Source organism: Xenorhabdus siamensis, from assembly GCF_037996745.1.
Lineage (GTDB): Bacteria > Pseudomonadota > Gammaproteobacteria > Enterobacterales > Enterobacteriaceae > Xenorhabdus > Xenorhabdus indica.
Map to the genome: position 1 here is coordinate 1 of NZ_JBBMXE010000007.1, position 57,671 is coordinate 57,671.

Below are 57,671 nucleotides of genomic sequence, written 5' to 3' on the forward strand. Positions count from 1 at the left end.
AATCCCTGCCAGATAAATGAGGTTCGCAGGATATCATGGCGATCAACCACCTGTTGCACTGCCGCCAGATAGCGCTCCATCAGTGCCCGATCAGCAAAAATCATCGGATAGGTTAGCAGATAGGGATCACTTTCCTTTGCCAACAGATGATGGAACAAAATACCGTCCTGTAATGGCGACAGAGCATAGATATCCTGAATATTGGTAATCCCGCCCGGCACCTGTTCAACAATGTGGTCAATCTCGGACTGGGTCAGATCAATCAGGGGCAACATTGCTGGTGTCAGCACAGTGGTCTCTGGGGTAATGACATTCGGCGGTATTACTACAACTTGATGTTGATCCAATGTCTGGGCCAGTTCTGACAATACCGGACACTGGAACAGATTACAGGCGGTCAGTGTCAATCCCAGATTGTGCAGGCGTTCAATCATCCGTACGCCAAGCAAAGAATGGCCACCCAACGCAAAGAAACTGTCATGTCGGCTAATACGCTCAATACCCAGTAATTCACTCCAAAGGGTCGCCAGAATAATCTCCATCTCCCCTAACGGTGCTTCATAAACCTGACGGGCGAAGGCGTCTTCCCCCGGTGCTGGCAACGCCCGGCGATCCAATTTACCATTCGGTGTTAATGGGAATTCATCCAGACGCACAAAAGCCACCGGTATCATATAATCCGGCAATAGCGTACTCAGGTGTTCACGCAGACGAGCAGCTAATCCGTCATTCTCTTGGGTCAGCACATAGGCAACCAGTTGTTTGTCCTGCCCCTCGCCTAACGCCAGCACCACAGCTTCACGTATCGCCGGATATTCCACCAGCCGAGCTTCAATTTCCCCCGGTTCAATTCGGAATCCGCGGATTTTCACCTGCTGGTCGTTACGGCCCAAGAATTCCAGATTGCCGTCCGGCAGATAGCGGGCCAAATCCCCGGTTCGGTACATACGCGCATTCGGTTTATCGCTAAATGGATCTGTGAGAAAGCGCTCAGCGGTCAATTCAGGACGATTGAGATAACCGCAGGCCACTCCGTCACCCCCGATATAAATCTCACCGATCATCCCCAATGGCACCGGCTGACCATCAGCATCCAGTAAATAAATCCGGGTGTTGGCAATGGGTCGGCCAATAGGAATAGTCGTCGTACCCGATGCTAACGTGTGAATATGGTAGGTCGTGGTAAATGTGGTTCCCTCACTCGGACCGTAGACATTCAATAGCTTTTGTGGCGGGTTTTTACGCAGTACTTGAGCAATGACATGCGGATCGAGGACATCTCCCCCAACCAGCAGCATTTTAAGTTGAGGCTGCACCGGGGATAACTCCTCCGCCAGCCGGTTAAACAGCCCGACACTCATCCACAGGACCGTAATGCGATGCGCCTGTAACGCCTGAACAAAATCCCGCGGCGTCAGTAACGTGGTATGATCAATAACCACCAGTGCAGCACCGTTGAGCAATGGTGCCCAAACTTCAAAGGTGCTGGCATCGAAAGCCGGATTAGCGGCGAAAGCAATCCGGTCATTGGGTTCGATGTCAGCATAACCATTATTAATAACCAACCGGACGACAGCACGGTGAGGCACAATGACCCCTTTGGGTATACCAGTCGAACCAGAGGTGTACATGATATACGCAGGCCCGGTACTGACACCCAATAAATTAAGATTGTGATGTTCTTCTTCATGAATCGGTTCTGTCTCGCTGGGAAGACGGAGCCGCGGGACAACTAATTCGGCCGGGATTGCCGCCTGCATATCAGTCAGCAATAATTTGGCGGCGCAATCGTTTATCAGCCAGTTTTTCCGTTCATCCGGTACGTTGGGATCGACAGGGACATAAACCGCACCAGCCTTAAGGATAGCTAACTGAGCCACCACCAATTCAATTGAGCGTTCTAACAGGATCGCTATATGGTCACCCAGGTAAATCCCCTGTTCAATCAAGTGACAAGCCAGCCAGTTGGCTCGGGCATTCAGTTCCGCATAGCTCAGTGTCTGATCCCCGGCGATTAACGCTACAGCAGCCGGGGTTTTCTCTACTTGTTGTTCAAACAACTGATGAATACATACATGGTCAGGATATGGGGTTTCTGTGGCATTCCAGGTTTCCAGCAACAGGGTACGTTCAGCCTCAGATAACCCATTAAGCTTTCCCACAAATATGTCATCACTCACCTTTCTTGACGACGTATTCACTAACCCCGCTTCAAGGGTACTTCCCATGCTGGTAATACTGTCTTTCATCTATTTACTACCTCAACGAATTATTGGATTTTTGAAAATTGTTATTCCCAGAAACCATCACAAATGTTTTTCTTTTATTTTTTTGAGAAATAACAACGGGTACGCCAAGCATCGAAAGATACTCAGACGATATTTTTCTCAGGTGTTGGATGTCATAGGCCGGTTAATAACTGCACAACAAAAAATTATGTGACAATAATTTTCCAGACAGCGGAATAAATGGTTAATTTGATGAACAGGAAGAAGGTATTCCATTTTTTTCTTTTTTTCCTTTTTTTAGATAAGCGTCTTTGATCTACCGCAATTTTTTATTAATCGACGCTGAATTCCACAACTAAATAGAAATGGATCTATTGAATATATCTACTGGCATGATCGCTAAGTCCTTGCTGTATTTTTTTCATTTAGCATTAATTTCTAATTGTAATTATTTCAGATGAAGTTATGGGGTTTATAAATATTAACAACCTCTAACAATCAAGGAATAAGTAAATAAAAAATTGTTATTTATCATTAAGTTATAATTATTTCATGTATACTTTTCCATATAAAAAATAACCTCACCTCACTACATATTATTTTATAATAATAAAATCGCACAACTAATGTAAATGTAAGCGCTAATTATATTTAATGACTAAATGAAACAATTTTAAGTAAATACTAATAAAAAATATTATGAACATGAAAGTTCATTGAATTTAATATCCAAAATAAACAATATCAAAATAAAAAATAACATAACTAATTATTTATTAAATATATCTTTTGAGGGAGTAATCACCCATTTCTCGATAGCATCCCGCGTCGACATGTGATTGGGAGAATCGTGAGCAAGGCGGTAATTCGACTATCGACTTTGATGGAAAGTCCTGCGACAGGCTTACTGGAATGAAAAGAATATACTGTGACGACGGTTTTTTTTCCTATTCCAATTTATCAGAGCCTGCATCATTATGATTGCTGTTTGGCTTTCTATTTCCTCGAAATCGGACTCAAACAGCCTCATAACCTCATATAACCCAGGAGCATATAATATGAAATTGACTTTGATATCTGGCAGCCAGCGTCAAAACTCCAGCAGTCAACGTGTAGCCCGCTATTTGCAAAAACTCAGTAGTGAATATGGATTTACTGAGACTAATTTCCTCGAATTGTGCAATGTAGAACTTCCTCTCCATGACGGCTATACCACAGACATATCTGCAGAGTCACATCCGTGGCAAGCAATTGCTCACCATTTAAGAGAAAGTGAAGCCTTTATTTTTGTGTCCCCCGAATGGCATGGAATGGTGCCACCAGCACTAAAAAATCTATTGTTATATTGCTCTGTGACGGAACTGGGGCATAAACCAGCATTATTAACTAGCGTTTCTGCTGGCCCAAATGGTGTTTACCCTCTTTCGGAATTACGTATGACCGGTTTTAAAAATAACCATGTTTGCTTCCTGCCTGATCATCTAATTTTCCGACAGAGTGAAAGCTTAATTTCCCCAGATTTGATTTGTAATGATGCTGTATTTGAAGGACGGGTTCACTATACACTGAAACTACTAAAATCTTATGCCGAAGCTCTGAAACATGTACGTGAAGTTATTGGAGAGGAAAATAAAAAGTATCACTATGGTATGTAAAATAGACAAGAATAACTATTTTTAGTAAAAATCAAAGTTTTAGAAACCTAAGCTCGGCTCAACGATATGAGTCGAGTATAAAAGATCGGATTACCGATCTTTTATATGAATTAATATAGGCTATCTCTAATCCGTTGAGGTAATTCTGCATCGTATTTAACATCATCAAACTCATTTTTACTGAGTCCTTTGAGAATAAGCCCTGGACTGGGTATACTCCAGATGCCCTGTTGCTAAAATCCTGATCATCTCTGTGGGCCTTATAATTCTTCTTCTTTTTTGAAGACCGATATTATAAATGGAGGCTTAAAATTTGGAACATGAGGAATTAATTTTTGGTGAAGAGAAAACCCAGCCTCTTCTGCACATGCTATCCGTTTTTCCAATGACCAGTACGTATCATTAAAAGAGAACGGCTTACCCGTTTTGGTCCATAAAGTCGTTAACAATGTATCTCCGTCACGGTAAGCCTTTCCCGCTTCTCCTGTTTTGAATGGGCCAAAGTCTATGCCGAAAGCATCCGAATTAAAATCAAGAGTCATGTAATAACCATGTTTAACTAAATGGCTATTTACCTGACGAAAAATAGCTCTATACGAATCTTCTGTTTTTAGTGTGCAGAGCACAAAAGAGCTGATTACTGTATCAAAAGGGATGTCATTCGTATAGTGATGAAGCTCATTTGGATAAATGAATATAGCCCCGCTATCTTTATATTTTTCTTTTGCTAATTCAATAGAATATTCTGAAATATCTGCGCCAATTACTTGAGGAACAATCGACGTAAGAAAAGGAATTAACGCTCCTGAGCCACAACCAAGATCAAGAACTTTTTTTATGGAATTATGTTGCTTAATAAAATCACAAATAGTTGTGAAAGCATATTTCTTTTCAAAAATATCATTGTATTGTGAAAAGAACTCAGAAAGATCTTTCTCTTCCCATTTACTCATATATTCACCTCTTATTGTTTTTATAAAGCCGTAAAATAAATTAATAATCAGGTTAATTTAATATTATAGTTTCTTTAATGATTCCTTTTATTGAGAATTCATGATTTCAATCCCATTTAAATAATAAGGCTATTTTACAAATTTTATATATAACATAAATTATTAAACGAGTAATAATTTATGAAAATCTTGTCATCTCTCCTGTGTTTTTATATTTATCATACTTATTTTATTACCCTGATAAATATCCATCTAATAAACAAAATATTGCTTAATTAAAGCACAAAGAAGTATTTTTTTTATTTTTTACTTAACAATAAATAACTGCATATCAGTGTAAAATAACTAAAATTTAAATTTATCCATATGAATTTAAAAAGAAAATAAAATTAAATTATTGTAAAATAAATGTTATCAGTAGGTTAAATGAGTTCTTGCATTTGATGTTTAGTTATCATTTCATAGAAACTTGCTGGCGAGTTATAAATATTTTTTTCGATATCTTTAATCAATTATTTAAAGATTACCCTGCAACGTCCATCTGTTTTTGGAATAACTTAATTCTGCCAGTTATATGAACTCAAATGACCAGTTAAATATAAGTGTTTTCTGAAAAGTTATTTATTGAATAGCGAATCGGAAGATTTCATTATGTAAAAAATGGACCTACTCTTATGAAAAAAAACAATACAGTAAAACCTATATTTTTGTGGGTAACATTATTTTGTGGACTATTACCTATTAATGCTTCAATAGCCGATACTGGATATCAAGAACAGGGGCAGAAAAACTCGCCTGATAGTTGGTTATCAGAGGAATTCAAGCGTCAATGGGGATTAACCGCAATTGGTGCGCATTATGCTTATGCACGTGGTTATACTGGGAAAGGGATTAATGTTGGTGTGCTGGATGAGGCTGTTACTCAGCATTCCGAATTTTCAGGAAAACTTAAGATATTAAGCCCTGAAGATACTTGGAACTATGATGAAAAGAAAAATGGAACGATCGTCTTCGGTGCTCACGGTAACCATGTGTCAGGAATTATTGCTGCAAACAGAGACGGTCAAGGGATGCACGGCGTGGCATTTGATTCGGGCTTAATTACTGCAAAATATTTGCAAAATGAGTTTAATCGTACAGAGTCCATTATTCAGAGTAATGTTCGGGTTATCAATAATAGTTGGGGTGTCCGTCCTAGCTATGCTACTGATAGCAAAGGTAATCCTATAAGATTTCCAAATGGAACAATAAAATATGATAAAGTCACATTAGACGATGTCATTAAATATGCCACCCCGATTAAAGAAATATTGGATAAATTAAGTAAATCTCCAATCCCAGAGAAAGATTTCTATCCAATACTTGGAACAATCAGATCAGCTTCCTTATTACGTGCAGCACGCCAAGATAAATTAGTTGTTTTCGCTGCGGGAAATGCCAACAACTATAATGTCACCTGGTTACACGCGGGGATGCCGTTTTTCTTCCCTGATGTATTAAAGAATTATCTCAGCGTAGCCAACCTGACCAGAGACAATCGAATTAACGTCTCATCAACCAGTTGCGGATATACTGCTAGTTACTGTTTGTCCGCACCAGGCACCAGAGTTTACAGTAGCACAGGTGATTTTGTCTCGAAAAATAATGGAAAGATAGACGAAGATGCTTTAAATAAAGGTGAACTAGAGATTAATCCTACTTATGAGGCTTACACGGGCACATCTATGGCATCCCCGCATGTAGCTGGAGCGGCGGCGGTCTTGATGCAGCGTTTTCCTTATATGACAGCGGGGCAAATCTCTGATGTTCTCAAAACAACTGCTACTGATCTGGGGGAAAAAGGTATTGACCGGCTCTATGGCTGGGGAATGCTGAACCTAAAAGATGCTATTGATGGCCCCAAAATGTTTATCACTGAGAAAGATATTCCTGCTGAATTCTATATTCCCGGCTCATATACGGAAACTCAGTTTGTCGCAAATATCCCCGGAATTGAGGGAATAGTGGAAAAAGGGACTACTGTAGAGCGGGTATGCGATAGCATTGAGTGTGCCTATGACTATTGGAGTAATGATATCGCAGGTCATGGTGGATTGACTAAAACCGGTAAAGGAATGCTTGAACTCGCTGGTAAAAATAGCACTTATAAAGGGCCAACCTGGGTAGAACAAGGCCAGTTGCAAATTAGTGGCTCTATAACCTCTGATGTCACTGTGCAAAATGATGCAACACTGAGTGGGAGTGGTACTGTTGGCTCACTTATGGCCAATGCCAGTGCCAATATTGCACCAGGCAATTTAAATTCAATCGGAATATTGCACGTTGATCGTGATGTTACTTTTCAGGAAGGTTCTCGTTATCTGGTTGAAGTTGCACCAAATACCCAAGGACGTAGTGATCGCATTTCCAGCAATGGTTCAGTGATATTGAAAGGTGGGGCTGTACAGGTCACGTTAGAAAACAACAGCAACTTGCTCTCAAAACATGAGGTTCGTAGTCTGCTTGGTCAACAATACAATATCTTACAGGCAAACCAGGGTATCAATGGTCAATTTACTACCGTTGCACCTAACTATTTGTTCGTTGGTACTCATCTTAACTACCAACCTAATAGCGTGATGTTAGATATAAAACGTAATGCCACTCCATTCGCTAGTATGGGTAAAACCGCTAATGAACGTGCGATAGCTAATGCTGCTGATAGGCTGAATCTGGGTCATCCGGTTTATGAGAGTATCTTAATGTCTGATACGCCCGCTCAGGCTCGCCAGGCATTCCAACAATTGTCTTCTGGACAGATCCATGCCGATATTGCTGCTGCACAAATGAATAGCAGCCGTTATCTGCGCGATACGTTGAATACACGCTTGCGTCAAGCGGATGGTGGAATCACTAATCAGGATATCAAAGCAGATAAAAATGGTGTTTGGGCACAAATCACCAGCAACTGGCAACTTGCCGATAATACCAGTGAAATCAACGGCTATCGTATGTCAAATTATGGTGTGTTACTGGGCGCAGACAAAGCGTTAACGAATGACTGGCGTATCGGTATGTCTACTGGTTATACCCGCTCTTCTCTACGTGGTGGTTATAATACTTCAGCCGACAGCAACAATTTCCATCTGGCATTATATGGTAGCAAACAGTTTAATGCTCTGGCATTGCGTACTGGTGTGGCCTATAGCTGGCATCGTTTTGATACAAAACGTTCGGTTGCTTTTGGCAGTCAGTCCGACAATCTGAAAGCCAAATATGGCGCACAAACCGGGCAGATATTTACTGAAGCAGCTTATAGTATTAATGCTCCCTGGCTGAATTTGGAACCATTTGCCAATTTATCTCACGTTAATTTCCGTAATGGTGGTCTTAATGAGCAAGGTGGTGCTGCGGCACTATCTGGCGAAAAACAATCAAAAAATGCAACTCTCTCCACATTAGGTTTACGCGTTGACCAAAAATGGCAGACGCAAAATCAAATTACTGTAGGTATGTATGGTGAATTGGGTTGGCAACATCAATTTGTCAATGTCGATCGCGGCAGTAAATTAAGTTTCAGCAATAGCAATGCAGCATTTACTGTCAACAGTGTCTCAGCAGCACGTGACGCCGCTGTCATCAAAGCAGGTACGGCATTGAGCATTAATGAAAATGCTCAATTATCTCTGGGATATAACGGTGTCATATCAGGCAATCACAAAGATAACGGTGTATTCTTCAATGCCAACTGGAAATTCTGAGCAATAAAAACTCCATAAAAAACAAACTCATTGCTGGAAATAGTTGGCAGTGAGTTTTTCTTTTCTTCTTAACTTGGTGGTTTTGTATCCACAGCAATACAAAATAGTTAAATAGAGCTTATGCATTATCAGTCGGATAATGACTTTCGAGTCATCTACATAACCTAAAGGAGGATAATTATGACTTATCGTAAGGCTCTGTTAGTTAGTTTGTTTTCTATCACAGCAAGTTCAAATGCTTTAGCTTTGAGTGATACATCTATTGATTTTTCTGAATCTAATGATAATGGTGCTCCATTAATGAAATCAACCGATCCTGGTGCCGATAAATTCAGAACTGTCGGTAAATTTTCGGGGGGAGCAAGTTGTACTGCAACCCTGATTGCTGGTGAAAATGAACCAAGCCCAGAGACCCCGGCCTTGATACTAACAGCAGGACATTGTGTTAATAGTAATGTAGGAACAAATGAAGTGATCGTTGATCGGCCAGTAGAAATGGAGTATTGGCAATATACTCCGGATTATTTTATTGACAAAAAAGACAACCTTTCACCAATAAAAATTGACCGTGTTCTGTATTCAACGATGAAACACCAAGATATCGCTGTCTTGCAATTGAAGGCTACTTATGGCGATCTGGCTAAGAAAGGTTATCATCCTTTGAAGCTGAAGAAAAACATGAAGATGAAACATCAGCCTATCGTGTTGACTCATATTCCTGTTAATAATGTTGATTACAATTTTGCTTACCTTAGAAAGTCTGAATGTGATATTACCGGAAAATCACCATTACTGTATGAAAGTTCTGCACCATGGATCTGGTCTCCGGTCTTTTCTGTTAACTGTGCTGGTGTCGTCGGCGGAACATCGGGCTCTCCTGTTTTTGAAAAAGGTAAAACAGACGTTATTGGTGTTCTTAATACAACCACAACACCAGGTATGACTGGTTGTGGACTCGGCAGGCCTTGTACTGTCGAAAACAATAAAGGTGTTTCAGAAGAAGGAGCCAGTTATTTCATTCCTGTAGATACCATTGCTAATGCAATAACTAAGGACAACAAACTTGATCTATCTAAACTGGAAAACAATAGCGGTGACATTTTAGAAAGAAGTCTGCTGTGGTCATCTTGGATCACTCAAAGTGTTGTTGACGGAGAGAAAGCAAAATGGGATGTCACTATCAAAGAAGGTGCTGATGTCAAAAATATCCGCTATAAAACAGGGTTGATCAGCGAAGTGGATTGTACAAATCAAGCCGGATATAGCGCTCCAGTTTCAGCTAGCAAGGATATATTGAAAAACATGTTACTGCCTGAAAAAGACGGTATCTATAAACTCTGTGTTATCCATCAGAACAACGATGGTCAATGGCAAAAAACAAAAGATGCCTCAGTGATGTTGCGAGAAATTGATAATGTTCCACCATCAATTAAACCAATTATCCATAAAAATGATCACGGGAGTAACAACTGGTATATAACTGTTAAAGCTCAACAATATGAACTCATGGGTGTTCAAGTGAAATATGGCCCTAAAGCAACAACTCGCTGTGATGATAAATCAGATTACAGCTTTGCCTGGAGACCTATAGTTCTAGAGAAATCTGAAGCTCCATGGCGTGTATGTGCATATGGCCAAGATATGGCAAAAAATGATAGCGAAATTAGTGTACTTGATATTGAAGTAACTGCTGATAAATAAACAACTTCACTGCCAGTAATCGCTGGCAGTGAAGTTCGTTATCGAAACCGCAAAACTAGGCTAATGTGCTATTCTGATAGAACTGATCAATTGCCATATCTGATAAGCCTTTGTAGTAGCTAAAGGCAGCTAAAAATTTTATCTATTTCTACCAATCCAATTTTTTATCAGAGAAGACTTGAATATGTCATCACGTATTATTTTGCCTAAAGTTTCACCATTGATTTTACCGATATTTTCATTTGCTGTATTTTTCATCGGTGCGACAGAGTTTATGCTATCCCCCATACTCAAACCATTAGCTGAATCGTTTGAAACAACAACCGATAAAGCGACCTGGCTGGTATCTAGCTATGCCCTCGCCTATGCACTTTCAGCACCAATTTTTGGTTGGTTATCTGATCGAATAAGTCGATATAAATTGTTACTGGCATCTTTGCTGTTTCTTTCAATTGATGGGTTGGCACTGGCTATAGCCCCCAATTTAGAAATTGCCATCGGATTGCGTATTTTCGGAGGCATTGCTTCGGCAGCTCTGATCCCAACTATTTTTGCATTGATTACAGATATTTTTCCCTCCCATAAACAAACCTCAGCAATGGGAATCGTTATGCTTGGCATGACTGTGGGTATTGCAACCGGCCCTGTTTTCGCAGGAGTGTTAACAGCAGTTTTTAACTGGCGGATACCATTTTTGATGAGTGCGATCGGATGTATTTTGCTTTTTATTTTAAGCAGAAATATTTTAATCCGAAGATTGCCTTTAAATCTGGAGAAAAACTCTTCCCAGAATCTTCGAATAAGAAAAACAGAAATAACATTCCAATGGATATACCAGGGGAATTTAATCCGTCTTCTTATCGCAAAAGGGTTTTGGAATGGTACAGCAGTATCTGCTTTTATATTGACCGGAGAAGTACTAAGACGACATTATGATTTAGAAACAGGTGCAGTTGGTATCTCCGTTTCTGCATTTGGCATTGGGCTTGGTTTAGGGAATCTATCTGCATATTTTGTGAAGTACTTACGGATCCGGGAAGAATGCACGCTACTGTTGACAGTAATAACACTTTTCGTAAGCAGTTCTGCATTCATGTTATTACCACTATCTTTGTTCTTTAGCCTTGTCTGCCTGATGTTATGGGGATGTGCACTCGGACTTGCAGCTCCTGTCAGCACTTCTATTCTGGCAAATAGAGCGAAGCGGAATAAAGGCCAAATATTGGCAGTATCTGAAAGCCTGAATAATTTGGCGATTCTATTTTTACTCCCCATTGCGACTATGCAACTAACCCTGCACGGTATCGCGGCTGCAATGATAATACTGGGAAGTTGCTTGATAATAGCTATTGGGATGATATTGAGAGATTTTTTAGTGACACTGTCACTAAATCAAGATCAATAAACGTAACAAAATGGCCTAGTTCTAGAAGTGAAAACAGATACTGTAAAACAAGGAAGATTAACGATGGCAATAGATTCGAACGAATCTTTAAATAGTAAAACAGCAGGAATATCAGTTTATAGCATAAGGAAAAACAGAGCCTGTTATTAATAATAATCTCCCTAAATCCCAATAATCATAGTAAATTCTATGCTTATTTACATAGTGATATATTTTTTACATACTTATTAGTTGCCATCCATGATGATTTTTTTACCCTAGGTTCTTTTAATCTCTTAATTATAAATCCCTTCCCTCTCTGACAAATATCATCGAAAAAGATTACTGGACAATTTGGACAGGTATCAAATAACTTATTAAAAGGCTTTGGTGAATTCCAAAGCCTTTCGACAATGATAAGGAGTTAATGAATTTATCCAATTTCAGGTAACATCCCTGTCACAATACCTATTTGAATAAAAATTACTGCGATCCCACAAAGAAATACTAAAACCAATGCAGGCGTTCCGCCGAAGACTCGATATTGGCATATATTTTTTTGGCGAACCTTAAAAATCAAAATACTAGGTAATAATAGAGCAAGTATTGATAACGCAATAGCAGCATATCCCAACGCCATGACAAATCCTTTTGGATAAAACAGAGCAAACACTAATGGAGGTGCAAATGTCAGCAATCCGGTTTGTAAGCGCCCCGCTACATTATTCTGGCGTTTGAAAAGATCTGCCAGAAAATCAAATAACCCAAGAGTGACGCCCAAAAAAGAAGTTGCCAACGCCAGATTGGCGAATATTTGCACTGAAAATTCTGTTTTTGGTGATGCAACTACAACACGAATCGAGCGGATTAACCCATCTAATCCGGATTTTTCAGCTAGAATACCCAATAATGTTGTTGAATCAAGACTTCCTAATGTAGCTAATTGCCAAAGTATATAAGCTATCAGAGGAATTGCACTGCCGGTAATAAATATCCATCGTAATTTGCGGATATCACCTTTCATATATCGTACAATGCTCGGTACGCTGCCATGAAAACCAAATGAAGTGAAAACAACAGGAATGGCAGATAAAATAAGACCTTGCTCAATAGGCATAGATAATAAATTTACATGCTGAATGTGTGGAAGCATCAAACCAAGCATCAATACCAGAAAGATAATCTTGGCACTAAACAATATCCTGTTTATAAAATCGACAGAGCTGGTGCCAACACAGACTATCCCGCCACCTATTAAGGTGAATAGAAGTACACCTACAGCACCATGAAATGAAACACCTGACCATTTATTAATGTTGGCAGTAAGTAAATCACCTGCCCCACTGATATAAGCCGCCGTTAAGGCGTACAACAAAAACATCATGCTGAAACCAGTAATGACTTTTCCATATTTTCCAAGATAACGATAAACCAGTGTCCCCAAACCGGTATCAAATGATTCATACTGATAAGCTTCAACCAGCAATAATGCGGTATAACTCATCAAAATCCATATCCCAACTAGCAGAACAAAACTAACACTGAAACCTATACCAGAAGCAGCAAGTGGCATTGCCAGCATACCTGCTCCGATCGTTGTCCCAGCGACAATAAAAATACTTCCCAGGGTACGATTTTTCATATCTATATCCCTTTAGTATCAACTAAGAAATGAAGTATCAAAATCTAATTTTTGATGTAATTGTTTTTCTTTTTCATCAACAAGTTGAGTCAGTTTTCTAACAAAAATAAATTTTAATTGTTCCCAATATTCTTCGAAGTGTTCTTCATTACGCAAACAATGTGTCATTACGGCTGCCCGCAATACGTATATATGATGCACTTTTTTCCATTCACTATAACTAAAACCACATTGTTCAGCGTAATACCTGGGGGTATCACCATACTCTTTGTAATCCAGTATTGTTGATGATGTAAGAAGATCGTTGGCATAAGCACGTCCGGTGGAATATGAACATAGTTCATAGATCCGTTTGTTGAGAGCGTTGTGGTTCAGCAGGCTGGTATTTCCAACTTCCTTGAAAGAAAAATTAATCATATGAAAATCAGGTGCTGGCATGATATGTATTTCAAATTGATATTTTTCAACCTTTATGGGTTGCATATGGGTTATTTTATCCAATAATCGATTGGCAGTGCAGATCCCGGCAGCAATCACTTTGCCATACCCATGAATATTCAGAGGTAATAATCTATGCGCTGCCCATAAAGCTGCGGCAGTTGCTCCTGCTTTTGAACCTTCCATTATAGAGGCGCCCAATATTCCTCGATTACTGGTTGGTGAAGCGTTATGAACATCATTATCTTCAAAGAGATAAGCAGCATGGGAAGAAATTAAATCGAGAATCCGCTTATCCTTCATGCAGATAGCACCAGCCGAATATTGAATAAACCCCATCTTATGGGGGTCAACGGTGATCGAATCGACATGTTTTAGTGCCTTGAAACTCAGATAGACTTCCGGTTTAGGCCAATTAATATTTTCAGGGATCAGGCCAAGTTGATGATGATGCTTTACTAATTCATCATATTCCATAAATTTTCCCTGCTCATTCAGGAGCAAAGAACAGGCATAACCTGCATAGGCAGCATCAACATGGATGTAAAACGATGCACCATAATGCTCTTCACATTCTTGCCTCAACTTTATCACTTCATCAATGCGATCAATTGCTCCTACTTCTGTTGTACCTACCACAGCAATCATTGCCAAAATAGCTTCTCCTTTCTCAATAAGAGAAAGCGTGATTTCACGCATCTTGGCAACATCAGTTTGATAATGTTCATTAACGGGCAATGGAATAATATTTTCTTGTCCAATACCAAAAATATCGGCTGCTTTTATCCAAGAGTAATGCTTAGACTGCGGTACAAGTAGCTTGCCTAAAATTTCTGGTTTAACTCCTATGCTACGACATGTCATGTCGCGTATTTCATTAAATACTCCTTGCCTTTTTAACTCACTAATTAAATCAATGGCTTCTGCTGTTGGAATATTCATTAATTGTTTTTGGGACTTGTGACTGAGCAGGTTTTTGGTTTCGGGATGCAGGGAGATGGCCAAAGGCAGTGTTTTTAAGTTTCTGGCAACCCAAAGACCTTCATAGTTAGCCACTGTTCCTCAGGTGATATGTCCCCAGGCTTGTTGCGTGTCATAGCCAAACATTCGGCAGAGATCTAACCCGGATTCAAGCTCAAGATCTGTTGTGGTCGGTGATGCTTCATAAGAACAGTTATTCGGGTTGTACATCATCGCCATGACATAAGCGAGATTAGAAACCATCAAAGTATCACTATTAATGTGTCCAAGATAACGGGGAGAGAAGAAAGGAATGGAGGTGTTTTTTAATTTTGCCGATAACTGATTTAATATTCCTTCTGTCCGATACAATGTTTCTCTGTAGTTATGCTCATAGCGATCAACTGATGTAACCAGAGCAGAATCTTCAGGATGAAAACCTGAACGCCAATGCATATGCTCATTGACCGCATAATCCATCATTTCTCTGAAAAACACAGCATTTTCTGACTTTGGACCTAAAAATAGAGCATCCACATTTAAGTTAGAATTAAGTGGCTTAGTCATAATCACAATATCCTCGATTGTTCATTATTCTTTGTTAGCTATTTATTCATTAACTAAGTCAAGCTATGAACACAGATATAAGACATATGATTTGAAATATTAATAATAAGTTAATAAATACTTTAAATTTGTGCGCTAGAACAAAAAAATGATGAAGAAAAACTGTAATCCAGTAGTGTTTTAAGGATAGTTTATAAATTTAAGACCATGAATATACTGTGGTTTTCTGCACATAAAATCAGTGGTGATATCACATCTTTTATTGTGCAGATTAAAATATATGGAGTATATGATTTTATGATGATATTAATAATTATATATTACACATGATAAAGAAAATATACTGATTAATGATTTCAGCAATAAACATAATGACTGTACCCGACAGAATAGGATAACCTGTTCGAATGCGTGTTCTGTTTCGCCCTTTCCATAATGTATATGCCCAGATCGCCATAGCAATAATGTATAAACACCATGTTATCATTCTGAAACTAAATGCACTTTTGAAATTAAGTTCTGGTTGATGGGGAAAAATGGTGTTTTTTCCTTCACTTTCCAATGCCGTCTCTACTAACCACCCCATGTATGCTGGTTGTTCAATCAATCGCATTGTCACACTGATAAAAACAATAATCAGCGCTGACATAATAAGTTTGGTAGGAATTTTTTCTTGTGTAAGTTTTCTGCCCGATTGACTAATAAACGACAAAGCCAGTGCTGGCCCTAACGTAAATACTGCGCCATAGAACAAAAAATAAGTATTAATATTTGTCCAAGTGAGCATGGCACTGTTCAAATAAATACTGACCATATAGTGAATATCAGCTAAGCCAATAATACCGATCCCCATCATAACATATACATGTCCCCGCTTGGTGGCCAAAGCAAAAAGTGTATATAAACTCAAAGTACCAAAGTAGATGGCAGCAAATGTTGTTTCTATATTTATCCACTCCCGCCGATGTATTATGTTATGCAATTGTAATAAATGATACACACTGAATGGATGTCCCATAATATCCAAAGAAGATAGCAAACCTATTCCAGACAGTAAGCTACTGATGACTAAAGCTATGCGGACAGGGACAACTGTTGATTTTTGCCCTGCGTTTGTTTTCTGATTAAAAAAATAAATATAAAGTGCACTCATTAGTACCAGGCCAATAGAACTTTGCACTATCATTGTAAATGCAATTAACAGCCATTCACTCATGCTAATCCATCCATTTATCTGTAAACCCACCTCTATCATCAATACACTACTATCAACATAACATTATATTATTAATATAATTTCAGTTTTATTGGTGTATTATATCGAGTGTGCAGAATTTTACGCAAATTAAGCCTTAATCACAGCAAAATTTCATTTTTTTCTTCGTCAATGACAAAGATAATGATTAACAAAAAAATCAGGCTCTTATCAGGGCCACCTAAATATGTTAAATTGACGAACATCAATCATTTCTAACGAGCACTTCCTATGGTTCCAGAAAAACGCATTATTAGGCGGATTCAATCAGGTGGTTGTGCAATCCACTGTCAGGATTGCAGCATTAACCAACTATGCATTCCTTTCACTTTAAACGAACATGAACTCGATCAGCTTGATAATATCATTGAGCGTAAAAAACCCATCCAAAAAGGACAAACTCTTTTTAAAGCGGGTGACGCATTAAAATCGCTTTATGCTATCCGTTCTGGAACTATTAAAAGTTATACAATCACTGAAGAAGGTGATGAGCAAATCACAGGTTTCCATCTTGCCGGAGATTTAGTCGGATTCGATGCCATAATCAACACAGAACATCCTAGTTTTGCTCAGGCATTGGAAACTTCAATGGTATGTGAAATCCCATTTGAAACATTAGATGATCTTTCCGGAAAAATGCCAAATCTCCGCCAGCAGATGATGCGTTTGATGAGTGGTGAAATTAAAGGTGATCAGGAAATGATCCTCTTGTTATCTAAAAAGAATGCAGAAGAAAGGCTGGCGGCATTTGTTTATAATTTATCTCGCCGTTTTTCGCAACGCGGTTTTTCCCCCCGTGAATTCCGTCTGACTATGACACGTGGTGATATCGGTAATTATCTCGGTTTGACAGTTGAAACTATCAGCCGTCTGCTTGGACGTTTTCAGAAAAATGGCATTTTAAGTGTTAAAGGGAAGTATATCACTGTAGAAAACATGGAAAAATTAACTGAACTGGCAGGTAAAGCTCACGTAAATGTGACATAAAGTTATTTCAAAATTTAAGCCAGATCACTATATTTTGCTGATCTGGCACGCTCCTACACTGTTATAGTTGTCTATATTAGTTTATCTTTCTGTACGAAAGGCTCATCCAGCCTCTGCGAGGTATTAATATATGGCAAACTACCAAAACCTCTTAGTTGCAATTGATCCGAATCAGGATGATCAGCCAGCATTAAGACGTGCGGTATATATCGTGCAACGTAATGGTGGCCGGATTAAGGCTTTCTTGCCCATTTATGATTTATCCTATGATATGACTACGTTACTTTCTCCTGAAGAAAGAAACGCTATGCGTAAAGGTGTTATTGGCCAACGGGTCGCCTGGATAAAACAACAAGCACATTACTACCTTGAATCAGGAATTGATATTGAAATCAAAGTAGTTTGGCACAATCGTTTTTATGAAGCGATCATTCAGGAAGTTATTTCTGGAGAACATGATTTGCTATTGAAGATGGCACATCAGCATTCTCTGTTAGAGTCGATGATTTTTACACCGCTCGACTGGCACTTATTACGTAAATGTCCTTGTCCTGTCTGGATGGTAAAAGACCAGACATGGCCAGAAAAAGGGGCGGCAGTTGTTGCGGTAAATTTATCAAACGAAGAATCCTATCATAATGAACTTAATCTAAAATTAGTTCGTGAAACACAAGAACTTGCTAACAGGATTGTAAAAGAACCTCTTATCCACCTTGTCAGTGCCTACCCCGCTGCTCCTTTAAACATTGCAACAGAACTGCCCGATTTTGATCCCAATGTATATAATCGGGCATTACGTGGTCAGCATTTGGTTGCAATGAAAGAACTACGACAGAAATTTTGTATCAGCGAAGAGCAAACGCATGTTCAGGAAGGCTTACCGGAAAAAGTCATTCCTGAAATCTGCGAGGAAATTAATGCTGGTGTGGTTATTTTAGGCATTCTTGGACGTACAGGTTTATCTGCTGCATTTCTTGGTAATACTGCAGAACATGTTATTGACCGGTTAAAATGCGATCTACTGGCAATTAAACCTGATGGTTTCATTTGTCCGATTGATGTGGATGAATAATAATCGACAATGATTCGATAGATAGTTTGCCCGAAATAGGACTTATTCAAGTTTCGGGCAAACTATGATTACTATGTCAAAAATTACTATATCAAAATTACTTATTCAAAAATTCAAATTTCTGGCCGCATTTCTCAGTCGTTCATCCCCACGCCGATCATACTTTTGAGTTGTCGTAATACTTGAATGTCCCATTGCATCTTTGACGGTCACAATATCTTCGCCATTATCCAACATAGCTGAGGCAAAGGTTCTGCGTAGATCATGAGGAGCAAATTTTTCTATTCCGCTTTCAATCCTGCGAATTTCCAATATATGATAAATAGCCTGATCAGAAAGGCGGTCTTCTGTTACATCATCATGCCTGCGGATACGAGTAAATAATGGTCCGGCATGTTCCCCCCGCACTTCATCCACCCAACAATTCAATCGTCTCCATGTGCCTTCCGGCATATATGACAAACGTTCTTTGTTTCCTTTCCCCATCACTCTTAATGCTTGTTCACGATAAATGATGTGTTTTAGATCTAATGAAACAATTTCTGAACGGCGCAGACCGCAACCTATCAAAATACCGATAATGGCTGCATCACGTAAGCCTTTTATACTGAGATCGTTTTCACAGGTATAAAATAAGGTCTTAATTTCATAACGCTCAAGCGCCCGCCCTTTGGGTAAGCGACTTCCCCTGACAGAACGTACTTGTTTAATGTGTTGAAAACTATCTGTGTCAAGTTGTTTCATTGTCCAGGCTTCTAATGCAACTCCTTTTAATGCAGAAAGATAAGTATTGATCGTTGCGGGTGCTTTGCCTGAATCAGAGAGCATTTCCATAATGGCCTGAACATGATGGCGCCGTAGATTACTCCATAAACAGTCCTGCACGTTTTGGTAACCCAACATTTTTGCCACAATATTAAGAAATGACTTCATAGTTTGACGACTTCGCTTTGAACCAAGACTAACAAGATAGGCAATGGCAGGATTGTCATATATCTGATTGGATGCAGACAATGGCATAACCATTCTCTGCTTTTGATAGTCGCTGAAATTCTGTTGCTCATCAGAAAGTACAATCAGTGAGTTTTTCTCCTCTTTATTTTTATCGTTCTTCTCATCTTTATGGTGCATAACCGCCCTCTGACTCCAATGTCTGTTGGTTGCGCTACGTAAAAACTGGGACTTATGACTCACACCATATTATGGTGCGAACCTTACTTTTTCAAATGTGTATTTTAATAAGTAGAAAAAATATGTAGAAAGTGTGAGCGAGTATAGAGTATAGGTGAGTGGTTAAAAATCTACGGGCATATTTAGGGCCTCTTATTTTTCACACAGGCTCAAATTAGTGACGTACTGTTTACCCATCCCGGCCATGTAGCCACTAGGGACACCTTTACATGCTACGTATCCTTATCTAAGGGGTTGTATTTTTAGTAAATATCTGGATAAAAATACCGCAATGGTTCCATTTGCTGATGAAGAATACGGAGGATATAAACGCCATGAGGCTGTGAACGATAGAAAATTGCATGTTTATGATGATCATGGCGTCTAAGACCTTCAGCAATTTCTGGACACTCATGCCCCATCAAAGGTTGTTCCGCAATGGTCAGCAAAACGTTATGCATACTGTCTGTATAGTCATCCGCTTGCTCTATACCAAAGTTCAACAAGGTGTATTCAAAAATCCGTTCAAAGTCCTCTGCTGCAAGGTTAGAAAGCTTATACATTGTGTTTCTGCTTTACTTTGGCTGCGATGTCATGAAGGGACAATGAGCATTCACCACTTTGCTCACCAGCTTCAATCGCCATTTTTAACGCGGTGGTTTGCTTCTCCTGTCTTTCTAACAGTCGCAACGCAGAGCGAACCACTTCACTTGTCGAGCCGTAGCGACCTGACGAAATAAGCTGGCCAACAAACTCATCTAACTGTGAGCCAATAGTAATACTGGTAGTACGAGACATGTTCTCACCTATATGTGTGAATAGTTAACACACCAATAATAAGTGATGCCGAATACAAAATCAAAGAAATTGCAATTATTTTATGACAATAAGGTTATATCCTAAGTTTACTAGTGGAAATTGGCGTTTTATCCATATTTGTCATGACATAAATGTCACTTCGGGAGCAAGATGTACATCTTTGTATACCTCAGAGCATCAACCAGTGATCAGAATGCAAAACGATCGCAAAGTTCTTTACAAAAAGTTCTTTACAAAAGTTTGTTCAAGATAAAGGTTTTCGTATCGCTGGCTGGTATATAGAAAATGAATCGGGAGCATCATTACAACGACCTGAATTACTTCGCTTACTTGATGATGCAGCAATATTGCAGTGGTTTTTTATCGTGTGAGAAAGCGGATAATCATATCAACACGCTTACCATAGGGAGGACGTAGCTGATCTGTCAGTGCCAGATTGTATTTGCGCAAAATAGGCATGGCTTTGGAAAAGGTTTTAAAGCCTTCATAGCCGTGATACTGCCCCATACCGCTTGGGCCTACACCACCAAAGGGTAAATTTGTACATGCAAATTGATACAGCGTGTCATTGATGCAAATGCTACCTGCAACAATGTGCAATAAAGCCGCCTCAATTTGCTTGTTATTTTTGCTGAAACAATAAAAGGCCAATGGGTGATCACGGCTTGCAATATAATGGATTGCTTCATCATAAGAGCGGTAGGTTTTTATCGGCATCAGTGGACCGAAAATTTCTTCCTGCATGATAGCACTGTCATCATCAGGGTTAAGAACTAGCGTAGGAACGAGAACACGTTGCTTAAGTGCTTGTCTCGGATCAATAAAAGGCATAAGCGGAATGATCTCATGACCGCGTATGATTGCATCTTCAAGTAATGTAATAAGACGTTGATACTGGTTGTTATTGATAATGCTTGTATAGTCTGAAATATAGTCTGGAAAGTTGTTGGGTTGGGGATAGCGTTGCGAAATTTGTTCCTTAACCTCTGTAATAAACGACTCAATGACACTTTCCGGCAATAATACGTAATCGGGTGCTATGCAGGTTTGTCCAGAATTGAAAAGCTTTCCAGTTATGATGCGAGCAGCCGCTTTTTTCAAATCGGCATTGGGAGCAATCAGTGCTGGGGACTTACCGCCAAGTTCCAGCGTAACAGGAGTAAGGTTTTGTGCGGCAGCGGCCATTACTTTTTTACCAATCGCCCTGGAGCCTGTGAAAAACAGGTGATCAAAGGGTAAAGCAGAGAAAGCGGCTGCAATATCTGTTCCGCCTTGTGCAATACTGACACGATTTTCAGGAAAAATTTTGCTTAGAAGTTTTTCTAAGTAGGCATTGGTATGCGGCGTATGTTCTGAAGGTTTGATAAATGCATGATTACCTGCGGCAAGAGCCGCTATTAATGGTGTGAGAGTCAAATTAACCGGATAGTTCCACGGCGCCATAATGCCAACAACACCAAGTGGCACATAGCGTATTTCAGCCGTTGCCGGCCACAACTGCCACCCAGCCTTACGTCTTTGCGGTTTTATCCATTTTTTAAGATACCGCAGACAAAGATCAATTTCCCTCAACACAATTATCGCTTCTGCCATTATGCTCTCGTGGCTAGAACGATGGCCGAAATCGTAGGAAACTGCTTCCACCATTTCATTCAAGCTGGCTTTAAAATTTGCGCGCAAGCACAGCAGATCATTCCGGCGTTGGTATTCATCAGGTCGATTCTGTTCCCATGCTTGGCGCAGTGCATCAAATTTGGTGTTGATTAATTTTGTCATTGATCACGCCTCCGCACAGAGCTGGCAAAACACCATTGAGCTATATAATAAGTGCTGAGTACCAAAAGCGAACTTAACGGAGTTTCAAAGTAAAAATGGCTATAAGCGAGTATGCTATCGCTGATAGCAAAAAAGATACCGCCAAGAGCGGCAATATTCGCTGCATGTTGTGCTGGAGGCATCGGGCTTTTAAATGGATAAATAATTGCTCTATTAACCGCTAACCCGGTCATAGAAGCCAAAACCGCAGCATAGGTGACAACTGGCATTTTCATGCTGTTAGGTAGATTATTCCATAGTCCGATGACTATTAATAATGCGACTACTACAAATATGATAAAAACGGCAATTATAATGAAAATTGTACGAATAATTATAAATTTTAAGTTGAAGTAGTTGTTTTTAATATCAGAGGGATAAATACTGTCGCAACATAGAGCATAAATGTAAGCGCAATGTGTGAGCAGGAAGCAAAATAGTCCGGCCAAAAAATAGTCCTGCGGTAACATCAAAAAAAAATCACCCCCTACGGCAAATGCAAGTCCAAAAGCAATGGCGTTACGATAACGCATTGAGGCAGGTGCTCGGATCAACAGAATCCAAAACACTAATAGTGCGGTGGCGGTGGGTTTAGTCAGATAGTGGAGCCAAATCCATGCTGGATTTACAGAAGCACTGAGTGATGCACCTGTTATAGCGCTAACTGAAAGGAGTGTATAGAGCAATCCAATTTTATTGTGCAAACCATGCCGAGGAGTACAATTATTTGATGGCATATGCCTCTCCCACTGTTTCTTTCTTACTTAAGGTAACAGAATTTTTACCTGCCAATAACAACAAATCAATAATAATGTAGAATAAAAAATCTGATCAAAAGACATCGTAATTTGAGGTTGTAACATCACGTTAGCTGCTCACCAGAGTCTCATGCAATTAGTTATCACAAGCTGCTGCCCTGCTATGCTTGCTGGATGGTTGGCAGACAATGGTATGCGGGCTTCTCCGTACGCTAAAGGATGCACAAACCTCTGTGATTATTTCTGGAATAAGTTATTGGGGAATTGGATTACCCATCGCATGGTGGCTATCGCGGTATTCACTGAGCCCTACTGGTGTATGGTGGGGAATGTGCTCCGGGTTGTTTATTGCTTGTTTTGTAATGCAAATTAGGTTGCAAATACTATTACGGCAACGTGTAGCGAAGATCGTCTGATACAACGAGTCACCGCATTCGGTGATACGGCGTTGATCTCTAAATCACACATAGAGATAGGCACTGAAGAGGAAAGGAATTATGAACAATAACGTAGGCAGACCGGACAGTGATCAAGTCGTCATTGGTGTTGATGTCGGTACAGGCAGTACCCGTGTCGGTATTTTTGATATGAACGGTAAAATGCTGGCATCAGCCAAACACGCTATAACACTTTATCGTGATGATAATACTAATAATGGTGCTAATTTTGTCGAGCAATCCAGTCGTGAAATCTGGGATGCGGTTTGCTATTGCGTCAGAGAGGCAATGTCGCGCTCTGAAAGCACACCGCAACAAGTTGCCGGCATCGGTTTTGATGCTACCTGCTCATTGGTTGTGTTAGGTAAAGATATGGAGCCGATTTCTGTCAGCCTGAGTGAAGATCCGAACCGCAATATCATTGTCTGGATGGATCACCGGGCGACAGCACAAGCAGAACGCATCAACGCATTAGGTCACTCTGTGCTTAACTATGTCGGTGGTAAAATTTCCCCCGAAATGGAAACACCGAAAATTCTCTGGCTGAAAGAAAATCGCTGTAAAATCTTTGACGAGGCATGGCAATTCTTTGATCTGACCGATTTCCTGACCTGGAAATCCACCGATTCTCTTTCCCGCTCTACCTGTACCGTGACCTGTAAATGGACCTACCTTGCGCACGAAAAACGTTGGGATGCGGATTACTTCCGTCAAATCGGTTTGTCTGAATTTGTCGATGAAAACTTTATCCGCATCGGACAAAACATTGTCGAACCGGGAACACCTTGTGGGCGGGGGCTGACAAAAGCCGCAGCACAACAGATGGGCTTACTGGCAGGTACACCAGTCGCCGCAGGAATGATTGATGCCCACGCAGGTGGTATCGGTACTGTCGGTGTCAACGGTGATGCAACCCGTAACATGGCTTATGTGTTCGGCACCTCTTCCTGCACGATGACAACAACCCAGAAACCGGTATTTATACCTGGTGTCTGGGGCCCCTACTTCTCTGCAATGATACCCGGTATGTGGTTGAATGAAGGTGGGCAAAGCACTGCGGGAGCGGCAATCGACCAACTATTGTCTTTGCACCCTGCTACAGTGGAAGCCAAAGTAATGGCAAAAGAGAAAAGTCTATCTCTGCCGGTTTTTTTAGCTGATATGGCTATGAGAAAAACGCAATCTGCTTCCCAGGCTGTCGAACTAGCAGAGGGTATTCATGTTGTTCCTGAGTTTCTGGGAAACCGTGCGCCTTTTGCTGATCCTTGTGCACGAGCGGTCATTGCCGGATTGGGTATGGAAAACAACCTCAATAATCTGCTTGCTCTTTATATTGCGGGTGTATGCGGTATCGGTTACGGGCTACGACAAATTATCGAAGCACAGGCGAAATCAGGTGTAATAATTGAAAATATTGTCATCAGCGGAGGAGCCGGTCAGCATCCTTTTATCCGCCAGTTACTTGCAGATACCTGCGGTGTAACGGTAGTTGCGACCCAAGCCAGTGAACCTGTTCTGCTCGGTTCTGCTATTCTGGGGGCGGTTGCCGGAGGCATTTTTGCGAGTGTCGGACAGGCGATGGCGCATTTTTCTGCTATTGACCGCACATACCAACCCAATGAGATCTATCGCGAACGCCATAACATCCGTTTCGCATCATTTCAATGTCTCCAGCAGTGTGCCAGAGAACTTAAAGGCTAAGTTCATCGTTTCGACTAAAAATATTTCTCTAGCTGTATTTGTACTTCGTTTTTATCGTAACTGTATTGCCAGCTTACATTGCTACGATTGTGCAAGTGGCGGAAAGTGACAGAAGGTGTCGTTTCCCATTTTGAATAAATTACACTCAGAAAATATCGATGTGAATAACAAGTGACGACTTGTTAACAATTGGTTAACAGTTATTAGAGGGTAATATTCCTTGGTGACGCGATGCCTGTCCAAACGCTGGCATGGGAACAAAAATGCCGATAATATTCAAGATCGGCATTTTGCTATGAAAGAGGCGATTAATTTAATGCTTTAACGCTTCAATTTTATCCCGGCTCAATCCGGTACTGGTGACAATGATGTCCAGGCTGACACCATGCCGTAATAATGCGCGGGCCGTTTCCAGTTTGCCTTGCTCAATGCCCTGCTCGCGCCCTTTTTGTTCAAGCCAGCCACCGTATACAACGCTCAAGCTCAATCAATGTTGTTTGTTGCGTTATTTTTATCCAGCCAGCATTCTGTCCGGGCATTAAACGCTTGCAAAGTGGCAAACCCTGCATAGTTATTGATGACACTGTAAGCCCCTTGTTGGAAGGGAAAAGACCACATAGCAGTGACAGGTAGTTTTAGTAATTTGGTTATTATCAAACCTAAAACCCCTTGATGGGCAACTATGAGTTGATTTTTTCGGATAGTATCAGAACAAGAAATAGCAGAATGCAGATCTTCAGTATATTCCTCTACCCGCGCTGAAAAATGCCGGAATGGCTCTCCCTCGGTTGGACAACCATTTTGCCAATCTGCCAACCAATGTAACCAAGCCTGTGGCTCTTCATTGGCAATATCAGTGTGATGGCGCAGTTCCCAGGCCCCAAAGTCTAACTCATTAAGACGGTGCTCACTTTGTATGGTTAATTCAGATCTATTTGATTGCGTAATAATTTGGGCGGTTTGTTGTGCCCTCTGCATTTCACTACAGTGGATAGCGTGAAAAGTGATGTTTTTCAGTGCATCAGCGACTTGCTGTCCCTGCTGTATCCCAATTTCAGTCAAAGGTAAATCAGTTTTACCACAAAAGACATTATCAATATTGGCTCGTGTCTGACCATGTCGAACAAGAAACAATCGCATCTGATTATTCTCTCCTTATTGATTTTGTCTAGTGCTGTCAACGTTTACTTCCTTTAGCGTCTATTGCTTTTAAATATCATGGCATGACTTCACTGGATTTGTGTCCATGCATTAACTGGTAAATCCGCGCAATATCCAGATGCTCGCGCATACTGGCAGCCAATATATTAAATTGTTTTTCTTTGTGTTGGCGGTAATTGAAAGCCATATTTTCCAGTGGAGCGTAACCTTTTCTGATACGCAGTTGATTTAATAACGGTCGGGTAAACGTATTTTGATCAAATAAACCATGCAGGTAACTTCCCATTACCAAACCATCTTGTGCAATAGCTCCGTCAAACCATGTTTTTTCTTCACCATTATGTAAATGCATTTTGGCGAAAGGCATTGCCTGCTTACCAAGCCGGGTAGTTCCCATATGGATCTCATAACCCACAATAGGTTGTTCGCTGCATAATTTCAGCATACCTGATAACACAGTTAACACGACTCCCCTGACCTGCGCGGTCTGTTTTTCGCTACTAAATTCTGTTTCAGTATCCAATAAACCTAAACCTGCCATTTGAATTAAGCCTGATTCCACTCCATCAACAATCTGCCTACCCAACATTTGATAGCCACCGCAGATCCCGATAATCGGCACATTTTTCTGCCGGGCTGTGATAATTGCCTGCTCAAGGCCCTGAGTCTTCAACCATGCCAAATCTCCTAACGTATTTTTGCTACCGGGCAGAATGATGAGATCGGCGTCCTGAAGTTCAGAAGGCTCGGAGACATAGTGCAAATGCACATCCGGTTGAGCCGCCAGTGCATTGAAATCAGTGAAATTAGCAATATGAGGGTATTGAATGACAACAATATCTAGACAATCAGCTGTTTTTCGTTTCTGTTGATCATATTTACCCACCTGCAAAGCGACGCTGTCTTCATCTTCCAGATCAAGTTCCAGCCACGGCAATACCCCTAATATTGGTACTTGTGTTAAGGCTTCAATCTGCTCAATTCCTGATTGCAACAAAGATATATCACCACGAAATTTATTGATGATAACACCCTTAATGCGGGTTTTTTCTTCGGGTTTAAGCAAAGCTAATGTGCCGTAGATGGATGCGAATACACCACCACGATCGATATCCGCCACTAAAATGACAGGGGCATCCACTAATTCGGCCATACCCATATTGACGATATCGCGATCACGCAGATTGATCTCTGCCGGACTACCAGCGCCTTCTAACACTATGATATCCGTTTCTGCTGCTAACCCGTTATATGCCATCAAAATCTGCTGAAGCAATTGGGGCTTATGCTCGTGATATTCTGCCGCGTTCATGCTGCACATGACTTTCCCCATAAAAATCACCTGAGCCTTGCGATCGCTGGTGGGTTTCAACAATACAGGGTTCATACGCACATCCGGTGCAATTCCGGCTGCTTCCGCCTGAAATATCTGCGCTCGTCCCATCTCTTTTCCATCTGCGGTAATCCCGGAATTAAGCGCCATATTCTGGGATTTAAAGGGAGCACAACGATAACCATCCTGTGAAAATATTCGGCAAAATCCTGCTACCAGTACACTTTTGCCTACATCAGACGCTGTTCCCTGAACCATCAGCGATAATGTCATTCTGTTTTCTCCCTTATTATAAGGTGACTCTTCTACAGTGATTTGTTCCTACTATTTGCAGTAATGGAGAAAAGTTCCTGCTCTGTCTTACACAGAGGCAATCCGCCTTCAGTGTGAACTTTCACCAACCACGGTTGTGCCAATCCCGCTTGTTCAAGCTGTGTTTTTTGTAGTAATACTGTCTCAGGCTTGCCGGAAATTATCATCTCCCCATTTGCCAGTACATATAAGCCATCACAAATCTGGTAGATTAAGTCTATGTCGTGACTGGAAATAATGATCCGTTTTCCCTCCGTAGCAATCGTATTGATAATATCTGACATTTGTTGACGACCAGCGGGATCAAGTCCCGCCGTTGGTTCATCCAGCAACAAGTAATCAAACTCCATGACCAGCGCCCCTGCAATGGCCACGCGTTTTTTCTGACCAAAACTCAAATATTGAATCGGTTTATTGCGAAAAGTATGCGCATCTACTCGTGTCAGCGCATATTCAATCCTGCGCTGTATCTCAGTTTCATCAATACCCAGGTTACGTAAACTAAAAGCAAGATCGCTTTCAATATCGGTATAAAAGATTTGCTGGTCAGGATCCTGAAACACAGTGACAACCCGCTGGCGCAAGTTCATCAACCCTTTTTTACTGTAATCCAAAGGGGCATTATTCCACCAGACCGCCCCTTTTTGTGGACGCAAGATACCGGAAAGATTCATTAGTAAGGTTGACTTACCACAACCATTCGCCCCGATAATTCCCGTGACTTGGTGGCGATTAAAATCAAGTGTCAAACCTTTCAAGATGGGGTCATCCTGATAACTGAAATACAGTGACCGAGTTTCTAACATATTGTTCTCTCCTGTTTTTCCTATCCAGGTTTTCCGACTTTTACCCTATGTTCCTAACTTCTTACACCCTCAATTCATGAGCGTTATTCATACAGTTCATGCCCCTCATTCATAAATGAAAATCACCCTGATATAACTTGAGTTCCAATGCCACACTCATTTGCTGATAACGACTCATCACCCGCGCAAACAACATGCTGATCAACATTGCCAGTGATCGGTAACTTGTTCGTAAAGAGCGATAACCAAACCGCAGTGATTGCGCATGATGAATCGCTACCGCCTCCTCCAAGAAGATAAAAATAAAGCGCCACGTTAGAAGGATTTGTTCAATCAGCAGATGAGGAACACGGCAAAATTTAAGTAACTTGATCATCTGTTCAAAGGGCATGTTCATCATGAACCAAAATGTTGCAGATAACGCAGCAAGGCTACGCCAGAGAGTTTGGTTAGCTATCTGAATGCCTTGCGGATCAATGCCGAGCCAGTATTGTCCAACTTGAAATCCCCATAGCAAGCTTTCCGGCTGAGTGCCTGCGGACAACACAATGGCAACTAAGCCAAATGCCAGAAATCCGATGGGGATTAACAGCCATTTCAGGTAACGCTGCAAACTGATCCGCAGCAGATAGCAAGTCAATAAGGCAAGACCAATTAACAACAGAGCTTGCCATAGCGGAGAAAGTACCATTGCCAAGGTCATAAACAGGAGATACAGGGCGAATTTCGCCCTGGGATCTTTATCACACCAACGGCTCTGGTAGCTGAGCTTATCTATTCCGATCATGTTCTTTCCGTTTACGGTGATAATAGCCAAAAATGTAGAAAATCACGGCAGTACCCAAACTTCCTTGTAAGGTGAACAGCAGGCTTTCAATTTCACCACTGGCAGGTTTGTATAAGGATTCAAACCACGGCGTATAATGTGGTGCTATTTCCATGATTTGGGCTTCTGCCTGACCATCTGCCCCGCCGAACTCCCCTCCATGTTCAACAAAAAATGGGATAATGCACAATGCCGCAACAAGGGCCAGTAATATCAATGTTTTTTTCATTTTCCACACTCCTGCTCATTGACGTTGTCTAGAAACTGCGAGCCTGAATTAATTGTCTTTTTACGAGTTGGTCGTAAATCAGTACGGTCAGTAACCCTTCAGCCACTGCGATAGGAAGTTGAGTCATACAGAAAATACCCATGAATTTAAGGATTGCCGCTCCCATGCCCAGTTGTGGGTCAGGGAAAGCGACGCCTAACTGAATAGAAGTGACGGCATAAGTGACAATATCGGCGACAAAGGCACAGAAAAAGACACCAACATCTTTGCGTACTCCCATTTTACAGGAGAAACGCCATATCAAATATCCTACCAATGGACCAATCACTGCCATTGACATCCCGTTAGCGCCTAACGTAGTGATACCACCGTGTGCCAGTAATAAAGCCTGAAACAGCAGCACAATCGCACCAAGTACTGCCACAACGGAAGGGCCAAACAAAATCACTGCTAATGCCACACCAGTTGGATGTGAACAGCTTCCGGTAACAGAAGGAATTTTTAAGGCAGAAAGGACAAAAATAAATGCACCACACAGTGCCAACAAAACTTTCTGGTTGCTCTCCTCTTGTACAATTTGGCGTAACCTTACCAGCCCTGCCGCCAGAAAAGGCAGAAAAGCCAGCCACCATGCCACAGCCCACATTGGGGGTAAGAAACCTTCCATGACATGCATAGCGAAAACTTCTTGCGGTGCCATCACCAAAAACAGTGCGATAATTGCACCAATTAACGAAAATTTCGTCAGTTTCTGTTGCATAACTCACCTCGATAATTGCCAGTTTTTATTAATTAAAATCGTTGAAAAATAAGATAATGCTTGCCTGCATTCTTTTTCACTGAGAGACAATGTGGTGAGGTCGCGCCAACATTGCTCACTCGGCAAAGTGGCATCAGCCATCATCAGTGCATGTTCTAAGAGGTTGTGACGTTGTAACAAATCACGGATCAGGGGAAAACGTGAATAGACTTTCATCAGGACAAGGCAGTCGTGATTGAGCAATGCTTGCTCCAGAACTGTTTCAGAAGCGGTACAGGAAATAACCGCTAATGTCTGATCTTCCATTGCCAGAGGCAGCACACTGGCTGCGGCAATAGCAGAAAATGAACTAATACCTGGTACTATTTCTAGCCACGATGGTGCCGTCCATGCAGGAGAATTTATTTGTTCCGATACCAGTCGCTGCAAAAGAAATACCCATGTACTAAACAGCATCGGATCGCCCAACGTGATAAAACCGACTTTCCTGCCATTCGCCACTTCCTCTTTTAAAGCCTGTGCGACTTCATCCCACACCGCTTTTTTTGCTGCCATGTCCGCTTTCATTAAAAAGTGATAAGTGAAAACTTCGGTTTTCGGCGAAAGGTATTCTTCAATAATGGAGTGAGCCAGGCTTTTGGTTCCTTTCTTTCCTGTTGGGGTATAAATCACATCAAGTTCAGAAAGAATACGTACTGCCCGTACAGTAACCAGATCACTGGCACCGGGACCAACGCCCATAACATACAGTTTTCCTGCTGTTGCTTGTTTATCTTCTACTTGTTCGTTCATAAGGCTCTCTCCTGATCACTCAGTGCGTCAGCAAGGTGATCAACAAACATCTGCCGAATCATTGGGTTTTCTCCCAATCCCTGTAACCAGGGAACAGCGATTATTCCTGCTTTTTCCAACTGTGATTTCCAGGAGTCTTCTTCATCTGAAGCCATGTCATTGATGGCATGATCGCCTGCCACCAGCATCAATGGCATCAAATAAACCTTACGGATCCCTTGCTCTTTTAATCCTTTTATGACCAAAGGAAGTTCGGGATAGCTTTCAACCGCGCCAACCCGCGCCGGAAAATGATAATGGTTCATCAAGTGATCAAGACAGGCGTAGGCAGAAAAAGCATGGTGCGCTGTACCGTGTCCCATAAAGACGACACATTCATTCTCGGCCAGTAAAGGAAGCTGATGACGCAGTGCCTTCATCAATTGCAGGTAGTCATCAAAATGGCTGAGTAATGGTGTGCCCAATACTAAGCGCTTAAAACGAGGGCGAAATTTTTCAACTTCACGCAGCACTTTTTCATACTCATCACCATTAATGATATGCAGGCATTGAACAGCAACATCGTTATAACCTGCGTGATGCAATCGGGTCAGCGCATCATGGGGAGTATCAATATAAACGTTATCGCGCTGGCGTAATTTTCGAATGATCATGCCAGAGGTAAATGCCCGAAATAGATCCCTGTCTGGAAACACTGATGCCAACTGTTGCTCACAGGCTTCAATGTTGTTTTTCAACGTTTCGGGATAACTGGTTCCGAAACTTATCACCAATAATGCCTTTTTCATTTCGCTTTTCCTTATTGGTTTATTGACACATAGGTCTATTGATAGATAGCTCTATTGATACATAGGTCTATTTACATGGGAAAATTCGCCAATAATTGCCCCATTTCTTCCAATCCATTGGCTTGCGTGATCCCCTCACCTTCAAATTGCTGCTTTGGACGGCAGAGCACAATGCAGGGCAGACCGAGAGAAAGACATGGCTCCACTTTCTCCATGAAACCACCCTGATCACCAGACTCTTTGGTTATCACGACCTCTGCCTGACAAAATTGGTAAAATGACCGGTTAAAATCAGCACTGAATGGGCCTTTCAGGGCAAAGATCTGATCGACCGATAAACCACAAGATTCACACATTGCCAAAACGTCGGCTGTCGGCAAGACACGGGCCAATACCGTTTTTCCTTTCAGGTGAGATACATAATCAGCCAATTGCTTACTGCCCGTTGTCAGCAAAATACGCGTTCCCAGATTGACCGCGACTTCGCAAGCTTGCTCAATAGTTGCCACTTTGTAGATGAGAGGATGTGCAACCGCATCAATATCACTGGGACGGATATAACGAATAAGAGGGAGTCCCAACTTTTGGCAGACGCAGACAATGTTTTGACTTAATCGTTCGGCGTAAGGATGAGACGCATCAATGACCCTTTTTATCCCGCGCTGTTGCAGATACTCAGCCATAGCCTCAGTTTCCATCCTGCCGGTAACAATTTCACCCTTAATTCCCGTAGCCTGCTGTGCTCCGGCGGGTGTTGCCACCGATAGGCAATAATCTATGCCGGCAGTATCCATCATCACGCAAATCTGGCGGGCATCGCTTGTGCCGCCAAAAATTTGGATCAGTGGCCGTTTCATAACTTGTACCCTCTCGGCGTGATCATTAGCCCATCACGTATATAAGTTGACTGATTACCCACTATCACCAGGCTGCGCATATCAACACGGGAAAAATCCATTGAACCAAAAGTTGTCAGCCATTTATCTTCATGTTTACGTCCTGCCGCTTTCACCACCCCCACGGGGGTCTCCGCCGATTTCCACGGAGCCATCAAAGAAAACGCCCGTGCCAGATGTTCTTCCCGTCCCCGGCTGCGCGGATTATAAAAACAGACCACAAAATCAGCTTCTGCCGCCGCCCGTACCCGTTTCTCAATCAATTCCCACGGTGTCAGCAGATCGCTCAGGCTAATATGACAAAAATCATGCATCAGCGGCGCACCAAGCAAAGCGGCACAAGCGGTACTTGCCGTCACTCCTGCCACCAGCCTGACTTCGACATTGCGCTTTTGCTGGCTGACCAACTCCAGAATCAAACCAGCCATGCCATAAATACCCGCATCACCGCTACAAACCACCGCCACGTTTTTACCCTGTTCGGCCAGCTCAATGGCGGTCTGACAGCGTTCAATCTCTTTACACATGCCAGTTTTGATAATTTCTTTATCGCCTACCAACGGCTTCACCAAATGGGTGTAGGTTTTGTAACCGACCACGATATCAGCCGCTTTCAATGCAGCAATTGCTTCCTGCGTCATCATGGCTTCGCTGCCGGGACCAATTCCAATGACAGTTAACATAGATGCAATACTCCTAATGTGATGGTGACGCCCTGCTCACGCAGGGTATGGCCAACCAGATGACCCTGGCTCATTAACCAGGCCACAGGTTGGGAAACACAGCCTATGCCTACCGTTTTGCGGACAAACTCAGAAACCGGGAATGTTTGTTCACACTCAGCAAGCTGATTAACAGAAAAGGTTTGGAATGGAATTTGACGTTCTTGGGCCAATTGGATGAGCGCAGGTTCGTTTTTTTTCAATTCGATACTGCCGACGGCTTTTAATGCCAAAGGTTCAAGGTTATGTTCCAGCAGATGGCGTTCCAATAATGCGGTGAGCCGTTCAGCTTCAACTCCCCGTCGGCAACCGATTCCTGCAACGATACGACGAGGAATTAATTTAAAAGTGGGGATTGCCAGCGCCAGATTTGTCCGTTCATAACTGACGTAGACCAGAGCGTCCAGCTCAGGCCGATCCTCCAGAGCGTCAACCGGAATGAACCCGCGTGTGTCATAGCGTTTTTTTTCATCGTGCAAATTGGGATGCCACCAAATTCCTACCCGCTTGCCATTGACCAGCATTTGATTAACGGTTTTGACGTTGGCACGGAAATTCTCCATTTTTCCATCAACTTGTTGCGATAACAGATCCAGTGCTGCGACCTGATTGACATCTGTTGCAGTGGTAATCACCGCCTGACCATCAAGAATATCTGCAATCTGTTGTGCCAGTTTATTCGCGCCTCCCATATGTCCCGATAATAAGCTGATGGCAAACTGGCCTTTCTCATCCAGCACGACAACTGCCGGATCGGTCATTTTATCCTTGAGTAAGGGAGCGATGACCCGAATGGCGATCCCCGTTGCACCAATCATGATCAACGCGTCATATTGAGTGAAAACTTGACGTACCGTACTGGCAAAACCGCCGTCAAACGCGATGAATCTGCTATCTGCATTCACCAGTTCAGGGGAAGTGAAACAATCCATTGCTAAATGGGATTGCAGACGACGAGCTAACGCGATGCCACCTTCTGTCAGGCAAAACAAGGCATATTCTTTGTCAGGTGACACAGAGTTAAGTGGCCTTTTCATTTTATTAGGTGCTATTACGTCAAATACTATTGCGTCAGATGCCATTGCATTATCTGTCGTTGTGTCAGTCATCGTGTCAGGCGCTACGGTATTCATGGCTGAACCTCGCATCGTACAGTTTCGAATAGTGATACTCTTCCCCAAGAAAAGCCCCTACCAGAATCAAAGCCGTTTTACGAATGCCTGCGCTATGTACCTGTTCAGCTATCGTCTCCAATGTTCCCCGTACAATCTGACAATCTGGCCAGGTTGCTTTGTAAACCACGGCAACCGGGGTTTCCTGCCCATATCCGCCCTGAATCAATCGTGCAACAACCTTTGTAATGTTCTGTACCGAAAGGAAGATCGCCATTGAAGTTTGATGAGCGGCAAAAGATTCCAGCGTTTCCCGTGGTGGCATCGGAGTTCTGCCTTCCATCCGGGTGATAATTAAACTTTGTGCGACTTCGGGCACGGTGTATTCCACTCCCAATTGCGCAGCAGCACCAAGAAATGAACTCACGCCTGGCACAGAGACAAAACCAATAGCATGATTTGCCAGTTCTTCCGCCTGTTCACGGATGGAACCAAACAGCGACAAATCTCCCGTTTGCAGGCGAACCACCAATTTTCCCGCTTTCACGCCATTCACCATCAATGCCGTGATTTCCGATAACGTCAGTTTCGCGCTATCATGGCATTCAGCCTCTGCATGGCAATACTCCAGTAATTCCCGATTAATCAGCGAACCGGCATAAATCACCACTTGAGCCTGACGTAATAATTGATAGCCTTTCAGCGTAATCAGACTCTTATCTCCCGGCCCTGCGCCAACAAACCAGACTTTATCGGTATCAAAACTGACGCTATTCATATGCTCAGGCATCGTCCTGCTCCTTTTGCCAATCCCTATCCCTCTCTTGCGCTTGCGCAAAATCTTTCTGACAGGACAACAAATAAGTGGGATTGTTAGGTTTGAAATAATGTCCTTGCCCTAATGCCGTCAGTTCGCCTATCAGAATTTCACGCCCATCCAGCACTGTCACCTGACAAGATTTCAGATGCGACAACGCTTGCGTAAAGTTTTCCAGCAGAATAAAAGTCATTACCAAACGTCCACCGGGATTCAGGTGCAGTAACGCCCAATCAATGATTTCAGTCAGATGTCCGCCCGTTCCGCCAATGAAGATGGCATCCGCAGTGTTGTCCAATGGCACGGGGGCAACCCCAGACTGGATGCAGATCTTATCGCAGCCAAAATGCTGAATATTTTCAGCAAGGAGTGACAGGGCATCTTCTTTGCGTTCAATAGCCAGGATATCCAATGCGGGATAGCGCAGTGCTGCTTCAATACTGACGCTGCCAGTACCCGCACCAACATCAATAAAACGGCCGGCTTTTTCCAGCTCCAATCGTTCTAACGCCAGCACTCTAACGACTTCTTTGGTCATTGGGATACGATGACCGCGCAAAAACAGTTCATCTTTCATCAGGATCACCATTCAAAATCACCACGACATTCAGGCCATAATTAATCTCGCCGCGTTGCACGACTTCTTCTGCGGCCAGACAAATAATTTGTTCATGTTCATGGGATAAATTTTTACCAATCACCATGCGACGTTGCTGACCTCGCGCCAGAATTTCTTGTGCAATCTGGTAGGGACCAATAACGTCATCCGTTACCATGGCGATTTTTTCGTGTTGAAGCAGCCAGTCAAAATCCGGTTTGCGCCCGTGGCTACTGGTGAGGTAAATGTCGTTCATATCTAACAAAATTTGGGCGCACAAATATTGGATCGAGCTGATACCAGAGATAATGCGGATATTTTGCCTGCCCGCATTTTGCTCGCCGGTATGTATTCCAGAAATAGCTAGTCCAGAAATAGGTAGCCTAGAGAAATGTTCGGTAATTCGCTTACCAATGCCATAAAACAGAGGATCGCCCGAAGCCAATACAACAACTTGCCGATGCTGATTCCGTTCAAGCCACTGCATTAATCCATCCACATCCGCATTCACACGGCGGGTTTCCCCATTAAAATAAGGAAATTCATCAAGATGGCGTTTTCCTCCGACTAAGACTTCTGCCTGCCTGACAGCATCTAACGCAGTCAACGTTTGGTTTGCAGTAGCACCTGGGCCAATACCCACAACAGTAATCATCAGCAACCCTCCATAAAGTCTTTCACTATCTCGTCCACAGGCCGATTACAGCCCAACACTTGGTTATCAAAGGAGAACAGAATGGCATCGCACTGTGGCTTGCCTTTGGCGAAACGCAACATCTGATCGATACGCCCACAGATTTTCCGGGCAATTTGTTGATGCACAGCCTGCCAGCCCTGCTCTGCAATCAACTCAATCGCTGCTTCGGTGGTATCACATTGGTCTACTGCCTGAATCAGTTCGAAAGGGGCGCCCATCAAGGCCAGATTAGCGATCAGTGTTTCCATGCGGCCATCAGCAATGTGGCTGTGGGTATGAAAAATACCGGCAGCGATTTTCACCAACTTGCCGACATGCCCTGCCAACATGACATGGCGAAACTCCAAACGTACCGCTTCTTGCAACATATAACCGACAAAATTGCTCATTGTGACGACATAATTGGCATCAATGCCCAACTGCTGGCTGACAAAACGTTCACCGTGATTTCCCGGCACAAAAATAATGCGATCCAGCCCGCTGGCACGTTTGGTCTCTAATTCCAGCGCCAGAGAACGCTTCCAACTCTCTTCCGACATGGGCATCACTATGCCAGTCGTACCGATAATCGAAATTCCGCCCTTAATGCCTAATCTGTCGTTATAGGTTTGCTTTGCCCGTTCCTCACCTTCAGGGGCAAAGATGACGATATCCGCCCCACGGTTCGGCCCAATCGCTTCCCGCACCCCCTCTTCAATGGTATGGCGGGGGGTTTTATTGATAGCCGCCCAACCAATAGGCAAACCCACACCTACCCGCGTAACCCTGCCAATACCTTCACCACCATCCAGCGTGATCACACCACTGTCATTCAGGGAAACACGGGCAAAAATCAACATACCGTGGGTTGCATCCACATCATCACCACCATCTTTGCGGATAGCGGCAACCGCTTGCTGTCCTTCAATCAAAGGCTGCTCAACATTCAAGGCCAATGTGACACCAGAAGGGGTGACAATCGAAATCTGATGAATAATCTGCTGACGCAAAATCATTAACGCCGCCACGCGTGCGGCGGCTGTAGCACAAGAGCCCGTGGTGTAACCCTTGCGATACTGTTTCCCTCTGTGCCAAATCGTTCCGAGGTTATCGACGGGTTTATCATCGTTCGATTTATCGCTGACTTCATTCATGCCTTACCTCCGGCATCCGGTACAGAATGGCGTTGATAATAGCGGCGGCGATATTGCTGCCTCCCTTGCGGCCTTTTGCAGCAAGGCAATTTAATCCGCTATTGATAAGGGCATTTTTTGATTCCTCTGCGCCAACAAACCCAACGGGCACACCAACAACAGCAATTGGGGTCACTGGATGTTCCATCAAACGAAACAGCGCAGTCGGGGCATTGCCAAAGACAAAAATCTTCTCCCCCGGTTCTTGCAGGGCCAGATCGACTGCCGCCATTGAACGGGTAATTTGCTGTGCTTTTGCCATTTGAATGGTGCGGGGATCACTGACATAACAACGGCATTCACTACCGTACTGAGCCAGCCGGGCTTTATTGATGCCAGAGAGCGCCATTGTCGTATCGGTATATAACGTACAGCCCCGCAATATACCGTCGCGAATAAAGCGCAAAGCATTGGGAGAAAAATAGAGAATATCAAGCCAGTCAAAATCAGCAGTGGTATGGATCACCCGTTTGATCACCGCTTCTTGATCTGCATCGACAAAATGATAATCAGGACGCAACTCGACAATAAGCCGGCTGATAATGTCAAAGCTATTTTGTTCAATCTGTTGCGGTTGTCGGATGTAATTGTTCATGTTGTTCTCTCCTTATACCGTTACACTGGCCAAACTATGCAGCAGCGCAAATAACAGGAGTGCCATTACTGATGCCACCCTCATCATCTGAACAGACTGGGAAATATCGTCAGGAGTGACCTCGCGCCTTGCATCACCAATCCACGGCTTTTCGACAAGCTGGTTAAAATAAACATTCGGCCCGCCAAGACGGATGCCTAATGCCCCTGCCACAGTTGCTTCCGGCCAGCCACTATTGGGGCTACTGTGTTGATAACGATCACGCCAGCCGATACGCAGTGCCTGCCGAAAATCTAAACCTTGCCATTTCGCTGCCATCGCCAGCAAAATCCAGCCCAAACGTGCAGGAACCCAGTTCGCCACATCATCCATACGCGCTGAAAACATACCCAGTGCCCGATAACGGGGCGTTTTATAACCCACCATTGAATCAAGGGTATTGATAGCTTTATAAGCCATGGCAAGTGGAGCACCGCCAAGCATTAAGAAAAACAATGGTGCAATCACACCATCCACACTGTTTTCTGCTACAGTTTCAATCGTGGCACGGCTGATTTGTGGCGCTTGCAATTGGGAAGTATCCCGGCCGACAATTTTTGCGAGCTGTTCACGGCTGGCATCCAAATCCCCCTGATACTGTTTTTCCTGACGCTGTTTTTTCTGACATTGTTTTTTCTGACATTGTTTTTTCTGACATAAAGCTTGATAAACATCATTTGCGGCATCACTCAGGCTACGTGCTGCCAACACGGTATAAATCAGCCAAATTTCAACTAACCACCCTAGCCAAAATGTCACGCTATAGGCCAACTGCAAAACCCAATAGCTCGCTAACCAGGTACTCCCCACGACTAACAACCATAACAGTACGCCCCCCCATTTCAGGCCAGTTTCTGACCGGCAAAACCGGCGGATAAGTTGCTCAGCCTGATTGATAAGTTGCCCTATCCAACGCACGGGATGCGGCCAATGAGGGGGATCACCCAATTTCATATCCAGAAGAAAAGCGGCAAACCACAATAAGACTGTCATAACAGCCTCCGTGCCATCATCAGCCAGCGATGGAGCAAACCAGGGCGTTGGGCAAAATGGATATGCAGATAGCCCGCCAGCGTATTGCCGTTCTGGTAACCGCCCTGCCAGCTTTTCTGCGCTTCTTTTGATATTCCTTTAATACATTGAAAAACAGGCGGTTGAGTCGTGATAAAGTCCGAGTAATGGAATTCATGCCCGCGCAGCCTCTCTCCCTTTGCGACTAAAGGCGTATCACACAATGCGGTGGCTTCGCAGTAACCAAAACGTTTCAGGTGATCTCCCATCCGGCTTTCACCGGCAATCAAACCCACCATGTCATGCCGTACACCCTCAGCATCAATCAGGGCATCACCGAGATACATCAAACCACCGCATTCCGCATAAATGGGAATGCCTTTTTGATGCGCCTGACGTAATGCGGTATGTATGGCGTCGTTGGAAGATAAGGTTCGGGCATAAATTTCAGGGTATCCTCCACCCAAATAGATCATCTGGCATTCAGGTAACTGATGATCATGCAGAGGGCTGAAACGTTTGATAGTCACGCCTGCTTTTTCCAACAACAACAGGTTATCGGGATAATAGAAGTTGAATGCTTCATCTTCTGCCAGAGCCAGTGTCAAACCCTGCCCCATCAAAGGATCAACCAGAGAATCGATACTTCCTTTTGGTAAGGAAGATAACTGGGTTAGTGCCAGCAACTTATCTAAATCCACCGAGTTTTCAATCTGCTGAGCAAGACGAGACCAACCCTCCTCGTGCTGATTTTTGTCATCACACTGTTTGCCCTGTTCTTGTGCAGGGATCAGCCCAAGATGGCGGGAAGGAAGGGTAATCTCTGGCATAACAGGAAGCCGCCCCAAAACAGGGATACCGCAATACCCTTCAATTGCCTGTTTTAATAACTGGAAATGGCTATCCCGATTGACGCGGTTGATCAGCACTCCCACAATATTGACCGCCGGGTCGAATTGCTGAAATCCCATCACGGTAGCGGCAATTGAGGTAGAAACCGCTTTACCATCCACCAATAAAATCACCGGACAGTTAAGTTGTTTTGCCATCGCCGCACTGCTGCAATAATTGGGGTTTGTGCCATAGCCATCGTATAACCCCATGACCCCTTCAATCACCGCAACATCTTTATCGGCCATAGCCTGGCTAAACAAACCATTCAGGATAGGTTCGGGCAGCATAAAAGCATCAAGATTACGCGAAACAATCCCTGTCACAGCGCGATGCCAACCACCATCCAGATAATCAGGCCCGATTTTGAACGGCTGTACCCGCAGTGAACGGTTCATCAAAGCACGCATGATGCCCAACGTAACAGTTGTCTTACCACATCCGCTGCCTGTACCGGCGATGACAAAAGCATATTTTTGTTGCATGTGCTTACCCCAAAACATTTAAATCCTGTATTGGTGTTAAAATCGGACTTATTTTAAAGTCGGCATCGTTTTTAAGACGGTATAGCTTTTAAGATGGTATTGGTTTCAAAATCGCATGAGTATTAGGATCCTCAATTAATATTCTCAATCATTGATATGTATCAAACAAAAGGGTTTTAATTCACTTTTGACAGAACAATTAATATTCCATGAATAGTCTGAAAATCAATCATTCATTCCCACCTGAACAAATAAGCCATGCAATAAGGCCATAATTAAAAAACAAGTTTCATGCAAGAATACAACAGGAAAATAAATTTATTTTCAAAATACACATTTTTTATCTTTATAAAAACACCCTTTATTACTTTTGTGATCTTGTTCATGATTACTGGTTTTTAAAAACTATTTTTAGTTCAGATAAAATAAAAAATAATATAATTCAATAAATAAAAAGACAAATAAAAACACATAATACATTGAATTTAATCATATTTATTTTAATGGTCAAAAATGCCATTCATTAATATGATAAAATTATTTTTATATGGGTAAATATTTTCAATAGATAACAAATTTCGACTTGAAAATTATTCATGCTTAAGAATAAGAATATTGATATAAATCAAATTTACCTATCTCCTATTGAGATAATAATGATAAAAAAATGAAAAAAGACATAACAAGCTTTTTAAGAACAAGAAAATACCATTAATAAAATAATGAATAAAAAACATAGACCAGAGTAAAGTAATCTTTTTGAAAATATAAAGAGCGACCTCACTACTTTGATAAGAAATATATTTTTGTTTCTTTGATTATTTAGATTTTAAATTCATAGAGGTAATCCAATGAATAAAGGTTATGTGTGGTTAGTGGGTGCAGGCCCAGGTGATGCAGGTTTAATCACGGTCAAAGGATTACACTGTATTCAATCTGCGGATGTCATTGTTTATGACCGTCTCGTCAATCCTGAACTTATTGCCCTGAGATCAGATCACTGTGAAATTATCAATGTTGGAAAAGAACATGATTACCACCCCATCCCACAGGAAGAGATTAATCAAATTCTGGTGAGATATGCACAGGCAGGAAAACAAGTTGTCCGTCTGAAAGGTGGCGACCCTTATGTCTTCGGCCGCGGAGGAGAAGAAGCGGAAGTGTTGGCACAACAGGGTATTAAATTTGAAATTGTGCCAGGGATCAGTTCTTCAATTGGTGGATTAGCCTACGCTGGCATCCCTGTGACCCACCGCAATTACGCATCAAGTTTCCATGTTGTAACAGGTCATACCTCTCAAGGCAATGAACAGCAGAACTGGGAGATACTTGCTCAATTGGAAGGAACATTGATTATTTTAATGGGGATGACCCGCTTGATGGAGATCTGCCAGCAATTAATACTCTATGGCAGATCCCCTGCAACCCCTGCGGCAGTGATCATGTACGCCAGCCATCCCAAACAAAAGCGTGTGACAGGCACACTGGAAACGTTGGTGGCAAAAGTGGAAGAAAAAGGGCTACATGCCCCTGCCCTGATTGTGGTTGGTGATGTCGTCAATTTAGCGGAAACACTTTCCTTCTCACCGACTTATCTGACACTCGGTGAGCTATTCCTTACATTGGAGAATCGCGCTGAGGAAGCAATATCATGAATGAACATGGCGGCAATATCATTGGCATTGCCCAACAATATGGCCTGCCAGCCGATGACCTGATTGATTTCAGTGCTAATATCAATCCGTTAGGCGCACCTGAACGGGTTAAGGCATTGATCAAAAATAGTCTTGCCGATATCGAGAAGTACCCGGATGTGGAATATCGCCATTTGCATCAGGCAATTGCAAGGGCTCATCAATGTGATTGCACAAAGGTAATAGCCGGTAATGGCGCAACAGAACTGATCTATGCTGTCGTCCGTTATCTCAATCCTAAACGAGCTTTGCTGCTTATTCCGGGATTTGCCGAATACCGACGAGCCTTGCAGCAAATTGGAACAGAAATTATTGACTATCCGTTAACAGAAGAAGCCGGATTTCAACCTGACTTACGCCTGTTTGATACGCTTGCGACAACGAAGCCCGATTGTGTTTTTATCGCCACGCCCAATAATCCCACCGGATTAATGCCGGATAACCCGTTTATACAAGCGCTGGTGGAATATTGCGAGTGTCAGGGGATCTCACTGATTGTCGATGAATCTTTTATCGATTTTTTGCCTGATAACCGAGGATTGATACCTCAATGTGCAGTCACTCAACATCTTTATGTATTGCGTTCAATGACAAAATTTTTTGCCATCCCAGGTTTACGTTTAGGCTATTTAGTCAGCGGAAATACAGCGGGGATTGCAGAGATGAAAAACCGACGTGAACCGTGGTCAATTAATGCCTTTGCTGCGCGGGTTGGTGAGATTTTGTTTGATGAGCATGATTATATTTCTGCAACACATCAATGGCTGAAACCCCAGCAGCATTATTTATGCAGTCAACTTTCAATCTTCCCTGAACTGACGGTCTGGCCGCCATCAGCTAATTTTTTATTCTTCCGCTGTGATCAACCTAAGGTTGATTTATGGCATACCTTGCTGAAATGCCGGTTGTTAATTCGTCATTGTAAAAATTATGCCGGATTAGATGAACGTTACTATCGCATAGCCGTGCGCAGTGAGGGAGAAAATCAGTGTCTGATTGCAGCCATGCAGCAGGTTTTTACCTATGGCTGAAGCCGCTTGCCCCGCTTCCTGTGGAGAACTTATACAAGGGTGGCTGTTTGGTGGAGAAAAATTAATCTCTTGCCCAATCAATTGGTTCAGTTATGTTTCTGTCAGTGAAGGGAGCCCGATCCCACACGAACGGCCACGTATGCGGCAGATGGTAAATTTATTGCTGGATTACTGGCAGGAACCACCTGAATTGACTGCTGGCTTGCGTATTGAACATCAATCAACGATTCCGATCGCCAAAGGCATGGCCAGCAGCACAGCAGATATTGCGGCGACCGCCCAGGCCACCGCCAGATTATTGGGCAAGTCACTGACCAGTACAGAGTTAGCGCAGCTTTGTGTCAAACTGGAACCCACTGACAGTACCATATTCGAACAATTGACGTTGTTTGATCATCTCACTGGCCGGACTCAGATTCCCTTCGATTGGCAACCGGATATTGATATTTTGCTATTGGAAAGTCCACAAACGATTTCGACAGCAGCATACCATCAACAGGATCATGACGCACAATTACGGGATAACGCCCCGCTATTCCGCCAGGCATGGTTACAATTTCGTACAGCGAACCAACGGCATGACAATAACCGTCTTGGGGAGGCTTGCACATTAAGTGCCATCGCCAGCCAATCAATACTGGCGAAACCTTGTTTTGATCAACTGCGGGATTTGGTTGAGCAAACGGGCATCTATGGCCTGAACGTTGCTCATAGCGGCAGTGTTGTTGGCCTGTTATTCAATTCACATCACCATGATGCAAATTATCTGCACTGGTGGCTGCACCAAAAGAAGATCGCTGGATATTATCCGAAAATTCATCAAGTCAAACTGATTGCGGGGGGTGTCCGTTAAAAAGCAGGAGAGGCATTTAGCCTCTCCTGCTATTTTGCGTAATTACTTCATGTTTTACTGACTCTAGATTAGAGCAAACAGAAGAGGAAACTTACCAGCTTATACCAACACCAGCGCCAAATACTGGACTACCTGAATTATTCCAGCTGGTTGACAATCTGAGGCTGACATTTTCATTTAATTTATCCTGGATACCTAAAGCTACAGCGCTGCCATTTCTATATTGGCCTAAACCTAAACCAAGACTAAATCCGGTATTATTGCTATAAGGAATATTGCTCATTGCCGCTACGCTGGCAACACCCGCATTAGCGCGTTTTTCAATGCGGTCAATTTTATTATCGAGATAATTAACTTTTTGGTCTGTATATGATTGTAGTGTATCGAAACGTTGATCAGTATATCCCTTCGCTTTGTTAAATGTTTCTACATCTCCTAACTCACGTTGCTTAGTTTCATCACTAAGCGCCTTGTTCAGTGTTACCTGCGACTCAAGTACTTTAGTTTTCACCACATCATCTACTTTAGCTTTCACCACCTCATTTTTCACCACATCATCTACTCTACTATCCAGCTCAGTGCCCAGCTCAGCTTTATCTACTTTAGTTTTCAGCGCAGTTTCCAGCTCAGTTTTATCTGCTTTCAGGTCCAGCGCAGTTTTATCTGCTTTCAGGTCCAGTGCAGTCTTATCTGCTTTCAGGTCCAGCGCAGTTTTATCTGCTTTACCACTTAGCAGGGTATCTGATTCTGTCTTATCATATATCTCTATGTCGCTCACGGACGAACCTTTAGAATCTTTTCCGCTTACTTTAATTACATCTGCACTTGCTCCTGCTGAGAATACGGAAGAGATCAAAACAGACAAAATTGCTAATTTACGTGGTGTAGTTTTCATATTAAACATATTAAAATTTTCCCATTATTAATGAGTGATGAGTGTGTGGAACTACTAACAAAATGTATTGGCTTACATTTTGTTAATTCTTAAATTATCTTCTTTAATAAACTTAATCTTTCTTAAATAAATCATTAGGTTTTTTTTAATTACAAATTCTTCCTTCTCTTGTTAATAAATACCAAATAGATTTTAGATTAATATCCGTGCATTTATGATCTTGGACAAATAAGTGGCTTTATAATAAAAACTATGTTCCTATTCCTTGATATTCCAGACAGTTTTTTTGCAAGCCGTTTTTACTTTGGCCTTTATAACGAAATGCCTCAATTAATTTTACAAAAGCCGATGTATGTTGTTTTCGGCTTGGATAATAAAGAAAATATCCTGGGAAAGGTTCACACCAATCCTCTAAAACTTTAATTAACTTCCCTTCAGCAACTTGTTTTTCTACCGCGTCTTCAGGAACAATAGATAATCCTAGTCCCAAAGTAGCCGCTTCTATACGGAGATCCAGATTATTAAACGTCAACTGACCTTTTACCCGTACCCGCGTTCGCTGCCCGCCCTTAGAAAATTCCCAGGCATATAAACCACCTAAGGTAGGCCGCCGAACATTGATACAGTTATGATTCTGCAAATCGAGCGGCGTTTCCGGTTTACCGTGAGCCGCAAAATATTCCGGCGCTCCCACGACACATACTCTCCAGTCCGGGCCAATACGTACAGCCACCATATCTTTAGCTACCAGCGTCCCCAGACGTACTCCCGCATCAAAACGACCGCTGATAATATCGGTCATACTGTTGTCCATAAACAGCTCTACATGAATATCGGGATATTCACGCACAAAAGGCTGCAATAATGGCCACACTGTAGACTGAAGCGCATGTTCTCCCAGAGTGATGCGGATATTACCTGCAATCCGGTCCCGCATATCCGTCAGTGTGATGAGATCATTTTCAATTTCATTCAAATGTGGGCTGATATTGTTAATCAGCATTTCTCCCGCTTCCGTGGGCACCACGCTGCGGGTTGTTCTGGCTAGTAGTCGAATATCCAGTCGTTCTTCCAGGCTCCTTATGGCATGGCTTAATGCAGATTGCGAGAGTCCAAGTTTTGCAGCAGCACGAGTGAAACTTCTCTCATGCGCAACGACAATTAGATAAAAAATAGCCGTAAAGTTATCCTTCAGCATCTTACTCATACCCCTCTTTTCCATCAGTGTGATCTGGTTGTAACGTGATCATTTTGATATATATTAAGTTCAGCAATGGGTACGAAGAGATGCTAATCAATATAATTTCCATTAACTCTAATAATATGACTGCTATTAACTCTAATGAAAAAAGACAGTCGTCATGTTGTAGCTAAAGATTAACACCCTAATAAATTTTGATTAATACCGGAAAAATGATAGTAGTTATGAATTTTATTCATTAAACGGGAATAATTAACCTTATATCCTACAGATTGATTGCTCTTTGGCTGAATGTACAGCGGCCCCGGACATCAAAAACGCCCAATGGGATTGTGATGAGGGAGTTGTTTATTGTTCTGCCGATAAACTGGCTGGAGGTATTGGCATGGACCGGAAAAATGCATGATAGAGTCACAGGAACTTTCATTGAGCGTGAAAACTATAAATTATATTTAATATATGTATCTAATTATTTAATACATGAGCAACTTGCGCTTGATAGGCTTTTTCAGTTTAATACCCACTCAGCGCCTGCATTGACCTCGTACCTGGCTTTGAATGAAATCATATTATTAAATAATTTATAAGGGAAATAACATATAAGGAATCACTTTATGAAAAATGAAAGAAGAATTTTTCTGAAACAGGCGAGTATTACTGGTGCAATATTTTCATTATTACCTCTGATTCCAGCGGGCGCTCTCGCTTCTTCAAATAGCCAATCAAAGAGAGAAGATGATATTAATATAGGCGTTTGCGAAATGACCCCAGAGGAAATGTCAGGCCCCTATTTTATAAATAACAAACTATTGAGAAGGAATATAACAGAGGATGAACCAGGAATACCTCTTTTATTGACAATGAAAATAATTGATTCTGTCACCTGCAAACCTTTAGATGATATCTTTATTGATATATGGCATTGTAACGCAATGGGGAAATATTCAGGTTGGAAATATATAAACCCAGATCTCAAGGCTCCATCTGGCGGTATAGGGACGATTTCAAGAACGGATGAAAGCACATTCCTTCGTGGGGCGCAACGGACTGATAAAGAAGGCATTGTCAGATTCACCACCATTTTCCCCGGATTTTATGCGGGAAGAGCTCTGCATATCCATTTATCAGCAAGGAATGCGAATGTACAAAAAAGACAGGAAGATAAATTCTATTTTGTAGGCCAACTATATTTCCCTGAGGATATATCTGAAGAAGTCATGATGAATGATATGTATTCTCCAAGGGATGTTAATAGACTTAAAAATGAAGATGATTCCATCTTTTCTGGCGTCAAAAATAGAGCTGCAATTTTAACAGTAAAAAAGATAGGGGATAATCTATTAGATGGATTACATGGAAAGATAATCTTATCGATTAATAAAGACAATGTGTCCAAGAAAATAACCCCTAAAGACTTGGCTAAACACACTGTATAAGTATGCTTACCGAGTACAGCGAACTATGAGATCACATCTAGCCTAATCCAATGCAGGAGAGGCATTTAACCCCTCCTGTTATTTCCTACTTATTTTATGCTTGTATTCTATGTTTGTTCTCCCCCTATAATAGAAATGGAACCAGAAAACAAAAATGGTTATTCAACATATGCCCCAGAAGAGTTTGATTTCGCTGATGAATGGCTATCTCTCGATTACTTATAATTGATAGTGAAAGTGGCCGTGGCATTAACGCTACCGGCAGAAACACGATCACAGGTTTGATAATACTTCGCCATATATGGCAATGTTTTCGAAGAATTTATCGTGCCAAGATCCTGCGGTTGATTAAATTTCACAGGTTTGCTTCCGCTATCTAAAATCTGAATACCGATCCCTGTTGCTGATGAGGTTGAATCAGCATTTATCACTCCATTTGTATCAGTTTTTCCCGGCTCCCAGGTAATATTCGCGTTCGGGGATCCCTTGCATTGCACGTTAATATCGAAAGAACGTCCACCAACAGTATTACCTTTGTTTTTAAATTGACTAACTAATACAGTTCCCATCGGAACATTAACAACTGGCGTGATTATTTCACAAGTTCTTGCCGTGACGTTAAAAGCAGGGATTTTATATGTGAAAACCGTATTCCCATTTTTATCATCAGCCATCGTTATTATTATCTCCTTTACCGTTCCAGATTGAACTTTATCATCGATATGTATATGAAATTTACTGCTCAATGATCTGTTTCCGGTGCCGATCCCTCTTGAACTGTTCACATTCATAAACTGACTCACCACTTTATTAGGTTTGAGTTCCCATTTAAATCTGACACCAGGAAGACTGGTTTCATAAAAATGATTTTTTAGGGAACCTACATTTACTCCAGTAATGGATTTTACGTATATATGCTGACCGGATATTGTGCAACGGACTTTCATATTATTATTGGAGACTAATTCTGTTTTTGGTAAATTTTTATAGTCAACAGAAATATCACCAAATGTGATTATCTGGGTCTCATTATTAGCCGTACATACTTTTGCTATAACCCGCGTTGAATAACTCCCCGCGAAAATGATAATTAATAATGCCAATAAAAAGTTATTAGCTTTAATCTGAAAGCGATTATTACGTTCAAAATTAAACATGATAAATTCCTTTTAACTGTGACAATCGGCGGTCAAGCGTAATACGCCTGATTTTTCGGGCAGCACTGATAAATCTGTTTTTGCATGACATTGTTGATCTTCATTTTTTCCCCATTGTACTTTTATTTCTGCCTGCTCTGGGACGGCATTCAAATACAGCTCACCGTCATCACCAACAATCCCGCTACTGTCACTGTTTATTAACGCTGCGCTGGCACCAAAAGGTACGGGTTTGCCGTTGTGGTGTAATGTTACCAATATGCGGTGCCCCTGACGGACGCGAAAATCGGCAGCAATCACGGCACCGCGAGTCGGTACAATGTGTTGCACAGAGTTGTCAAGATCAATACCATCAGCCAACATTTCAGTATCCAGGGCAACCCGGTTGTAGGCATAAGGTTCGACCGACGGGATTACGGCATAACCTCGTTTATCCGTTTTAATTCCACTGTGATTTAAAATCTTTGTTTCTGCTGCACCAGCCGCTTTAACCAGTGCTACGGTCTCACCCAATGATTGAGAAAACGTAATGCCGTCTTGATGGGCGACGAGACCACCAGACAGCCCGTAGTTAAGCGACTGGCTATTATTACTGTAGCTGTAACCCAGATTCACACGGCCAAAAGAATGGCTATATCCCAACGAAGCACCGCCACTTGCCCCTTCCATATTATGACTGTGCTCCCCGTGGATACTATAGGACAAGGCATGATCGTCCAATGCACTGCCACTTATCGCCAGTTGTTGACTTCCCTGACTGCGGCCGTTTCTGCTGATGCTGTAAGTTGCCCATCCATTAGGTAGCCACTTATCCAATGGAATAGAGACGTTAAACGATGCCTGTATATCCTTACTCTTAATGGATTCATGATTGGCATTGTAGGAAAGGTTCAATCCATAACTGATCCCGGCAAGGTTAATGTTATAACCCGCAGATAATGATCGGTTGGTGCCTTGTTTTCCCCAGTAATCTTGCTGATAGGCAGATACATAAAGATTGCCAAAATCCCCCATCCCCTGGTTTAGGGTTAGCTCCAATTGGCTTCGCTTATTTTGTGCACGGCTGGCGTCTTTTCTGACTGAGTATTCATTTGCCTCTGCAAATGAATAGTATTCTGGTGTGGAATAACGATAACCGGAGAAAGTCAGGGATGTCCCCGTCGCCTCAATACTTTTCGTATATCGAATTCGATACGATTGCCCTCGTTTATGTTCATTCTCCGGCAATCTGGCGTCTGCCAGTGTCATATCCAGAGAAATTGCGCCAAAATTACCTAGTCCAATCCCCAGACCCGCGTTAAACGCCCGATAGTTTTCTGCTACCTGCATACCAGATAGCAAACTTAACCGATTGGAGAACCCATAAATAAATGCTGCTTCGCTAAAATAAGGTTTATAAGTGTTGGCATTGGAATAACGGTAGCGCCCCAGGGTAACCTGATATTTTAACTGCCCTTCTCGCTGCATCATTGGCACTGATGAAAATGGTTGCACAAATTTACGTTGCCGCCCGTCCTTTTCGGTGATCGTGACATCCAAATCACCGGAGCCGGAGGTTGAATAAAGATCCGTAATAACAAAAGGCCCCGGCGGAACATAGCTTTCGTAGATGACGTAATTATTTTGGCGAATCGTTACGCGCGCGTTGGTTTGGGCAATACCACGAATAATTGGCGCAAAGCCACGTTGGCTGCCGGGCAACATTAAGCTATCGGATGTCATAGAAGCACCGATGAACGGCACGTTTTCAAATATATCTCCGTCAGTAAAGGTTTCGCCAAGAATGAGTTGGCTTTTTAGTCCATGAATGTCCCGTTGGATGTAACTGTTAATGGATGAAAAACGACTCTTACCTTTACTTGTTCCAGGATCATGATCATAAACGGATTGATTCCTTACCCGCCACGGTCCGATATTTATCCCGCTTTGTAAATTTAAAAAATAACTCTGGTTTTTTGTGTTTTTGTTATAATTTTCTGACCCACTAAAATTATAACTCATTAAAAATGCTGACTCTCCTTGTTGCCATAAATGTGATGCCACCGTATCTCTGGCTTGATTATCCAATGCGGCTTGTGGAATACTGATATCCAGACGTTGCTCATAGAAATCAAATGAAGTTGATGACTGTGGAATATATTCGCTAATATCATCAATAACTTGTTCAGGCGAGAGTTTCATCAGCGCAGGAAAAGCCGAGATTCTCACGCCAAGCTGTCTTAAATTATCGACCGTTAGCTGTGGCGACAGTTTGCCGTTTTCCAGTTTAATAAAATTAACTTGTTTTGTTTCTTTCTCTTTGCCGTTAAGAAATATATTCACCTGATATTGACCCGGTAATTGGCTGCCGGGGGATGAAAATGTGCTTAAATCAATTACCGATTGAGTATCATTTAATTCCAATGCTGATAATCGAAAATAATCCTTTGCCATGACGGGTAATGATAACAACACAGAAAAACATAGAATAAAGACCGAAAGCAAACATGTTGGCATGACTGTGCTGCTACTTGTTTTATATTTAATAAATATGATTTTTTGTCCCCAATATTCTTTGTTATCTTTCATCTTCTTTTTAAGGCAAGTTCTTAATGATCTCTTTGCTGACACCACCATAACTGTTAATACTATTCCAGCTAACTAAGCCGGGTGATTCAGATGGCAGAACGAAATGTGCAACACCCTGTGGCGCGATCATGTCAGTCCCTGTCAGGGGTTTTCCAGCCACTTTGATCTGCCCGATGGTTACGTAATAATTACTGGGGTTTTTGACCTCAAGTTGATGACCCATGCGACGAAATGTCAGCGTCTTATAAGCTTCTTCAGCATCACCTTTAATTCCTTCAGGCCGATAAAATAATTTGATTCGGGTTTTCACCGTAATCAATAAAGAATTTTGTTCATTCTCTTGCATAGACGGAATAGATTTTACATTCAGATAAAAAATCGATTCTCTATCCTCAGGTAAATGACCGCCGGTACGGACAATACGAAGAATACTTTCCTTGCCCGCATCCAAACGGAATAGCGGCGGTGTCACAATGAACGGCGCTTTTTCTCCCTTTGAGTCAGTACTGATAAAAGACTGAATTAAATAAGGCCGGTTTTCGTCAAAATTTTTCACTGAAATTGAAGTTTCTTTTTTATTGCCTTTATAAATAACGCGGGTTCCACCCACGGTTACACCTGCCCAGGATGGCAATACAAAAAACAATGAGCATATAAGTGTTATTTTTTTCGTTAGCATATACGATGTAAATATTCTTTTTATTTTATCTTTCATTATTACATAACTATTTATGATGTTAATAGGTCAAGGCCGCAGCCATAAAAATGCCTCTGCGGCCAGGAAATAAATATTTATAAATAATTTTTATTTGTAATTTATTTCGAAATTAAGTGTGGCATTGGCCGTTCCGGCTTTAGCGGTTTCACCATTAGATACATAAGCCACTTCTAAAGGTATTTCCATACTAGCCTTATCGATATCAATATCATCTAATTTGTGAGGACCAGAAGTAAAATCTATCTTTGTACCTTTTGAATAAACCCCAATGCCAATCCCGGCTGCTGTATCCGGAGTTGAAGGTGAGTCTAATGATAATAGATCTTGCTTAGTGGTATCCCTTGTCCCAGATAATGTGATCCCCATTTTTGAAACAGGTGTAGTAACAGGGCACCCAATTAATTTGATTGTAAAATTCTTTCTGCTCCCCGTAACTTCACTTCCTAAAATGGAAGGAATATCGCTTTTGAGATATATCCCCATGTTCACAATCTTGTCAGAACCACTACCAACAGAGCAGGTTGATTCTACAATGTTCCCCTGGAATTTTACTGTCCCTGTTGTTGCCGGAAGGGCCGCATAAGAAATACTGCTTACTGAAACCAATATTGCGGCAATAAAAGATGAAACAAAAGTCTTTTTTATTTACATATCCATAATCATCATAATATACAACTACTTATTATGCATAACACAAAACAATAAAGCGTTATAACCAAAAATTTCGGACACAATTTTCTGTGCGCAGAAGAAAAATTTACCTTAAGAATTAAAAAAGATCAATAATTTGATCGGTATTGACGATCAATTATCAATATATTGATAGGATTTATCAATCAAGAGAAAGTAAAGTAACCGAGGGAAACGTTTTTTACATATGCGTCATAATTGCATAGAGTAACGTTAACAATTGACTGAGGCAACTTTGGCCGCCGAACTTGATATTGGCCTCATCCATGAGGCTAATTTGTTAATTTTTCATAAAAATTTAGTCACAAAATTGACTGATGCTCTCTTTTTCTTGACCGGATACGATGACATTCAGTAGTCGTTCATAATATTCAGCCAGATTATCAATAACTTCCTCTGTATACAGTTCTGGATTGTAATTAAGTGTACACTCGATCTTTTGTGGCATGTATATGAAATTCATCCCAAGTGATTCAAAAGGAACCACCTGGGCATCTATCAATTCCACATCAAGCTTTGGCAGTGATAATTTTCCATTCTTAGATATATCAATAAAATCATAGAGATTTTGCGCATCCAAATAGTTAAACAAAACATTAAATATATTATCTATCGCCTTTTCTCCCACCGCTTCAATCACAACAGACATGTGGATATTTGAATTTTCTATGGTGCGATGAATAGACTGACTAACCTGCTTAATGATTTCTTGCAGGCTCATCTCCTTACTAATGGTCGATTTTACTATTAAGTCACTTAAGAATAACCCGACTGTTTGATGGCTTTCCAGGCGAGTACGATCAGCTTTTGGTGAGGTAACAATATGTTGTGACTCACCGGAGTACATAAAAAGACAAGTGTGGAATAAAGCCATAAATAACATATAAGGCGTGATCTTATGAGTTTCACAATATTGCGAAACGACATTATCGAGTGAATCAGGTATCTTGATATGACGGGCATGAGACCGATATTTTGATGCTAGATGATTTCTAAAAGAAACTGGGAAATTACGTTCTGTACTAACATCGGAAAATTGTTGTTGCCAAAATTTAATCTGTTTTTTAACTGCCTCAGTTGTATGAGTTTCTTGCAAGTCATAAACATAATCAGAATATTGCATGGCAACTGGTGGTAACGGATTTTCTTGCCCCTGAGAATAAGCCGTATATAACTGTTTAAATTCATTCATTATGACATTGATAGACCATCCATCAGAAATAATGTGGTGCATATCAATAAATAATACCGTCATTTTTTCCGAAACAGGAAAGAAGAATGTTCTGATTAATGGGCCATTGTAAACATCAAAAGGTGTTCTTAATTTTTCTTCCCAGAGTTTGTTAATTTCAATAATAATGTGTTCTTTCTCTATTTCTTTTGGTAACGTTTCGATAACTTGCAGGTTGATTTTCATACTGTTATCAGGCTGCATAAAAATCTGTTCATTCTCTTCATAAAACTTAAAACGTAAACTTTCATGCCGCTCTAAGATGGTATTTAAACTTTTTTCCAACGCACTATGATTCAGTTCTCCCTCCATCAGCAAAGCAACTGGTACGTGGAAACTGTCCTCCAATAACTTTTCTCGAATAAAATACCAAAATATTTTCTGACTATAAGAAATAGGTATTTTTCCATCAGATATATTGTGTGTTGTCTTCGGTGTAGATATTTCGTGCTTATGACTGTTACGAATCACTCTTGCAATTTGTGCAATGGTTGGATTTGCAAATAGCTGCTGCATACTAAAATTATTGTTTAAAGTATTTCTTATGGAAGCAGTTATTTTAACGGCCAGGAGTGAATGCCCACCGAGCGAGAAGAAATGATCATAAATACCAATTTGATTGATTTTTAGATGCTCTTGCCATAACTGACAGAGTTTTTCCTCAATTTCATCTCTCGGTGCGATATAAGTCTGACGAAGTAAGTCACTCTCATCTGGAATAGGTAGCGCTTTTTTATCCACTTTGTTGTTTAATGTGAGTGGCATACGCTCCAGCGGAATATAGAGATTGGGCACCATATATTCTGGCAGTTGTTTTTTCAAAGCGGATTCGAGCAGTTCTGAAAGTTCACTCCTCATCGCGGAGATCTGCGGATAGTTCGCCAAATGGGTCTGACTATAATGAGTTCGAGCCTGAACAGGTGGCAATTCACCCCGGCTGAAAATAACATCCAACAAGTCAGATCGTTGTTGTGACCATGTCACGCCACACTGATAACCACACTGTTCGGCATAATGAAGCAAAGACTCCAATGCCTGAACTTGCTCTGTTGCTTGCGGAGAAAAACCGCCTGCATATTCTGACGGCGATATCATCTGATTGGCTGGCCAATGGCGTAGCCCTTCCGCTAAGTCAAAATCATCTTTGATGCGGGCATTAGGTATTCCTGAAATACCGAATGTTTGGTCTATCCCTGCCTGTAAGAAATCACGCAGATTTTCCAGAGTGGAGAAATTGTACCAATTGCAAGATAAATCATCACAAGATGTTATCTGTTCGTTTCTCTTATGCAGAATGACATCATACCGATAGCGCAGTATTTCATTGTCACCGATGCCACGTTTAACCAGAATGTCAACCCGGCTAATTTCAGGATAACGTGTTGGTAACTGGGTAAAATAGGTTGGGCTAAGCAGCAATTCGGATTCTTGTTGTAATCGCCGCTGAATACGATTTGCCAATGTACTGACTTCAATGCGTTGCCCGTTCAGATGGCCTTGCTCAATGGCCGTTACATGCGCAGTTAACAGATCTAAGTTACGAATATCGCCCAACAGGACTTTTCCGCCTGCTTCAATGAGTGACAGTAACTGAGCAAGCACTTTTTCCAGATATTGAACATTGGGGAAGGATTGTACAACGGAGTTAATCACAACGGTATCGAACTGGTCAGGCGCGATTGTGCCCAAATGCAGTGCGTCCCCCCTTTTCAGTTCTACGTGCGACCAGCCACGCTGTTGCAAAATCCTCTGGTGACGAGCCAATACTTCCGCTGAAATATCAGTGGCCAATACCGATTCACACTGAGCCGCATAATGGTACAACAAATCACCTGTCCCACAGCCGATTTCCAGTAATCGACGGGGACGCAAAGATTCAATTCGCTGTATAGTGCCAGCCCACCTCTCTTCTATTTGGTCCAGCGTAATAGGCTGACCAGTATAACTGTTCATCCAGCCACTGAAATCACTGTCTGAATCGACTATTCCGTTATTGTCATGATTGGTATTTTCCGATGTATATTGTCCATCAAAGACATTTTTCCAGTTTTCAATATAGCTCTCATTAAATGCAGTCATTTTTTCGTCTAACCACGCCGTTGTGGGACTGATATAAGCAATGAGTTTTTGATTTTCGCTATCTTGACTATACATGCTTACCACCGCATGACTCACAATATCATTTGCTGCTAAAACAGCCTCAATTTCTCCCAACTCTATCCTGTAACCTCTGATTTTGACCTGCGAATCCAGCCGACCAATAAATTCCAGTTCACCTTCCGGCGTCCAGCGCACTAAATCCCCCGTACGGTAAAGTCGGTCTGCCGGATTGGTGCTGAAAGGATCACGAATAAACTGTTTTTCCGTGATGTCCGGTGCATTACGGTAACCCCGTGCCAGTTGAATGCCACCGATATGCAGTTCCCCGATAGCGCCAAAAGGCACCAGATTACCGTCAGAATTCAGGATACGCATCACGGTATTTGGCAATGGTTTCCCAATCGTCACTCGCTTATCGGCTGTTAATAAGGTGGTAGTCACAATCGACGTACACTCTGTCGGGCCATAAACGTTAAACAGCTTTCTGCCCTGTGACCACTGTGCAGCGATGTGCGGCGCCACCGTTTCCCCTGCTAACAACAAGGTTGAAACGGTGTGCCATTTGTTGAAATCCAGATGAGGCAACAGCGCCGGCGGGAGTACGGCATGGGTTATATGGTGTTTTTCAACCATCTTGTCCAGCCATTCAGGCGAACGGCGGTGTGTTTCTGAAATCAAATACAGCGTGGCACCATAAGCCAGAGTCATTGCCATTTCCAACACAGCGGCGTCGAAGCTCCAGGAAGCAAATTGCAACCCGCGAATATCAGCCT

46 protein-coding genes and 3 pseudogenes (1 of these 49 running past the window's edge) are annotated in these 57,671 nt (G+C 42.0%); 12 read left to right on the forward strand and 37 right to left on the reverse strand.

Going from position 1 to position 57,671, the window contains the following annotated elements:
* On the reverse strand, window positions 1-2,249 hold a 2,249-nt coding region (locus tag AAC852_RS06885; protein WP_340620394.1), incomplete at its 3' end, for a non-ribosomal peptide synthetase.
* A gap of 1,037 nt (window positions 2,250-3,286) precedes the next feature.
* Here AAC852_RS06885 and AAC852_RS06890 point away from each other — a divergent pair.
* A complete protein-coding gene (locus AAC852_RS06890; RefSeq protein ID WP_340620395.1) occupies window positions 3,287-3,883 on the forward strand; it encodes an NADPH-dependent FMN reductase in 597 nt (198 codons plus the stop codon).
* Window positions 3,884-4,143: 260 nt separating this feature from the next.
* Here the strand turns inward: AAC852_RS06890 and AAC852_RS06895 are convergent, their stop codons facing one another.
* Window positions 4,144-4,836: a class I SAM-dependent methyltransferase gene (locus AAC852_RS06895; protein ID WP_340620396.1), complete on the reverse strand. Its 693-nt coding sequence runs from the start codon at window positions 4,834-4,836 to the stop codon at window positions 4,144-4,146.
* A 674-nt stretch (window positions 4,837-5,510) separates the two neighbouring features.
* Between AAC852_RS06895 and AAC852_RS06900 the strand changes: the two genes are divergently transcribed.
* The 3 genes from AAC852_RS06900 (at window position 5,511) to AAC852_RS06910 (ending at window position 11,682) form a co-directional block, all read left to right on the forward strand.
* Window positions 5,511-8,576 carry an autotransporter domain-containing protein gene (locus AAC852_RS06900; protein ID WP_340620397.1) on the forward strand — a complete coding sequence of 1,022 codons (3,066 nt, stop codon included), beginning with the start codon at window positions 5,511-5,513 and terminating at the stop codon, window positions 8,574-8,576.
* 180 nt (window positions 8,577-8,756) lie between these two features.
* Window positions 8,757-10,277 carry a trypsin-like serine peptidase gene (locus AAC852_RS06905; RefSeq protein WP_340620398.1) on the forward strand — a complete coding sequence of 507 codons (1,521 nt, stop codon included), beginning with the start codon at window positions 8,757-8,759 and terminating at the stop codon, window positions 10,275-10,277.
* A gap of 184 nt (window positions 10,278-10,461) precedes the next feature.
* Entirely contained in the window at window positions 10,462-11,682 is a 1,221-nt protein-coding gene (locus tag AAC852_RS06910; protein WP_340620399.1) for an MFS transporter, read from the forward strand.
* A gap of 412 nt (window positions 11,683-12,094) precedes the next feature.
* Here AAC852_RS06910 and tyrP read toward each other — a convergent pair whose 3' ends face one another.
* The 3 genes and pseudogenes from tyrP to AAC852_RS06925 all read right to left on the reverse strand — a co-directional run bounded on the left by tyrP (window position 12,095) and on the right by AAC852_RS06925 (window position 16,514).
* Window positions 12,095-13,303, reverse strand: coding sequence for a tyrosine transporter TyrP (gene tyrP / locus AAC852_RS06915; protein WP_340620400.1), 1,209 nt, complete (start codon window positions 13,301-13,303; stop codon window positions 12,095-12,097).
* An 18-nt stretch (window positions 13,304-13,321) separates the two neighbouring features.
* A pseudogene (locus AAC852_RS06920) lies at window positions 13,322-15,268 on the reverse strand (pyridoxal phosphate-dependent decarboxylase family protein).
* Between the two features lie 313 nt (window positions 15,269-15,581).
* Window positions 15,582-16,514 carry a dimethyl sulfoxide reductase anchor subunit family protein gene (locus tag AAC852_RS06925; protein ID WP_340620401.1) on the reverse strand — a complete coding sequence of 311 codons (933 nt, stop codon included), beginning with the start codon at window positions 16,512-16,514 and terminating at the stop codon, window positions 15,582-15,584.
* Window positions 16,515-16,754: 240 nt separating this feature from the next.
* On the opposite strand from AAC852_RS06925, the gene AAC852_RS06930 reads away from it, so the two are divergent.
* Window positions 16,755-17,510, forward strand: coding sequence for an FNR family transcription factor (locus AAC852_RS06930; RefSeq protein ID WP_047681471.1), 756 nt, complete (start codon window positions 16,755-16,757; stop codon window positions 17,508-17,510).
* Between the two features lie 130 nt (window positions 17,511-17,640).
* Window positions 17,641-18,582: a universal stress protein UspE gene (gene uspE / locus AAC852_RS06935; RefSeq protein ID WP_340620402.1), complete on the forward strand. Its 942-nt coding sequence runs from the start codon at window positions 17,641-17,643 to the stop codon at window positions 18,580-18,582.
* Between the two features lie 105 nt (window positions 18,583-18,687).
* Here uspE and AAC852_RS06940 read toward each other — a convergent pair whose 3' ends face one another.
* From AAC852_RS06940 to AAC852_RS06950, 3 genes are all read right to left on the reverse strand, one after another.
* Entirely contained in the window at window positions 18,688-19,602 is a 915-nt protein-coding gene (locus tag AAC852_RS06940; protein WP_422824269.1) for a tyrosine-type recombinase/integrase, read from the reverse strand.
* A gap of 413 nt (window positions 19,603-20,015) precedes the next feature.
* Window positions 20,016-20,315, reverse strand: coding sequence for a type II toxin-antitoxin system RelE/ParE family toxin (locus tag AAC852_RS06945; protein ID WP_340620404.1), 300 nt, complete (start codon window positions 20,313-20,315; stop codon window positions 20,016-20,018).
* Window positions 20,308-20,550: a type II toxin-antitoxin system ParD family antitoxin gene (locus AAC852_RS06950; RefSeq protein ID WP_340620405.1), complete on the reverse strand. Its 243-nt coding sequence runs from the start codon at window positions 20,548-20,550 to the stop codon at window positions 20,308-20,310. The genes AAC852_RS06945 and AAC852_RS06950 overlap by 8 nt, the downstream gene beginning before the upstream one ends.
* A gap of 171 nt (window positions 20,551-20,721) precedes the next feature.
* On the opposite strand from AAC852_RS06950, the pseudogene AAC852_RS06955 reads away from it, so the two are divergent.
* Window positions 20,722-20,912 (forward strand): annotated as a pseudogene (locus AAC852_RS06955) (recombinase family protein); the annotation flags it as partial.
* A 19-nt stretch (window positions 20,913-20,931) separates the two neighbouring features.
* Here AAC852_RS06955 and AAC852_RS06960 read toward each other — a convergent pair.
* Together AAC852_RS06960 and AAC852_RS06965 are read right to left on the reverse strand one after the other, a co-directional pair.
* A complete protein-coding gene (locus AAC852_RS06960) occupies window positions 20,932-22,347 on the reverse strand; it encodes a coniferyl aldehyde dehydrogenase (RefSeq protein ID WP_340620406.1) in 1,416 nt (471 codons plus the stop codon).
* The gene (locus tag AAC852_RS06965) at window positions 22,344-23,123 is read right to left on the reverse strand and encodes a lysoplasmalogenase (RefSeq protein ID WP_340620407.1); all 780 of its coding nucleotides are present in this window, start codon (window positions 23,121-23,123) and stop codon (window positions 22,344-22,346) included. Before AAC852_RS06965 ends, AAC852_RS06960 begins: the two co-directional genes overlap by 4 nt.
* A gap of 518 nt (window positions 23,124-23,641) precedes the next feature.
* Between AAC852_RS06965 and AAC852_RS06970 the strand changes: the two genes are divergently transcribed.
* Window positions 23,642-25,282, forward strand: a complete 1,641-nt coding sequence (locus AAC852_RS06970) for an FGGY-family carbohydrate kinase (RefSeq protein WP_340620408.1) — start codon at window positions 23,642-23,644, stop codon at window positions 25,280-25,282.
* 14 nt (window positions 25,283-25,296) lie between these two features.
* On the opposite strand, the gene AAC852_RS19940 is transcribed toward AAC852_RS06970, so the two are convergent.
* From AAC852_RS19940 to AAC852_RS07070, 20 genes and pseudogenes are all read right to left on the reverse strand, one after another.
* Complete coding sequence (locus AAC852_RS19940) at window positions 25,297-25,431, reverse strand: surface lipoprotein assembly modifier (RefSeq protein ID WP_422824270.1); 135 nt, start codon at window positions 25,429-25,431, stop codon at window positions 25,297-25,299.
* Window positions 25,432-25,595: 164 nt separating this feature from the next.
* Window positions 25,596-25,733, reverse strand: a pseudogene (locus AAC852_RS06980) (ISNCY family transposase); the annotation flags it as partial.
* Between the two features lie 32 nt (window positions 25,734-25,765).
* On the reverse strand, window positions 25,766-26,422 hold the full coding sequence (locus tag AAC852_RS06985; protein WP_340620409.1) for an adenosylcobalamin/alpha-ribazole phosphatase: 657 nt from the start codon (window positions 26,420-26,422) through the stop codon (window positions 25,766-25,768).
* Window positions 26,423-26,498: 76 nt separating this feature from the next.
* Entirely contained in the window at window positions 26,499-28,049 is a 1,551-nt protein-coding gene (locus tag AAC852_RS06990; protein ID WP_340620410.1) for a cobyric acid synthase, read from the reverse strand.
* 32 nt (window positions 28,050-28,081) lie between these two features.
* Complete coding sequence (locus tag AAC852_RS06995) at window positions 28,082-28,894, reverse strand: ATP-binding cassette domain-containing protein (protein WP_340620411.1); 813 nt, start codon at window positions 28,892-28,894, stop codon at window positions 28,082-28,084.
* A 109-nt stretch (window positions 28,895-29,003) separates the two neighbouring features.
* Complete coding sequence (locus tag AAC852_RS07000; protein ID WP_340620412.1) at window positions 29,004-29,681, reverse strand: energy-coupling factor ABC transporter transmembrane protein; 678 nt, start codon at window positions 29,679-29,681, stop codon at window positions 29,004-29,006.
* On the reverse strand, window positions 29,665-29,949 hold the full coding sequence (locus AAC852_RS07005; RefSeq protein WP_340620413.1) for an energy-coupling factor ABC transporter substrate-binding protein: 285 nt from the start codon (window positions 29,947-29,949) through the stop codon (window positions 29,665-29,667). The genes AAC852_RS07000 and AAC852_RS07005 overlap by 17 nt, the downstream gene beginning before the upstream one ends.
* 28 nt (window positions 29,950-29,977) lie before the next feature.
* Window positions 29,978-30,709 (reverse strand): energy-coupling factor ABC transporter permease, encoded by a 732-nt coding sequence (locus AAC852_RS07010; RefSeq protein ID WP_340620414.1) that lies wholly within the window; start codon window positions 30,707-30,709, stop codon window positions 29,978-29,980.
* Window positions 30,710-30,712: 3 nt separating this feature from the next.
* Complete coding sequence (locus AAC852_RS07015) at window positions 30,713-31,501, reverse strand: cobalt-factor II C(20)-methyltransferase (protein WP_340620415.1); 789 nt, start codon at window positions 31,499-31,501, stop codon at window positions 30,713-30,715.
* Complete coding sequence (gene cbiK, locus AAC852_RS07020) at window positions 31,498-32,289, reverse strand: sirohydrochlorin cobaltochelatase (RefSeq protein ID WP_340620416.1); 792 nt, start codon at window positions 32,287-32,289, stop codon at window positions 31,498-31,500. Before cbiK ends, AAC852_RS07015 begins: the two co-directional genes overlap by 4 nt.
* Before the next feature lie 71 nt (window positions 32,290-32,360).
* On the reverse strand, window positions 32,361-33,146 hold the full coding sequence (locus tag AAC852_RS07025; RefSeq protein ID WP_340620417.1) for a cobalt-precorrin-6A reductase: 786 nt from the start codon (window positions 33,144-33,146) through the stop codon (window positions 32,361-32,363).
* The gene (locus tag AAC852_RS07030) at window positions 33,143-33,868 is read right to left on the reverse strand and encodes a precorrin-3B C(17)-methyltransferase (protein WP_047683756.1); all 726 of its coding nucleotides are present in this window, start codon (window positions 33,866-33,868) and stop codon (window positions 33,143-33,145) included. Before AAC852_RS07030 ends, AAC852_RS07025 begins: the two co-directional genes overlap by 4 nt.
* Complete coding sequence (gene cbiG / locus AAC852_RS07035) at window positions 33,862-34,944, reverse strand: cobalt-precorrin 5A hydrolase (RefSeq protein WP_340620618.1); 1,083 nt, start codon at window positions 34,942-34,944, stop codon at window positions 33,862-33,864. Before cbiG ends, AAC852_RS07030 begins: the two co-directional genes overlap by 7 nt.
* A 76-nt stretch (window positions 34,945-35,020) precedes the next feature.
* Window positions 35,021-35,809, reverse strand: coding sequence for a cobalt-precorrin-4 methyltransferase (locus tag AAC852_RS07040; RefSeq protein WP_340620418.1), 789 nt, complete (start codon window positions 35,807-35,809; stop codon window positions 35,021-35,023).
* The gene (locus AAC852_RS07045; protein ID WP_340620419.1) at window positions 35,802-36,413 is read right to left on the reverse strand and encodes a decarboxylating cobalt-precorrin-6B (C(15))-methyltransferase; all 612 of its coding nucleotides are present in this window, start codon (window positions 36,411-36,413) and stop codon (window positions 35,802-35,804) included. The genes AAC852_RS07040 and AAC852_RS07045 overlap by 8 nt, the downstream gene beginning before the upstream one ends.
* Window positions 36,403-37,089, reverse strand: coding sequence for a cobalt-precorrin-7 (C(5))-methyltransferase (locus tag AAC852_RS07050; protein ID WP_340620420.1), 687 nt, complete (start codon window positions 37,087-37,089; stop codon window positions 36,403-36,405). Before AAC852_RS07050 ends, AAC852_RS07045 begins: the two co-directional genes overlap by 11 nt.
* Window positions 37,089-38,264 (reverse strand): cobalt-precorrin-5B (C(1))-methyltransferase CbiD, encoded by a 1,176-nt coding sequence (gene cbiD / locus AAC852_RS07055; protein WP_340620421.1) that lies wholly within the window; start codon window positions 38,262-38,264, stop codon window positions 37,089-37,091. Before cbiD ends, AAC852_RS07050 begins: the two co-directional genes overlap by 1 nt.
* Window positions 38,257-38,898, reverse strand: coding sequence for a cobalt-precorrin-8 methylmutase (locus AAC852_RS07060; RefSeq protein ID WP_340620422.1), 642 nt, complete (start codon window positions 38,896-38,898; stop codon window positions 38,257-38,259). Before AAC852_RS07060 ends, cbiD begins: the two co-directional genes overlap by 8 nt.
* Before the next feature lie 12 nt (window positions 38,899-38,910).
* On the reverse strand, window positions 38,911-39,930 hold the full coding sequence (gene cbiB / locus AAC852_RS07065) for an adenosylcobinamide-phosphate synthase CbiB (protein ID WP_340620423.1): 1,020 nt from the start codon (window positions 39,928-39,930) through the stop codon (window positions 38,911-38,913).
* On the reverse strand, window positions 39,927-41,324 hold the full coding sequence (locus AAC852_RS07070) for a cobyrinic acid a,c-diamide synthase CobB (protein ID WP_340620424.1): 1,398 nt from the start codon (window positions 41,322-41,324) through the stop codon (window positions 39,927-39,929). Before AAC852_RS07070 ends, cbiB begins: the two co-directional genes overlap by 4 nt.
* Window positions 41,325-42,175: 851 nt before the next feature.
* Here AAC852_RS07070 and cobA point away from each other — a divergent pair.
* Genes cobA through AAC852_RS07085 form a run of 3 tightly spaced genes read left to right on the forward strand, consistent with a single transcriptional unit; the run spans window position 42,176 to window position 44,902 of the window.
* Window positions 42,176-42,979, forward strand: a complete 804-nt coding sequence (cobA, locus tag AAC852_RS07075) for a uroporphyrinogen-III C-methyltransferase (protein WP_340620425.1) — start codon at window positions 42,176-42,178, stop codon at window positions 42,977-42,979.
* Window positions 42,976-44,049, forward strand: a complete 1,074-nt coding sequence (cobD, locus tag AAC852_RS07080; RefSeq protein ID WP_340620426.1) for a threonine-phosphate decarboxylase CobD — start codon at window positions 42,976-42,978, stop codon at window positions 44,047-44,049. The genes cobA and cobD overlap by 4 nt, the downstream gene beginning before the upstream one ends.
* Window positions 44,042-44,902, forward strand: a complete 861-nt coding sequence (locus tag AAC852_RS07085) for a GHMP family kinase ATP-binding protein (RefSeq protein WP_340620427.1) — start codon at window positions 44,042-44,044, stop codon at window positions 44,900-44,902. Before cobD ends, AAC852_RS07085 begins: the two co-directional genes overlap by 8 nt.
* Window positions 44,903-44,993: 91 nt before the next feature.
* Here the strand turns inward: AAC852_RS07085 and AAC852_RS07090 are convergent, their stop codons facing one another.
* Window positions 44,994-45,806, reverse strand: coding sequence for a YadA-like family protein (locus AAC852_RS07090; protein WP_340620428.1), 813 nt, complete (start codon window positions 45,804-45,806; stop codon window positions 44,994-44,996).
* A gap of 241 nt (window positions 45,807-46,047) precedes the next feature.
* Window positions 46,048-46,995, reverse strand: coding sequence for a LysR family transcriptional regulator (locus AAC852_RS07095; protein ID WP_340620619.1), 948 nt, complete (start codon window positions 46,993-46,995; stop codon window positions 46,048-46,050).
* Window positions 46,996-47,612: 617 nt separating this feature from the next.
* Between AAC852_RS07095 and AAC852_RS07100 the strand changes: the two genes are divergently transcribed.
* The gene (locus tag AAC852_RS07100) at window positions 47,613-48,434 is read left to right on the forward strand and encodes an intradiol ring-cleavage dioxygenase (protein WP_340620429.1); all 822 of its coding nucleotides are present in this window, start codon (window positions 47,613-47,615) and stop codon (window positions 48,432-48,434) included.
* A 215-nt stretch (window positions 48,435-48,649) separates the two neighbouring features.
* Here AAC852_RS07100 and AAC852_RS07105 read toward each other — a convergent pair whose 3' ends face one another.
* The 5 genes from AAC852_RS07105 to AAC852_RS07125 all read right to left on the reverse strand — a co-directional run.
* Window positions 48,650-49,591 carry a fimbrial protein gene (locus AAC852_RS07105; RefSeq protein WP_340620430.1) on the reverse strand — a complete coding sequence of 314 codons (942 nt, stop codon included), beginning with the start codon at window positions 49,589-49,591 and terminating at the stop codon, window positions 48,650-48,652.
* A gap of 12 nt (window positions 49,592-49,603) precedes the next feature.
* Window positions 49,604-52,087, reverse strand: coding sequence for a fimbria/pilus outer membrane usher protein (locus AAC852_RS07110; RefSeq protein ID WP_340620431.1), 2,484 nt, complete (start codon window positions 52,085-52,087; stop codon window positions 49,604-49,606).
* A 79-nt stretch (window positions 52,088-52,166) separates the two neighbouring features.
* The gene (locus AAC852_RS07115) at window positions 52,167-52,769 is read right to left on the reverse strand and encodes a fimbrial biogenesis chaperone (RefSeq protein WP_340620432.1); all 603 of its coding nucleotides are present in this window, start codon (window positions 52,767-52,769) and stop codon (window positions 52,167-52,169) included.
* Between the two features lie 195 nt (window positions 52,770-52,964).
* Complete coding sequence (locus AAC852_RS07120; RefSeq protein WP_340620433.1) at window positions 52,965-53,483, reverse strand: fimbrial protein; 519 nt, start codon at window positions 53,481-53,483, stop codon at window positions 52,965-52,967.
* Between the two features lie 382 nt (window positions 53,484-53,865).
* On the reverse strand, window positions 53,866-57,671 hold the 3' portion of the coding sequence (locus tag AAC852_RS07125) for a non-ribosomal peptide synthetase (protein WP_340620434.1). It continues 2,200 nt past the right edge of the window; only the last 3,806 of its 6,006 coding nucleotides appear in the window; its start codon lies off the right edge, out of view; its stop codon occupies window positions 53,866-53,868.

Bases quoted from the DNA above. Each gene is read 5' to 3' on its own strand.
- AAC852_RS07110 (WP_340620431.1), bottom strand. From the start codon at position 52,087: ATGCCAACATGTTTGCTTTCGGTCTTTATTCTATGTTTTTCTGTGTTG.
- AAC852_RS06945 (WP_340620404.1), bottom strand. From the start codon at position 20,315: ATGTATAAGCTTTCTAACCTTGCAGCAGAGGACTTTGAACGGATTTTT.
- AAC852_RS06990 (WP_340620410.1), bottom strand. From the start codon at position 28,049: ATGACATTATCGCTGATGGTTCAGGGAACAGCGTCTGATGTAGGCAAA.
- AAC852_RS07085 (WP_340620427.1), top strand. From the start codon at position 44,042: ATGGCTGAAGCCGCTTGCCCCGCTTCCTGTGGAGAACTTATACAAGGG.
- cobA (WP_340620425.1), top strand. From the start codon at position 42,176: ATGAATAAAGGTTATGTGTGGTTAGTGGGTGCAGGCCCAGGTGATGCA.
- AAC852_RS07005 (WP_340620413.1), bottom strand. From the start codon at position 29,949: ATGAAAAAAACATTGATATTACTGGCCCTTGTTGCGGCATTGTGCATT.
- AAC852_RS07045 (WP_340620419.1), bottom strand. From the start codon at position 36,413: ATGAAAGATGAACTGTTTTTGCGCGGTCATCGTATCCCAATGACCAAA.
- AAC852_RS06985 (WP_340620409.1), bottom strand. From the start codon at position 26,422: ATGCGATTGTTTCTTGTTCGACATGGTCAGACACGAGCCAATATTGAT.
- AAC852_RS06895 (WP_340620396.1), bottom strand. From the start codon at position 4,836: ATGAGTAAATGGGAAGAGAAAGATCTTTCTGAGTTCTTTTCACAATAC.
- AAC852_RS06950 (WP_340620405.1), bottom strand. From the start codon at position 20,550: ATGTCTCGTACTACCAGTATTACTATTGGCTCACAGTTAGATGAGTTT.
- AAC852_RS07030 (WP_047683756.1), bottom strand. From the start codon at position 33,868: ATGTTAACTGTCATTGGAATTGGTCCCGGCAGCGAAGCCATGATGACG.
- cbiK (WP_340620416.1), bottom strand. From the start codon at position 32,289: ATGAAAAAGGCATTATTGGTGATAAGTTTCGGAACCAGTTATCCCGAA.
- AAC852_RS06960 (WP_340620406.1), bottom strand. From the start codon at position 22,347: ATGACAAAATTAATCAACACCAAATTTGATGCACTGCGCCAAGCATGG.
- AAC852_RS07025 (WP_340620417.1), bottom strand. From the start codon at position 33,146: ATGAAACGGCCACTGATCCAAATTTTTGGCGGCACAAGCGATGCCCGC.
- AAC852_RS07000 (WP_340620412.1), bottom strand. From the start codon at position 29,681: ATGATCGGAATAGATAAGCTCAGCTACCAGAGCCGTTGGTGTGATAAA.
- AAC852_RS07060 (WP_340620422.1), bottom strand. From the start codon at position 38,898: ATGAACAATTACATCCGACAACCGCAACAGATTGAACAAAATAGCTTT.
- cbiG (WP_340620618.1), bottom strand. From the start codon at position 34,944: ATGAAAAGGCCACTTAACTCTGTGTCACCTGACAAAGAATATGCCTTG.
- AAC852_RS07105 (WP_340620430.1), bottom strand. From the start codon at position 49,591: ATGTTTAATTTTGAACGTAATAATCGCTTTCAGATTAAAGCTAATAAC.
- uspE (WP_340620402.1), top strand. From the start codon at position 17,641: ATGGCAAACTACCAAAACCTCTTAGTTGCAATTGATCCGAATCAGGAT.
- AAC852_RS06890 (WP_340620395.1), top strand. From the start codon at position 3,287: ATGAAATTGACTTTGATATCTGGCAGCCAGCGTCAAAACTCCAGCAGT.
- AAC852_RS06930 (WP_047681471.1), top strand. From the start codon at position 16,755: ATGGTTCCAGAAAAACGCATTATTAGGCGGATTCAATCAGGTGGTTGT.
- cobD (WP_340620426.1), top strand. From the start codon at position 42,976: ATGAATGAACATGGCGGCAATATCATTGGCATTGCCCAACAATATGGC.
- AAC852_RS07090 (WP_340620428.1), bottom strand. From the start codon at position 45,806: ATGTTTAATATGAAAACTACACCACGTAAATTAGCAATTTTGTCTGTT.
- AAC852_RS07095 (WP_340620619.1), bottom strand. From the start codon at position 46,995: ATGCTGAAGGATAACTTTACGGCTATTTTTTATCTAATTGTCGTTGCG.
- AAC852_RS06995 (WP_340620411.1), bottom strand. From the start codon at position 28,894: ATGTTAGAAACTCGGTCACTGTATTTCAGTTATCAGGATGACCCCATC.
- AAC852_RS06910 (WP_340620399.1), top strand. From the start codon at position 10,462: ATGTCATCACGTATTATTTTGCCTAAAGTTTCACCATTGATTTTACCG.
- cbiB (WP_340620423.1), bottom strand. From the start codon at position 39,930: ATGACAGTCTTATTGTGGTTTGCCGCTTTTCTTCTGGATATGAAATTG.
- AAC852_RS07070 (WP_340620424.1), bottom strand. From the start codon at position 41,324: ATGCAACAAAAATATGCTTTTGTCATCGCCGGTACAGGCAGCGGATGT.
- AAC852_RS07040 (WP_340620418.1), bottom strand. From the start codon at position 35,809: ATGCCTGAGCATATGAATAGCGTCAGTTTTGATACCGATAAAGTCTGG.
- AAC852_RS06970 (WP_340620408.1), top strand. From the start codon at position 23,642: ATGAACAATAACGTAGGCAGACCGGACAGTGATCAAGTCGTCATTGGT.
- AAC852_RS06900 (WP_340620397.1), top strand. From the start codon at position 5,511: ATGAAAAAAAACAATACAGTAAAACCTATATTTTTGTGGGTAACATTA.
- AAC852_RS07015 (WP_340620415.1), bottom strand. From the start codon at position 31,501: ATGAACGAACAAGTAGAAGATAAACAAGCAACAGCAGGAAAACTGTAT.
- AAC852_RS06940 (WP_422824269.1), bottom strand. From the start codon at position 19,602: ATGCCATTGTCTGCATCCAATCAGATATATGACAATCCTGCCATTGCC.
- AAC852_RS07050 (WP_340620420.1), bottom strand. From the start codon at position 37,089: ATGATTACTGTTGTGGGTATTGGCCCAGGTGCTACTGCAAACCAAACG.
- cbiD (WP_340620421.1), bottom strand. From the start codon at position 38,264: ATGAATGAAGTCAGCGATAAATCGAACGATGATAAACCCGTCGATAAC.
- AAC852_RS07010 (WP_340620414.1), bottom strand. From the start codon at position 30,709: ATGCAACAGAAACTGACGAAATTTTCGTTAATTGGTGCAATTATCGCA.
- AAC852_RS06905 (WP_340620398.1), top strand. From the start codon at position 8,757: ATGACTTATCGTAAGGCTCTGTTAGTTAGTTTGTTTTCTATCACAGCA.
- tyrP (WP_340620400.1), bottom strand. From the start codon at position 13,303: ATGAAAAATCGTACCCTGGGAAGTATTTTTATTGTCGCTGGGACAACG.
- AAC852_RS06965 (WP_340620407.1), bottom strand. From the start codon at position 23,123: ATGCCATCAAATAATTGTACTCCTCGGCATGGTTTGCACAATAAAATT.
- AAC852_RS07100 (WP_340620429.1), top strand. From the start codon at position 47,613: ATGAAAAATGAAAGAAGAATTTTTCTGAAACAGGCGAGTATTACTGGT.